This window comes from Lapidilactobacillus luobeiensis (assembly GCF_024345205.1).
Lineage (GTDB): Bacteria > Bacillota > Bacilli > Lactobacillales > Lactobacillaceae > Lapidilactobacillus > Lapidilactobacillus luobeiensis.
This window is the reverse complement of the sequence record NZ_BROC01000024.1, coordinates 1-45,937: the sequence shown is the minus strand read 5'-3', so window position 1 is coordinate 45,937 and position 45,937 is coordinate 1. Positions and strand designations below refer to the sequence as shown.

General features: G+C 47.8%; 44 protein-coding genes and 1 pseudogene. 38 read left to right on the top strand and 7 right to left on the bottom strand.

The features are described from left to right. Together OCU21_RS08485 and OCU21_RS08480 are read left to right on the top strand one after the other, a co-directional pair. Positions 1 to 280: hypothetical protein (locus tag OCU21_RS08485; protein ID WP_261806982.1), on the top strand; the 280-nt coding region annotated here is incomplete at its 5' end. Positions 281 to 323: 43 nt separating this feature from the next. Beyond that, positions 324 to 1,331, top strand: coding sequence for a serine hydrolase domain-containing protein (locus tag OCU21_RS08480; RefSeq protein ID WP_261806981.1), 1,008 nt, complete (start codon positions 324 to 326; stop codon positions 1,329 to 1,331). 3 nt (positions 1,332 to 1,334) lie between these two features. Here the strand turns inward: OCU21_RS08480 and OCU21_RS08475 are convergent, their stop codons facing one another. Further along, a complete protein-coding gene (locus OCU21_RS08475; protein WP_261806980.1) occupies positions 1,335 to 2,678 on the bottom strand; it encodes a Mur ligase family protein in 1,344 nt (447 codons plus the stop codon). A 431-nt stretch (positions 2,679 to 3,109) separates the two neighbouring features. On the opposite strand from OCU21_RS08475, the gene OCU21_RS08470 reads away from it, so the two are divergent. The 31 genes from OCU21_RS08470 to OCU21_RS08320 all read left to right on the top strand — a co-directional run bounded on the left by OCU21_RS08470 (position 3,110) and on the right by OCU21_RS08320 (position 30,914). Beyond that, positions 3,110 to 3,697, top strand: coding sequence for a thymidine kinase (locus OCU21_RS08470; RefSeq protein WP_261806979.1), 588 nt, complete (start codon positions 3,110 to 3,112; stop codon positions 3,695 to 3,697). Positions 3,698 to 3,757: 60 nt separating this feature from the next. Next, entirely contained in the window at positions 3,758 to 4,855 is a 1,098-nt protein-coding gene (gene prfA / locus OCU21_RS08465) for a peptide chain release factor 1 (protein ID WP_261806978.1), read from the top strand. After that, positions 4,833 to 5,705 (top strand): peptide chain release factor N(5)-glutamine methyltransferase, encoded by an 873-nt coding sequence (gene prmC, locus OCU21_RS08460; protein ID WP_261806977.1) that lies wholly within the window; start codon positions 4,833 to 4,835, stop codon positions 5,703 to 5,705. Before prfA ends, prmC begins: the two co-directional genes overlap by 23 nt. A gap of 75 nt (positions 5,706 to 5,780) precedes the next feature. Next, a complete protein-coding gene (locus tag OCU21_RS08455) occupies positions 5,781 to 6,824 on the top strand; it encodes an L-threonylcarbamoyladenylate synthase (protein WP_261806976.1) in 1,044 nt (347 codons plus the stop codon). 1,002 nt (positions 6,825 to 7,826) lie between these two features. Next, positions 7,827 to 9,065: a serine hydroxymethyltransferase gene (glyA, locus tag OCU21_RS08450; protein WP_309297207.1), complete on the top strand. Its 1,239-nt coding sequence runs from the start codon at positions 7,827 to 7,829 to the stop codon at positions 9,063 to 9,065. Positions 9,066 to 9,133: 68 nt separating this feature from the next. Continuing rightward, positions 9,134 to 9,763, top strand: coding sequence for a uracil phosphoribosyltransferase (upp, locus tag OCU21_RS08445; protein WP_261806974.1), 630 nt, complete (start codon positions 9,134 to 9,136; stop codon positions 9,761 to 9,763). A gap of 167 nt (positions 9,764 to 9,930) precedes the next feature. After that, positions 9,931 to 10,650, top strand: coding sequence for a F0F1 ATP synthase subunit A (gene atpB / locus OCU21_RS08440; RefSeq protein ID WP_261806973.1), 720 nt, complete (start codon positions 9,931 to 9,933; stop codon positions 10,648 to 10,650). A 30-nt stretch (positions 10,651 to 10,680) separates the two neighbouring features. Then, the gene (gene atpE / locus OCU21_RS08435; RefSeq protein WP_261806972.1) at positions 10,681 to 10,896 is read left to right on the top strand and encodes a F0F1 ATP synthase subunit C; all 216 of its coding nucleotides are present in this window, start codon (positions 10,681 to 10,683) and stop codon (positions 10,894 to 10,896) included. Positions 10,897 to 10,947: 51 nt separating this feature from the next. Next, positions 10,948 to 11,478, top strand: a complete 531-nt coding sequence (gene atpF / locus OCU21_RS08430; RefSeq protein WP_261806971.1) for a F0F1 ATP synthase subunit B — start codon at positions 10,948 to 10,950, stop codon at positions 11,476 to 11,478. After that, positions 11,459 to 12,016 carry an ATP synthase F1 subunit delta gene (gene atpH / locus OCU21_RS08425; RefSeq protein WP_261806970.1) on the top strand — a complete coding sequence of 186 codons (558 nt, stop codon included), beginning with the start codon at positions 11,459 to 11,461 and terminating at the stop codon, positions 12,014 to 12,016. Before atpF ends, atpH begins: the two co-directional genes overlap by 20 nt. A gap of 29 nt (positions 12,017 to 12,045) precedes the next feature. Then, positions 12,046 to 13,557 (top strand): F0F1 ATP synthase subunit alpha, encoded by a 1,512-nt coding sequence (atpA, locus tag OCU21_RS08420; RefSeq protein WP_309297206.1) that lies wholly within the window; start codon positions 12,046 to 12,048, stop codon positions 13,555 to 13,557. Between the two features lie 54 nt (positions 13,558 to 13,611). Next, the gene (locus tag OCU21_RS08415) at positions 13,612 to 14,544 is read left to right on the top strand and encodes a F0F1 ATP synthase subunit gamma (protein WP_261806968.1); all 933 of its coding nucleotides are present in this window, start codon (positions 13,612 to 13,614) and stop codon (positions 14,542 to 14,544) included. A gap of 28 nt (positions 14,545 to 14,572) precedes the next feature. After that, entirely contained in the window at positions 14,573 to 15,988 is a 1,416-nt protein-coding gene (gene atpD / locus OCU21_RS08410) for a F0F1 ATP synthase subunit beta (RefSeq protein WP_261806967.1), read from the top strand. Positions 15,989 to 16,001: 13 nt separating this feature from the next. Next, positions 16,002 to 16,439, top strand: coding sequence for a F0F1 ATP synthase subunit epsilon (locus tag OCU21_RS08405; RefSeq protein ID WP_261806966.1), 438 nt, complete (start codon positions 16,002 to 16,004; stop codon positions 16,437 to 16,439). A gap of 151 nt (positions 16,440 to 16,590) precedes the next feature. Continuing rightward, the gene (locus OCU21_RS08400; protein ID WP_261806965.1) at positions 16,591 to 17,247 is read left to right on the top strand and encodes a DUF6198 family protein; all 657 of its coding nucleotides are present in this window, start codon (positions 16,591 to 16,593) and stop codon (positions 17,245 to 17,247) included. Positions 17,248 to 17,350: 103 nt separating this feature from the next. Beyond that, complete coding sequence (locus OCU21_RS08395; RefSeq protein WP_261806964.1) at positions 17,351 to 17,581, top strand: DUF1146 family protein; 231 nt, start codon at positions 17,351 to 17,353, stop codon at positions 17,579 to 17,581. Positions 17,582 to 17,599: 18 nt separating this feature from the next. Beyond that, positions 17,600 to 18,901 (top strand): UDP-N-acetylglucosamine 1-carboxyvinyltransferase, encoded by a 1,302-nt coding sequence (gene murA / locus OCU21_RS08390; protein WP_261806963.1) that lies wholly within the window; start codon positions 17,600 to 17,602, stop codon positions 18,899 to 18,901. A 311-nt stretch (positions 18,902 to 19,212) separates the two neighbouring features. Next, complete coding sequence (locus tag OCU21_RS08385) at positions 19,213 to 20,202, top strand: rod shape-determining protein (protein WP_261806962.1); 990 nt, start codon at positions 19,213 to 19,215, stop codon at positions 20,200 to 20,202. A gap of 14 nt (positions 20,203 to 20,216) precedes the next feature. Then, the gene (locus OCU21_RS08380) at positions 20,217 to 20,402 is read left to right on the top strand and encodes a DNA-directed RNA polymerase subunit beta (RefSeq protein ID WP_261806961.1); all 186 of its coding nucleotides are present in this window, start codon (positions 20,217 to 20,219) and stop codon (positions 20,400 to 20,402) included. A gap of 19 nt (positions 20,403 to 20,421) precedes the next feature. Further along, positions 20,422 to 20,727, top strand: coding sequence for a membrane protein insertion efficiency factor YidD (gene yidD, locus OCU21_RS08375; protein WP_261806960.1), 306 nt, complete (start codon positions 20,422 to 20,424; stop codon positions 20,725 to 20,727). A gap of 3 nt (positions 20,728 to 20,730) precedes the next feature. Further along, positions 20,731 to 20,949 (top strand): DUF2969 family protein, encoded by a 219-nt coding sequence (locus tag OCU21_RS08370; RefSeq protein ID WP_261806959.1) that lies wholly within the window; start codon positions 20,731 to 20,733, stop codon positions 20,947 to 20,949. Between the two features lie 27 nt (positions 20,950 to 20,976). Then, positions 20,977 to 22,185: an FtsW/RodA/SpoVE family cell cycle protein gene (locus tag OCU21_RS08365; RefSeq protein WP_261806958.1), complete on the top strand. Its 1,209-nt coding sequence runs from the start codon at positions 20,977 to 20,979 to the stop codon at positions 22,183 to 22,185. 152 nt (positions 22,186 to 22,337) lie between these two features. Beyond that, complete coding sequence (locus tag OCU21_RS08360) at positions 22,338 to 22,685, top strand: cupin domain-containing protein (protein WP_261806957.1); 348 nt, start codon at positions 22,338 to 22,340, stop codon at positions 22,683 to 22,685. Beyond that, on the top strand, positions 22,682 to 22,984 hold the full coding sequence (locus OCU21_RS08355; protein ID WP_261806956.1) for a cupin domain-containing protein: 303 nt from the start codon (positions 22,682 to 22,684) through the stop codon (positions 22,982 to 22,984). The genes OCU21_RS08360 and OCU21_RS08355 overlap by 4 nt, the downstream gene beginning before the upstream one ends. Positions 22,985 to 24,130: 1,146 nt before the next feature. Next, positions 24,131 to 24,433, top strand: a complete 303-nt coding sequence (locus OCU21_RS08350; RefSeq protein WP_261806955.1) for a glycine cleavage system H family protein — start codon at positions 24,131 to 24,133, stop codon at positions 24,431 to 24,433. Positions 24,434 to 24,552: 119 nt separating this feature from the next. Further along, positions 24,553 to 25,341 carry a Fe-S cluster assembly ATPase SufC gene (gene sufC / locus OCU21_RS08345; protein ID WP_261806954.1) on the top strand — a complete coding sequence of 263 codons (789 nt, stop codon included), beginning with the start codon at positions 24,553 to 24,555 and terminating at the stop codon, positions 25,339 to 25,341. An 11-nt stretch (positions 25,342 to 25,352) separates the two neighbouring features. Then, positions 25,353 to 26,687, top strand: coding sequence for a Fe-S cluster assembly protein SufD (gene sufD / locus OCU21_RS08340; RefSeq protein ID WP_261806953.1), 1,335 nt, complete (start codon positions 25,353 to 25,355; stop codon positions 26,685 to 26,687). After that, complete coding sequence (locus OCU21_RS08335) at positions 26,656 to 27,885, top strand: cysteine desulfurase (protein ID WP_261806952.1); 1,230 nt, start codon at positions 26,656 to 26,658, stop codon at positions 27,883 to 27,885. The genes sufD and OCU21_RS08335 overlap by 32 nt, the downstream gene beginning before the upstream one ends. Next, on the top strand, positions 27,882 to 28,337 hold the full coding sequence (gene sufU, locus OCU21_RS08330) for a Fe-S cluster assembly sulfur transfer protein SufU (RefSeq protein WP_261806951.1): 456 nt from the start codon (positions 27,882 to 27,884) through the stop codon (positions 28,335 to 28,337). Before OCU21_RS08335 ends, sufU begins: the two co-directional genes overlap by 4 nt. Positions 28,338 to 28,371: 34 nt before the next feature. Further along, positions 28,372 to 29,769 carry a Fe-S cluster assembly protein SufB gene (gene sufB, locus OCU21_RS08325; RefSeq protein WP_261806984.1) on the top strand — a complete coding sequence of 466 codons (1,398 nt, stop codon included), beginning with the start codon at positions 28,372 to 28,374 and terminating at the stop codon, positions 29,767 to 29,769. A gap of 197 nt (positions 29,770 to 29,966) precedes the next feature. Further along, positions 29,967 to 30,914, top strand: a complete 948-nt coding sequence (locus OCU21_RS08320) for a DUF4767 domain-containing protein (RefSeq protein WP_261806950.1) — start codon at positions 29,967 to 29,969, stop codon at positions 30,912 to 30,914. A 309-nt stretch (positions 30,915 to 31,223) separates the two neighbouring features. Here the strand turns inward: OCU21_RS08320 and OCU21_RS08315 are convergent, their stop codons facing one another. The 4 genes and pseudogenes from OCU21_RS08315 to OCU21_RS08295 form a co-directional block, all read right to left on the bottom strand. Next, entirely contained in the window at positions 31,224 to 31,412 is a 189-nt protein-coding gene (locus OCU21_RS08315) for a hypothetical protein (protein WP_261806949.1), read from the bottom strand. Further along, positions 31,381 to 32,730 (bottom strand): ABC transporter permease, encoded by a 1,350-nt coding sequence (locus tag OCU21_RS08310; RefSeq protein ID WP_261806948.1) that lies wholly within the window; start codon positions 32,728 to 32,730, stop codon positions 31,381 to 31,383. The genes OCU21_RS08315 and OCU21_RS08310 overlap by 32 nt, the downstream gene beginning before the upstream one ends. Continuing rightward, positions 32,727 to 33,592, bottom strand: a pseudogene (locus tag OCU21_RS08305) (ATP-binding cassette domain-containing protein). The gene OCU21_RS08310 and the pseudogene OCU21_RS08305 overlap by 4 nt, the downstream one beginning before the upstream one ends. A 540-nt stretch (positions 33,593 to 34,132) precedes the next feature. After that, positions 34,133 to 34,717, bottom strand: coding sequence for a recombinase family protein (locus tag OCU21_RS08295; RefSeq protein ID WP_261806946.1), 585 nt, complete (start codon positions 34,715 to 34,717; stop codon positions 34,133 to 34,135). Positions 34,718 to 35,012: 295 nt separating this feature from the next. Between OCU21_RS08295 and OCU21_RS08290 the strand changes: the two genes are divergently transcribed. The 5 genes from OCU21_RS08290 to OCU21_RS08270 all read left to right on the top strand — a co-directional run bounded on the left by OCU21_RS08290 (position 35,013) and on the right by OCU21_RS08270 (position 43,353). After that, a complete protein-coding gene (locus tag OCU21_RS08290; protein WP_261806945.1) occupies positions 35,013 to 37,781 on the top strand; it encodes a SpaA isopeptide-forming pilin-related protein in 2,769 nt (922 codons plus the stop codon). After that, positions 37,774 to 39,249: a SpaH/EbpB family LPXTG-anchored major pilin gene (locus OCU21_RS08285; protein ID WP_261806944.1), complete on the top strand. Its 1,476-nt coding sequence runs from the start codon at positions 37,774 to 37,776 to the stop codon at positions 39,247 to 39,249. The genes OCU21_RS08290 and OCU21_RS08285 overlap by 8 nt, the downstream gene beginning before the upstream one ends. A 21-nt stretch (positions 39,250 to 39,270) precedes the next feature. Next, the gene (locus OCU21_RS08280; protein WP_261806943.1) at positions 39,271 to 40,296 is read left to right on the top strand and encodes a pilin N-terminal domain-containing protein; all 1,026 of its coding nucleotides are present in this window, start codon (positions 39,271 to 39,273) and stop codon (positions 40,294 to 40,296) included. Between the two features lie 148 nt (positions 40,297 to 40,444). Further along, positions 40,445 to 41,557: a class C sortase gene (locus tag OCU21_RS08275; RefSeq protein ID WP_261806942.1), complete on the top strand. Its 1,113-nt coding sequence runs from the start codon at positions 40,445 to 40,447 to the stop codon at positions 41,555 to 41,557. A 167-nt stretch (positions 41,558 to 41,724) separates the two neighbouring features. Beyond that, complete coding sequence (locus tag OCU21_RS08270) at positions 41,725 to 43,353, top strand: ABC-F family ATP-binding cassette domain-containing protein (protein ID WP_261806941.1); 1,629 nt, start codon at positions 41,725 to 41,727, stop codon at positions 43,351 to 43,353. Between the two features lie 118 nt (positions 43,354 to 43,471). Here OCU21_RS08270 and OCU21_RS08265 read toward each other — a convergent pair whose 3' ends face one another. Both OCU21_RS08265 and OCU21_RS08260 read right to left on the bottom strand, forming a co-directional pair. Then, on the bottom strand, positions 43,472 to 44,215 hold the full coding sequence (locus OCU21_RS08265) for a class I SAM-dependent methyltransferase (protein ID WP_261806940.1): 744 nt from the start codon (positions 44,213 to 44,215) through the stop codon (positions 43,472 to 43,474). Positions 44,216 to 44,279: 64 nt separating this feature from the next. Beyond that, positions 44,280 to 45,053 carry an HAD family hydrolase gene (locus tag OCU21_RS08260; RefSeq protein WP_261806939.1) on the bottom strand — a complete coding sequence of 258 codons (774 nt, stop codon included), beginning with the start codon at positions 45,051 to 45,053 and terminating at the stop codon, positions 44,280 to 44,282. Positions 45,054 to 45,937: the final 884 nt, after the last annotated feature.

Genomic DNA, 45,937 nt, shown 5'->3' with positions numbered 1-45,937 from the left:
AACGGTTGAGCGGGCGGAGTGGAGTGTGGCGGGTAAGATCGCCGTGAAATTGGTCTTAGTGGCTGTGCCACTTAGACCAAGGCTCAGCTTTGGGATTCGCGCACTTTGCGAAGCTCAAAGTGATGCCCACAGCGAGCTCACCCGCCACACGCAACGCAGACCGCGGCCAAGATTAGAACGTTATACTTGTCACAGCAAATTACCTCTGAATCGCGCGGTGGCAGTGACGGCCAAGATGCAAGAGCAGAAGCACAGCAAGCTCACCATGATTTTGTGTTAAACTAGAACCGCCTATCAAATCAAGAAAGAACGAGGTCTAGCAAGTGTATCCTCAAACAAGCAAACGCTTAAATGAATTAGTCAGCGCTAAAATCGTCCCAGGCATCAGCTATGCCCTGATCGACCATCAGCATGTCAGCGTTGAGGTCCGCGGCCAGCGGCGATGGCTGCCGACGCCGGAACCATTGACGCCAGGGTTACTTTACGATCTGGCCAGCTTGACCAAAGTGGTCGGGACCGCCACGGTCATTTTTCAATTAGTTGAACAAGGTGACTTGAAATTGACCGATCCTGTTCAACGTTTTTTGCCAGAATTTACAGATGGGCGGGTCCAAGTCCAGCATTTATTGACCCACACTTCAGGGATCCATGGCTTTATCCCGTACCGTGATCAACTTGATGGTGTGGCGTTAAAGCGAGCGCTCTTAAGTTTACCAGTGACGGCAACTTTTGAGCGAAGAGTGGTTTACACCGATGTGGGGTTTCTTTATTTAGGTTGGATCATTGAAGCAATCACTGGAGTTGCGGTGCAGACGGTGATCAGTCAGCGGGTCCTAGCGCCGTTACAACTTTTTAGTAGCACGTTCACACCCAGCGCGATTGATTGTGTGCCCACGACCTATACTCAGGGTAGTTTGCGACAGGGGGTGGTTCATGACCCTAAGGCGCGGCAATTGGGCGAACATTGTGGTTCTGCAGGTCTATTCGCGCCGTTATCCGATTTGATCACGTTTAGCCAATGGTATTTGGGTCAGCGACCGGATCTGCCCAATGTGATCAGTTCGCAGTGGCGGCAGAGTTTGTGTCAAGATTGGACCCGCCAACATTTACGGCGTTCCTTAGCTTGGGATCTGCGTCAAGATCAGCGTGATGGGCATCGCTTGCTGTTTCATACCGGGTTTACGGGGACCTTTTTACTATTGGATCTGGCGCGGCAACAGGCGTTGATCGTCTTGAGCAATCGCGTTCATCCCATTCAAAAAAACGACCGCTTCTTGCAACAGCGCGAAGTGATCGTTCAGAGTTTTATTCAAGAGTTACCGCGGACTTAGCTATTAATAACCAGCGGCGATCACACCTTGTTCAGCGAGTAGTTTCCGAAGCGCTAACATAGCTGTGTAGGTGGTCAAAATATAGATCTTCTCATTGGGGACTTGGCCAGCCTTGGTGACAAAATCACTTAGGGACTGGCTTTCTTTGATCTGGGCCGTAGATGCGTTGGCGACCTCGAAACGTAATTTGATGTCGGCTTGACGTTCACCGCCCACAAGGATGTCAGGAATCGTGGCGAAAGGCAGTTCTTCAAATTCGCCATCCCAGATCCAACTGGTATCCCGCCCATCCGCCGGATTAGCATTTAGTAGAAAACCAAGAGAGAAAGGATCCGGATCAGTTTTGATCAAATCGAAGACTTGATTCAGGCCCACAGGATTTTTTACTAAAATGATCGTCGCGTGCTTACCATTTAGTTTGATGACCTCTTGACGACCAAAAACCTGTTCATCGTGGCGTAGCGCCTGTACGATTTCGTTCGGTGCTACGCCTAAATAGGTCGCCGCGCTGTATGCGGCCAAGGCGTTATAAATATTGTACATCCCACCGACATGGATCTTGAAAGGTGTACCATTGATCATGAATTTGGAGAAATTAGGCCGGAGCTCTTGGACCGCCGTTACTTGATCAGTCAGTTCTGGTCGCTGAAAGCCGCAATTAGGACAGAAATAGTCGCCTAAATTTGCGTAGGTAATACTGTGATAGTGCAGGATATGTTGGCAAATGGGGCATAAGACCCCATCAGAATTGAAGCTAGCACGCAGATCCGCGTCAAGATCATCATTGGCAAACCCATAATAGATCACCGGATTGGGTAGTTTCTGATCATTAAAGATCGCAGCATCGCCATTGACGATCAGGGTCGCTTCCGGCGCTAGTTTGACCCCATCAATGATTTTTTGGTAGGTCGTATAGATCTCGCCATAACGATCCATTTGATCGCGAAAAATATTGGTCAAAATGAATGCTTTAGGGGTTAGTTGCGCACAGATCGGCGCCACGTTAGCCTCATCGACTTCAAGGACCGCTAGTGCGCGACCAGCCGGTTTTTTGGCGGAGAGAAAGGCGGTCACGATTCCTTGGACCATGTTGGAGCCGCTAGGATTAGTCAAAATAGAACCATACTCCTGCTCAAGGATCTTAGTGAGTAGGGAAGTGGTCATCGTCTTGCCATTAGTACCCGTGACGATGATCACATCATAACTCTCACTAAAACTGCGCAGGAATTCAGGATCGATCTTCAATGCGATCTTGCCGGGCAGTGAACTACCACCACCACGAAAAGTGTGTAAAAACCAGTAACTACTGCGACCAAGAAATTTGGCCAAAACCGTCTTTAATGACATTTTCTTACCTCGTTTAGAATAACTGTTGATATTTGTTTTGTGATCAGCGTTGGTGATTTGCTATTTGATCGCCAGCGCGAGCATTGGGGTGATCACGAGTACCGCAATGACGCCAACATGCTGGTGACCTGATGAAAGTGAGTCTGGATTTATTTTAGCATATTTGATGGGAACACAACAAATATGCGTTAGAAAATTCCTCGATCGTAAGCGGTGGCGTATTTGTTAGAACTTTATTGGGGTGCTGACTGATCACAAATCAAGATCCGGATTTTCGACCGCGCTGATTTTGCGGATTTTTAAACAGTGGGATCAGTGGATCAGACGCAGCATTTAAACGGGATCACTAGCATTAGGCCGTAACTTTTATTGGGCAATTGACGGAGAATCGGTTATACTAAAAAGCGGAATGTATTTTGGGAGGTAGACAAATGGCACAGCTATTCTTTCGCTATGGCGCAATGAACTCTGGTAAGACGATCGAGATCTTGAAAGTTGCTCACAACTATGAGGAAGAACATAAATCTGTGATCCTTCTGACCAGTGGGATCGATTCTCGAGATGGGGTCGGTTATGTGGCTAGTCGTATTGGTTTGAAGCGCAAGGCTGAGCCGATCTTTCCGGAAACGAATATTTTCGAGACGGTTAAAGCAATCAATCCGAACGCGGCTTGTGTGTTGATCGACGAGGCGCAATTTTTGGAGAAGCATCACGTTTATGAAGCGGCGCAAGTGGTCGATCAATTGAATATCCCTGTGATGACTTTTGGCTTGAAAAATGATTTCCGTAACGAATTGTTTGATGGTTCGCGTTATTTATTGCTTTACGCGGATAAGATCGAGGAGATCAAAACGATTTGTTGGTTTTGCTCGCGGAAGGCAACGATGAATCTTCGGGTGCATGATGGTCAGCCGATCTATCACGGCGAACAAGTCCAGATCGGCGGTAACGAGTCCTATTACCCAGTTTGTCGGCAACATTACTATCATCCTGATCTTAGTCAGAATGTGCTCGATTGACAGTGTCGCGCTACTAAGTAAGTTTTAGTTTTTTTTGAAAGAATGGAACAGGTGGATTAAATGGATAAGATCCTAGCTCAGTTAGATGGACTGTTGTTACGGTATGAAGAATTAACTGAAATGATGGCGGATCCGGAAGTTATCGGTAATACGAAACGCTACTTGGAAGTGTCCAAGGAATCAGCGGGAATGACGGAGATCGTCAATAAATATCAGCGTTATAAAGAAGTCATCAAGGAGATCGCGGATAATAATGATCTGATCCGTGAGAGCAATGATAAAGAATTGACCGATCTGGCCAAAGAAGAATTGGCGGAATTGACGACAGAACGGGAAAATCTTGAGCACGAGATCATGTTATTGATGTTGCCCACAGACCCTAATGACGATAAAAATATTATCATGGAGATCCGGGGCGCGGCCGGTGGTGATGAGGCGTCTCTTTTTGCTGGCGATTTATTGAACATGTATCATCGTTACGCAGAACGACAAGGTTGGCAATTTGAGCTCATTGATGAGAATCGGACTGAAGTTGGTGGCTATAAAGAAGTCGCGGCGATGATCACGGGGACCAATGTTTACTCCAAGCTGAAATATGAGAATGGGGCCCACCGAGTTCAACGGGTACCGGAAACAGAATCTCAAGGACGGGTGCACACGTCGACGGCCACGGTGGCGGTCATGCCAGAATATGATTCAGTTGACTTGGAGATCGACCCCAAGGATATCCGGGTCGATGTTTACCGTTCTTCAGGTGCTGGTGGCCAGCATATCAACAAAACCTCATCTGCGGTCCGGATGACCCATTTGCCAACAGGGATCGTCGTCGCCATGCAGGATCAACGTTCTCAGCAACAAAACCGGGAAAAGGCGATGCAGATCTTGCGCTCCCGAGTCTATGATTTTTATGAAAGTGAAAATCAAAGTGAATATGATGCCAGCCGTAAATCAGCGGTGGGGACCGGTGACCGTTCGGAACGGATCCGGACTTATAACTATCCCCAAAATCGGGTCACAGATCACCGCATCGGTCTGTCATTGAACAAGTTGGATCGGATCATGAATGGGGAGTTGGATGAGATCATCGACGCTTTGATCGTGTCTGATCAGACCAAGAAGTTGGAGCAAATCACTGATGACAACACCAACATACTATAAGGCCCTTAACTGGGCTTTTTTGTTGCTGAAGGGAAAAAAACTTGATGACTACGGCGCCGAATATGTTCTTTTAGAGCGTCAGGATTGGCGCAAAACGGACCTGTCGTTTCACGAACGGGAACCCATGCCGCCAGCAGTTTGGCAACGATTCCAGCAAGATGTCCAAGCATTATTAACGGGTGAACCAGCACAATACTTGTTGGGGCACGCTTGGTTTGCCGGCTTAAAATTACAGGTCACCCCAGCAACGTTGATCCCCCGGCAAGAAACGGAAGAATTGGTCGCGTGGGCTGGTGATTTTGCCGAAAGATTCCAGCAACCGCGGATCTTGGATCTGGGCACTGGCAGTGGCGCGATCGCTTTAGCTTTACAGCAACGTTTTCCGCAAGCGGAGATCTGGGCCAGCGACCTTAGCACCGAGGCTTTACGGGTAGCTCAAGCTAATGGTCAGCGCTGGCAACTGCCTGTAAATTTCGTTCAAGGCGACTTGTTCGCGGCAGTGGCCCAGCAGCCGGCTTTTGATGTGATCATCAGCAATCCACCGTATATCAGTCATCACGAGGAAAACGTGATGGATTACTCGGTCAAACATTTTGAGCCAGCGCTGGCGCTTTATGCTGAAAATGATGGGCTGGCCCTTTATCAACGGATCGCCGCTGACGTTTCAGCCCATTTGACTGCGCCCGGCGCGTTATTTTTAGAGTTCGGTTATCAACAAGCGCCGGCGATCCAACAACTCTTTGAAGCGATTCAACCAGCACGCCCGGTAGTGATCCGCCGCGATCTGGCTGGTTGGCCACGCATGGCCCAGATCGGCCCGCAGGCGAGTATGTCACCTAGGTTAAAATGATTATGGCGTTTTTTAGCGGCAGATTAAGAAAATCAGTCGATAGATTAGAATTTAATGAAACGAGACGACTATATAATGGAAACAAAAATTTTTGACCACGAGAAGATCGCGGCGGCAGCAGCGCTATTGCGGCAAGGGCAGCTGGTGGCCTTCCCCACAGAAACGGTTTATGGTTTAGGCGCGGTGATCAATAATGAGACCGCCGTTAAAAATGTTTATTTAGCCAAGGGCCGACCTAGTGACAACCCCTTGATCGTGCATGTGGCCTCACCAGAGATGGTTTGGCGCTACGCACGACCTAATGCTTTAGCGCAACAATTGATGACGCGTTTTTGGCCTGGTCCGTTGACGATCATTTTACCCCTGCGACCAGATAGCCTCTTGGCAGTCGTGACCGGCGGCCTGACTACTGCGGCTTTTCGCATGCCCGATAATCAAGCGACCCTGACCTTGATCCAAGAAACTGGGATCCCCATTGTTGGACCCTCAGCGAATACTTCAGGGAAGCCCAGCCCAACGACCGCACAACATGTTTATCACGATCTGGCCGGAAAAATCGCTGGGATCTTAGATGATGGTCCCACAAAGGTCGGCTTAGAGTCCACCGTGGTCGATCTCAGCGTACAACCGGCGGCAGTTTTACGGCCAGGCTATATTACCGCGTCAGCGCTGACCCCGATCTTGGGTGAGGTCGAAACCGAACAACATCATGTTGCCGCAAACGAGATCCCGAAAGCGCCAGGCATGAAGTACAAACATTATGCGCCTAATGCACAAGTTCTGATCGTCGCGCCGGCGCTCGATTTCGTTGCAGCAGTTCAGGCCACTTTGCCAAAAGCGACCGGGTCCTTAGGCGTGTTGGCCTTTGATGACCAATTACAACAAATAGCGGCAGCAGGTTATCATGTTCCTGAAGTGACGACTTTCGCGCTAGGTGATGATCTGCAACAAGCGGCCCAAGAACTTTTTGCCGGTCTGCGGGATTTTGATGACCGACCTGAGATCAAAACGATCCTGGCAGCCGGTGTCCCTGAAAATGGGTTGGGGATTGCTTACATGAATCGCTTGAAGAAGTCCGCTGGCGGGCAGTTTTTTGCTTTTGATCCAGTTGGGAAGTAAACGGCGGTTAAGTTTGTGGGTCTTGGCTTGCTTGCAGATTTGAATCGATTTGAAAAGTGCACTTGCTACTTCGCTTGATTGCAGGTGTGGTTGGGTTTGGTGGTGACGCAACCGCCTCAGGGCGTTTTTGGTGGCTAGAACGCAGTGGACGCTGTTTTGAGCCAATTCAAAGACCGAATTGTCTCAAAATCAGGTCTTTGTCTAAGTGGCAAAGCCACAAAGACAAATTTCACTGCTGAAACGTGTTCGCTGACCTAGCTTCTTCCGCTTAGCTACGCTCTTATTCTGGAAGCAAGTGACGCTTCCAAAATAAGAGCTAGGCTAATGCTCAGAAGCTGCCCAGGTCGGCTCGCACTCTGGATAGAGCCACACGCCCTGAGGCGGTTGCTAGGCAGAATTGCGCCTAGCTGCAATCTTGGCGAAGCAGTTAATAAAGTGCTTTTGCTAGTGTGGCAGTCAAAATGAGGCTATTTCATTTTGTGTGAAAAGGCCTGTCAGCTGTTTGACCGGAGTTGCTGGCGATCATCAAGTCGATTGTTACGATGTCACTATCTGTACGAAATTGTGACCACTAGACAAGGTCGTCAAATGCGGTGAGATTTGTCAGTTTGCACGAGCAGGCACTATGGCGTGGCAGCTTGATCTGCTTCAAACGGTTGAGCGGGCGGAGTGGAGTGTGGCGGGTGAGATCGCCGTGAAATTGGTCTTAGTGGCTGTGCCACTTAGACCAAGGCCTGATTTTAAGACTCGCAAAGCGAGGCTTAAAACAGCGCCCACAGCGAGCTTGCCCGCTACACGCAACGCAGACCGCGGCCAACATTAGAAAGAGACAGCCGCCCACAGCGAGCCCACCCGCCACATGCAACGCAGACCGCGGCCAATATTAGAACAGTATAGCCATCAGCAGTTTAGCAGGGACCAACGAGCGTTTGTTCGTTGGTTCCTTTTCTTTCGCTTATTTAAGGAAATCGGTATAATATGAATTACAAGGAGGGGTTGCGTTTGGATTTTATTGAAAAAGATCAAGAAGTTTGGGCGGCGATTCATCGTGAAGAGCAACGCCAGCGACAGAATATCGAGCTGATTGCTTCAGAAAATGTGGTTTCTGAGGCGGTCCGGTACGCGCAAGGCAGTGTGTTAACTAATAAATATGCGGAAGGGTATCCTGGCCATCGCTTTTATGGTGGCTGTGAGTATATCGATCAGGTCGAGGAGATCGCGATCGCGCGCGCAAAAAAATTGTTTGGTGCTGAGTACGCGAATGTGCAACCCCATTCCGGTTCGCAAGCAAATGAGGCGACTTACCGCGCCTTGTTACAGCCGGGTGATCGTGTTTTAGGAATGGATCTGACCGCGGGTGGTCACTTGACGCATGGTTCACCGGTCAATTTTAGTGGTCAGACTTATGAATTCCATAGTTATGGGGTCGATCCTGAGACTGAGCAATTGGATTATGAAGCGATCATGGCCCAGGCCAAAAAAGTGCGGCCTAAATTGATCGTCGCCGGCGCTTCAGCTTACAGTCGGACGATCGACTTTGCGGAATTTCGCCGGATCGCCGATGAAGTCGGCGCATTATTGATGGTCGACATGGCGCATATCGCCGGACTGGTCGCGGCTGGGGTACATCCTAATCCAGTGCCTTATTGTGATGTGGTGACGTCCACGACACATAAGACTTTACGGGGGCCTCGAGGTGGTTTGATCCTGGCCAAAGCAAAATATGCCAAGAAACTCAATTCGGCAGTTTTCCCCGGGACTCAAGGTGGCCCATTGGAGCACGTGATCGCCGCCAAAGCGATCGCGTTTGGAGAGGATCTGCAGCCAGAGTTTAAAGATTACGCGGCCCAGATCATCAAGAACGCGCAGGCCATGGCAGCGGTCTTTAACGCGGATCCAACGTTGCGTTTGGTTTCTGGTGGGACTGACAATCACTTGTTGTTATTGGATGTGACGGGGACAGGTTTGTTCGGTCGGGATATTCAAGAGTTGATGGACTCGGTTCAGATCACGTTGAATAAGAACACGATCCCCTTTGAACAGAATGGCCCATTCAAAACTTCGGGGATCCGGATCGGGACACCGGCGATCACGACGCGAGGAATGAAGGAAGCTGATGCTCGCCAAGTCGCTACTTTTATCCTTGAAGTTTTGAAAAAACGTGACGAGCCACAGGCAATCAATCGGTTACATCAGGAGATCAATGCTTTTGCTGAAAGTTTTCCGATAAATTGGGGCTAAGCAGGTAGATATTTATGGCTAACTAGCTTATCATTGATATGATTTAAAAATTGAAAGGTGGCAAAAGTATGGGAAAGTTTACGGTTTTGAATCATCCGTTGATTCAACACAAGTTAACGATCATTCGTGATAAGTCGACGGGTACAAAGGTTTTTCGTGAGGTGGCCAACGAGATAGCGGAATTGATGGTCTATGAGATCACCCGCGATCTGCCCTTGACTGATGTTGAGATCGAAACACCAATGGGAAAAACCGTGCAAAAACAATTGGCTGGTAAAAAACTGGCTGTCGTTCCGATCCTCCGCGCCGGCTTAGGCATGGTCGACGGTGTTTTGGAATTGATCCCAGCAGCAAAAGTTGGTCATATCGGGATGTATCGTGATGAGAAGACTTTGGAACCACATGAGTATTTCGTTAAGATGCCACCTGATATCGATCAGCGTATCTTGTTTATCGTCGATCCAATGCTGGCAACAGGCGGTTCCGCGAATATGGCTATCGAAGCTTTAAAAGCCCGCGGTGCTAAAAGTATGCGTTTAGTTGTTTTGGTCGCGGCGCCTGAAGGGGTAAAAGCCGTTCAGGATGCCCATCCTGATGTAGATATTTACGCGGCGGCTTTGGATGATAAATTAACGGAAACTGGATATATCACCCCAGGACTTGGTGATGCCGGGGACCGTCTATTCGGCACAAAATAAGGCTTTGTTCGATAAAGCCCTTACAAGTCCAACTTTTCTTTGAATTTTATTTTTGCTGGTGGTAGTATGAAGGTTGTGTTTTCTGAACATGGTTTAGAGGCTGAACACAGTATTACCGTCAAGCTTGACTTGCCGGGATTCATAGAATGTTGGGAAGGAGGCGCGCTTTGGAGAATAAATATCAATACCTAACTTTTTTAGGACTTACATTTAATGTGGCCAACTGCCTTTCAATCATTTTAACGGCACTGGTAGTCTTCTTCCTTGTTTTCTTCCTATCACGGAAGTTAACGATGAGGCCGGGTAAACGCCAAAATGTGTTAGAGTATTTGATTGATTTTAGTAATGGTATCGTTAAATCCATTATGCCTGGTGATGAGGGCAAACCGTTTTACTTCTATATTTTTGTTTTATTCCTATTCTTGCTCGTTTCGAACGTCTTAGGATTGTTTCTTGAAATCAAAGTCAATGGCTTTACTTTCACAAAATCACCAACGGCTGACCCAATGGTGACGATGCCACTCGCTTTGATGTCCTTGGTTTTAGCACACTACTATGGTGCGGAGAAATATGGTCTCAAAGGATATCTAGGCAATTTCGCTCGTCCGGTCGGGTTCATGTTACCGATGAACTTGATTGAAGAGTTTACCAATTTCCTGACTTTATCATTACGTCTTTACGGTAATATTTTTGCTGGTGAAGTATTGATTGGATTATTAGTCATGATGACTCAAGGTGCTGGCTTGTCTGGCATACTTGGGACTGTCGCGGCGATTCCAATGATGATGATTTGGCAAGGGTTCTCTGTCTTTATCGGTGCGGTGCAAGCTTATATCTTCGCCACTCTGACTTGTGTTTACTTCTCGCGTAAAATTACCCGAGAATAAAGTTTTAACAAACTAGGAGGAATTTACAAAATGACTAAATATGTCGCTGCTGCTATTGCCGCAGGTCTTGCTGCCTTAGCTACTGCCTATGGTAACTCAAAGGTTATTTCTAAAGCTATTGAAAGTATGGCTCGCCAACCCGAGATCGCTGGTGAGATCCGGAGCACGATGATCATTGGTGTTGCCTTGATCGAAGCGGTTCCTATCTTAGCAGTCGTTGTTGCCTTCATCATCCTTTTTGTCTGATAAACAAACTGCAAGAGACGTTTTTTATTAGATTAGGAGGGAGCGTTGTTCATGGCAAATGGATTAATTATTGCTGCCAAGGCTACCCAAGATGGTAGTTTGGGCGACTCGCTTGTTCTGATCATAGCTTTTATTCTATTACTGATTTTGCTCAAGATTTTTGCTTGGAAACCAGTTGTTAAGATGATGGATGATCGGCAGAAAAAAATCTCCGATGATCTTGATGGTGCAGCTGATTCACGTGCAAAAGCTGAAGAAATGGCCGCAAAACGCCAAGCAGAATTAAAGAACTCTAAAGCTGAAGCAATCCAGATTGTAAATACCGCAAAAGAAAATGGTGAAAAGCGTCGTGATCAGATCGTTTCTGACGCCCAGACCGAGGCTGCACATGTCAAGGACAAGGCGCATTCAGATGCGGATCAAGTTCGGACCGAAGCGCTCAATAGTGCCCGCGCTCAAGTGGGACAGATCGCGATCGATATTGCGGAATCACTGATCAAAAAGGACTTAGATGCCACAGATCAACAGACATTGATCGACGCTTACATTAAGGGGTTGACGAATGCCGATGAAACTAAATAAATTTTCAGTAGGCAAACGTTATGCCAAAGCGCTTTTTGAGTACAGTGAGGAGCAGGCACGACTTGACACGACTTATCAAGAATTGATGGTCATCAAGCAAGTTTTGCAAGCTTCGCCGGACTTTCTGACGGTCATGTCATTGGCGTCAGTTTCCAATGCGGAACAGACCCAGCTTTTGACGACGCTGGCACAGCCTTTTTCACAGATCACGCAAGATTTCTTGCATTTGGTCTTTGATTATGGTCGTATGAATGATCTCGACTTGATCATCGCGGAGTTTGAACGGCTCTACGATGCTACTCACGGTCGTGTATTGATCCACGCGGTCAGCGCGACAGCTCTATCGCAAGAGCAACGTCAACAGATCGGTCAAGCCTATTTACAACGTTTTAATGGAAAAAGCGCCCAAGTAACGAATACCGTTGATCCTGATTTGATCGGCGGGGTCATCGTTGAAGCTGAAGGTCGGCGGATCGATGGCAGTATTCGGACGAAATTGCAACAAATGCGGGCGTTATTAGCTCAGCCACTTAGATAAGCTATGAGAGAAAAAGTGAGGTGAATCGGTTGAGCATCAAAGCTGAAGAAATTAGCGCATTAATTAAACAACAATTAGCAAATTATCAAGATCAACTCAAAGTTGAAGAGATCGGCACAGTCACGTATGTTGGTGATGGGATTGCGCGCGCGCATGGCCTTGACAATGTTATGGCCAGCGAGTTGCTCCAATTCTCCAACGGCTCTTACGGGATCGCCCAGAACTTGGAAGCCAATGATGTCGGGATCATCGTCTTAGGTAAGTTCGATGATATCCGTGAAGGCGATACAGTTAAGCGGACAGGTCGGATCATGGAAGTTCCTGTTGGGGACGAAATGATCGGACGGGTCGTCAATCCTTTGGGTCAACCGGTCGATGGTGCAGGTCCGATCCACACGGAACGGACACGACCAATTGAAAGCCCCGCACCTGGGGTGATGCAACGGCAATCTGTTGATCAACCGTTACAAACTGGTTTGAAGACGATCGACGCTTTAGTTCCGATCGGTCGTGGTCAGCGTGAGTTGATCATTGGTGACCGGAAGACTGGTAAGACTTCGATTGCGATCGATACGATCTTGAACCAAAAGGGTCAGGATACGATCTGTATTTATGTGGCGATCGGTCAGAAACAGTCGACTGTTCGTGCGCAAGTGGAAACATTACGTTCGTTTGGCGCTATGGACTACACGACAGTCGTTGTCGCAGGCCCTAGTGAACCAGCGCCGATGCTCTATATCGCGCCATATGCGGGTTCCGCGATGGGCGAAGATTTCATGTATCGGGGCAAGCATGTTTTGATCATTTTTGATGATTTAAGCAAGCAAGCGTCCGCTTATCGGGAAATATCCTTGCTGCTCCGTCGTCCGCCTGGTCGTGAAGCCTATCCTGGGGATATTTTCTACTTACATTCACGTTTACTTGAACGTGCGGCTAAGTTGAGCGATGAATTAGGTGGTGGTTCAATGACTGCCTTGCCGATCATCGAAACTCAGGCTGGGGATATTTCTGCTTATATTCCGACTAACGTGATCTCGATCACCGATGGTCAGATCTTCTTGGAAAGTGATTTATTCTATTCGGGCACTCGTCCGGCCATGGATGCTGGTAACTCAGTATCACGGGTCGGGGGCGCAGCTCAGATCAAAGCGATGAAGAAAGTTGCCGGGACATTGCGGGTGGACTTAGCTTCTTATCGTGAATTGGAATCTTTCGCTCAATTCGGATCTGATCTTGACGAAGCGACTCAGGCCAAACTGAATCGTGGTCGCCGGACAGTCGAGGTCTTGAAACAACCATTACACAAACCATTGCCTGTCGAAAAGCAAGTTGTCATCCTCTATTCCTTGACTCATGGTTTCTTGGATAGCGTGCCCGTTGACGATATCCAGCGGTATCAAGACGAGCTGTTTGCTAATTTTGATAGTAATCATGAAGACTTATTGAATGAGATCAAGACAACTGGCAATCTTCCTGACGAAGCTAAAATGGATAGCGCGATCAAGGCCTTCGCTGAAGGCTTTACCCCATCTGCTAATTAGTTGGAATAGGAATATTGGATTTTCGATTTAGTGAGCAAAGGAGTGGTGAAGTAATTGGCTGAATCATTGATCGATATCAAACGGCGGATCATTTCGACCAAAAAGACCGGACAGATCACCAGCGCGATGCAGATGGTCTCCGGGGCGAAATTGATCAAGCTGGAAGATAAATCAAAGAATTATCAAATCTATGCCAAAAAAATTCGGGAAATCGTCACCCATCTTGCTGCTAATAAGGTTTTAGAACTTGCAGTGATGCGTCAGCACGCTCAAAGCAAAACCGGGACTACCGAAGAGGATGTACTTTCATTAAGTAATCTTCTGGTCGAACGGCCAGTCAAGAAAACTGGTTATCTGGTCATTACCAGTGATCGGGGTCTGGTCGGTGGTTACAATAGCAATATTTTGCGTTCTGTGATGGATATTTTATCTGATCACAAAGATCCCAACGAATACGCCGTGATGGCTGTCGGTGGGATGGGCGCAGAGTTTTTCAAGGCTCGTGACGTCCAACTCGCTTATGAGTATCGTGGCGTCAGCGATGTTCCGACCTTTAACGAGGTCCGGGAGATCGTTAAAACGATGGTGACGATGTTTGATGATGGGGTTTTTGACGAATTATATGTTTGTTACAATCACCATGTCAATTCATTGTCGTCAGCGTTTCGGGCGGAGAAAATGTTGCCGATCACTGATTTAGATACGGACAAGGTCAATGATGACGCCGCGACGGAATATTTAGCAGATCCTTCTGTTGATGTTGCGTTGAACGCCATTTTGCCTCAGTATGCGGAGAGTTTGATCTTCGGCGCGATCATGGACGCGAAAACGGCGGAGCATGCTTCGTCAATGACCGCCATGAAGAGCGCGACCGATAACGCCAATGATCTGATCCGCGACTTGTCGACACAGTTGAACCGTGCTCGTCAGGCCCAGATCACTACGGAAATCACCGAGATCGTTGGCGGTGCTGCTGCATTAGAATAATCATAAAAGATGGGAGGAATTAAAACGCATGAGTGTTGGTCATATTGTTCAAGTTATTGGACCAGTTGTTGACGTTGAGTTTCCCCTCGATGAAGGGTTACCTGATATCAATTCTGCATTAAAAGTAACGAAAAATGACGAGACGACCGTTGTTTTGGAAGTCGCCCTTGAATTGGGTGATGGCGTAATGCGGACGATTGCGATGGAATCCACCGATGGTTTGCAGCGGGGAATGGAAGTTGCCGATACTGGCGCGCCGATCTCTGTTCCTGTTGGTAAGGAAACATTAGGTCGTGTTTTCAACGTTCTGGGCGAGACGATCGACTCAGGACCGAAATTCGCACCTGATTTCCGTCGTGATAGTATTCATCGAGAAGCGCCTAAGTTTGAAGAGTTAAGTACGAGTTCTGATATTTTGGAAACAGGGATCAAAGTCATTGATCTATTGGCACCTTACATTCGTGGTGGTAAAGTCGGCTTGTTCGGCGGTGCCGGCGTAGGTAAGACTGTCTTAATCCAAGAGTTGATTCATAATATTGCCGAAGAACATGGTGGGATCTCCGTCTTTACCGGTGTTGGTGAACGGACACGTGAAGGGAACGACCTTTATTTTGAAATGAAGGGTTCTGGTGTTCTGGAGAAAACAGCCATGGTGTTTGGTCAGATGAACGAGCCGCCTGGTGCCCGGATGCGGGTCGCTTTGACTGGTTTAACGATCGCGGAATACTTCCGTGATGTTGAAGGTCAGGACGTCCTGTTGTTTATTGACAATATTTTCCGGTTTACTCAAGCTGGTTCTGAAGTTTCGGCGTTACTAGGTCGGATGCCGTCAGCCGTTGGTTATCAGCCAACATTGGCGACAGAAATGGGCCAATTGCAGGAGCGGATCACTTCGACGAAGAAGGGTTCCGTTACCTCGATCCAAGCGATCTATGTTCCTGCCGATGACTACACTGACCCAGCGCCAGCGACTGCGTTCGCCCATTTGGACGCAACGACGAACTTGGAACGTAAGTTGGTTGAACAAGGGATCTACCCAGCTGTGGATCCGTTGGAGTCTTCTTCAAGCGGTCTGGATCCACAGATCGTTGGTCAGGAGCACTACCAAGTTGCGACTCAAGTCCAGCATGTTTTACAGCGATATCGTGAATTACAGGATATCATCTCGATCTTAGGGATGGATGAGTTATCTGATGATGAGAAGATCTTAGTCGCGCGGGCGCGGAAGATCCAATTCTTCCTTTCGCAAAACTTCTTCGTTGCTGAAGCCTTTACTGGTCAACTAGGTGCTTATGTTCCTGTTAAAGATACAGTTGCTGGTTTCAAAGCGATTCTTGATGGTCAATATGATGATTTGCCTGAAGATGCTTTCCGTAATGTTGGTAAGATCGAAGACGCGGTCGCTAAGGCCGCCAAGATGGGCTATCATCATCAAGCAAATTAAGGAGGCGTGAGCAATGGCAACTTCACAGAAAGTGTTGACAGTTAATATTGTAACGCCAGATGGTTTGGTCTACGATCACCATGCAACTATGTTAGTGGCCTGCGCCGTTGACGGTGATCTAGGGATCATGGCGAACCACGAACCGATCATCGCGCCTTTGAAAATTGGGGAAGTTCGGGTCAAACGCACGGACAACCCTGATCATGAAGATGCGGTCGCAGTCAATGGTGGTTTCCTTGAGGTCAATGATAACGTTGCTTCGATCGTTGCGGATAGCGCGGAACGTGCGCGGGATATCGACCTGAAACGGGCCGAAACTGCGCGCGAACGGGCCCAAAAAGAAATCAAGGCTGCAGAAGCGCAGCATGATATCGATGAAGTGCAACGTGCCCAAGTTGCTTTGAATCGGGCGATCAACCGGATCAATGTCTCAAAACATCGTCGCTTTTAGATAGTGATGTCAAATCGTTTTGTTTTAAGGTCGAGCTTGCTCGACCTTTTTTTATGGGCGCAAATAGGGTAAACTGAACCTATTCGAATGTTTGTTTTTGACGAGAGCCGAGCAAGATAAACGACTGAAAATAAATAGGGTAGGTTTGGGCGTGCAAGCACAAATTAGTTTCAAAAAACGATTGGGATTTCTAGTATTAGGTTTAGTTCTGGACGCGGCGGCGAACGCCTTGATGATCAATAGTAATCTTGGCAGTGCAGTATGGACAGCATCGGGGGTCAATTTAGCCGACGCCTTACATATTTCTTATGGCACGACTTTGTTTGGTTATGCATTGTTGGTCACGATCGCGAATCAATTTCTATTGCGGCGCTTTGATGCTCGGATGTTCATTTCAAATTTGATTTTCTCATTACCATTTAGTTATTTGGTCAATTTCTTCGCCTGGTTGTATCAGCCTTTACAATTGGACCAATTGCCTTTACCCCTGCGTCTGCTCGTGAATTTAACTGGATTATTTGGGGTAGCCGTTGGTGTTTCGATCTATCAACGTGCTAATGTGATCCAACATCCTAATGACGAATTGGCCTATCTCTTACGTTTCCAATATCTTCACGGTTCTGCTGGTTGGGGTCAATTGATCAGTTATACGCCGCCGGTCTTGGTGATGCTGGGATGCTGGTTGATCACCGGTCAGTTGACGACGATCGGGATCGGGACGCTTTTGGCATTGACGATCCAAGGCTTTGTGATCGGTTGGTCGGATCGGCATATCGTGCCTTCATTGAAACATCATTATTCATTTTGATGATGACAGCTGTAAATGAGTTTACTTGAAAAAGAGTAAAAAAAACGCTGATCGCCGCTTAAATATGATAGACTGAGATGTATAACTAAATAGGAGGCACATCATGAGTTCGGTAACAATAACAGCATTATTTACGATCTTGTGTCACTTAGCGTTTATCTATTTGAGCTATCAGGTACTCGACGTGATTCGTTTCGATGTTTTTCTACACAGCCATCAAGAAGGCAAAGCACGGTTACTCCGTCTCTTATTGGCGATCGCCATTGGTTTTGGCGGGAGTTCTTTCCTACTATCGATCATCAACAATCTGAGTTCTATTTTCTTTGGACTTTAAGCTAAATAAGGAGTTTTTATGGAAGAGATCATTATTCATGGCGGTCATCGGCTTGAAGGTACCGTCATGATCGATGGCGCGAAAAATGCCATTCTACCGATCATGGCGGCCAGTCTATTGGCGACAAGTGGGGTCACAGAGATCGAGGACGTACCGATCTTGGCTGATGTTTTCACCATGACCTCGGTTTTGGAGTCTTTGGCGGCCCAAGTTGGTTTTGATCAGACTCAACAAAAGTTACAGATCGATGCCAGTGGTAGTTTGACCCATGAAGCGCCTTTTGAATTAGTCTCGCAGATGCGGGCCTCGATCATTGTTTTGGGACCATTATTGGCACGGCTGGGTGTGGCGAAGGTAGCAATGCCAGGTGGTTGCGCGATCGGTTCCCGGCCGATCGACTTGCATCTAAAAGGCTTGCGACAATTAGGGGCGCGGATCACCCAAAATGGCGGTTATATCGAAGCGCGCGCGACCAAATTGATCGGCGCGGATATTTATTTGGACTTTCCTAGCGTTGGCGCCACAGAAAATATTATGTTGGCGGCGACTTTGGCGGAAGGGACCACTTTTATTGAAAATGCTGCCCGTGAACCGGAGATCGTTGATTTGGCGATCATGCTTAGTGAAATGGGCGCTCACATCAGTGGTGCCGGGACTGAGACGATCAAGATCGTTGGTGTGAAAAGCCTTCACGGTACTAGCCATCAGGTCGTTCAAGATCGGATCGAGGCGGGCACGATGATGGTCGCGGCGGCGATCACTCACGGCAAGGTCTTGATCAAAAACGCGATCGGTCATCATAATCGTCCCTTGATCTCAAAATTGACCGAGATGGGTGTGACGATCACCGAACGTGATGACGGTATTTTGGTCGAGGGGCCAACGCATTTACGGCCGGTCAATGTTAAGACTTTGCCTCATCCTGGCTTTCCCACGGATCTACAACCACAGATGACTGTGGCGCAATTGATGGCTGATGGGGTCAGCGTGATGAATGAGACCGTCTTCGAAAATCGGTTCATGCATATGAACGAATTGCGCCGAATGAACGCTGATTTTGAGATCGAAGGCAATACCTTATTGTTGCATGGCAAAGCCGATCTGCGCGGGGCCCAAGTTGAGGCGACGGATCTGCGCGCGGCGGCGGCGTTAGTCTTGGCTGGTTTAGTCGCTGAAGGCGAGACAAGAGTCGGCCAGTTGCAATATTTGGATCGGGGCTATTATTTGTTGCATCAGAAATTAAGTCGTCTTGGCGCTGATATCCGCCGCAGTGATGTGGATGAGAACGGCGAAGAGCGGCCAATTTTGAATGCGCTGTGAGCTGATCGACAAAGTGGGACAAATAAAATCATCTAAATAACAGGATAAACTGATCGGGCGTGAGCCAATAGGACTCTAACGCCCGTTTTTGGCGGGCTGGTCATTATTTTGCGCTAATCAAGTAAGATTTATCCAAGGGCTGGTCGCCCATAAAGATCAAGGTCCAGAACGGTCAGTTTCAAGCGGCGAGCATGATCGTCGTGACAATTCTGAATATTCTCTAAACTTTGACGCTGGCTGCCGTTGGCGTCTTGGTTGGACTTCATAAATGTGATATAATTTTTCAGTGAATAGCGAGAGGAGCAACAATTATGGCTAAAGATATCGGGGTCGATCTGGGGACTGCGAATGTTTTGATCAATGTACGGGGAAAGGGCATTGTTTTGAACGAACCATCCGTCGTGGCCATTGATACCACGAATGGCAGTGTCGTTGCCGTTGGCGAGGACGCTTATAAAATGGTCGGACGGACACCGGGGAATATCCGCGCGATCCGTCCATTGAAAGACGGCGTGATCGCTGATTTTGATATTACCGAGGCGATGTTGACTTATTTCATCAATAAATTGAACGCGAAGTCATTCATGTCAAAATTGAACATTTTGATCTGCTGCCCGACTAATATCACTTCTGTTGAACAGAAGGCGATCGTTCAGGCGGCCCAAGCTGCTGGGGGCAACAATGTTTATTTGGAGTTGGAACCAAAAGTGGCCGCAGTAGGCGCCGGCATGGATATTTTCAAACCACAAGGCAATATGGTGATCGATATCGGTGGCGGGACCAGTGATATCGCAGTCCTCTCCATGGGTGAAGTCGTGACTAGCCGCTCTTTGCGACAGGCCGGGGACAAAATGGACGCGGCCATTGTGAACTACGTTAAACAGAAACATAATCTTTTGATCGGGGAACGAACAGCGGAGACGATCAAGAAACAGATCGGCACTGCTTATGAACCGGAAGAAGATGCGACATTAGAAGTTCGCGGTCGTGACTTAGTAGACGGTCTGCCTAAGGAGATCACGATCGACGCGATCGAAGTCGAACAAGCTTTGCACGAAAGCTTGATGAACATCGTCGCGGCGGCTAAGGAAGTGCTGGAACAGACCCCACCAGAATTGTCCGCTGATATTATTGATCGTGGGATCATGTTGACTGGTGGCGGCGCGCTTTTGAAGGGGATCGATCGTTTGTTCTCTGACCAATTGAAGGTCCCAGTCGTATTAGCGGAGAATCCGCTAGATTCTGTTGCGTTAGGCACGGGAATGTTACTGGATAATATTGCCCATCATCAACAGCACTAGGCGGAGTGATTTGATTGAAATTTAGAGTAGATAAAAAACATGTGTTTTCAGGCTTGCGCTATATCGGAATCACCCTTTTGATCATGGTGATCGCGCTACTGGTGGGGAGTGTGATCGGCTACGGGATCTCTGGAAAAGGAAATCCTTTTCAGGTCTTTTCGCCCCAAACTTGGCAGCATGTGTTAGACTTTTTACGTTAGTTTTGAAGGGAGTGACGTTATGCGGCGATTTCTGATCGGCTTGGTGCGCTTTTATCAGCGATATATCTCGCCATTATCACGGCCGCATTGTCGCTATTATCCCACTTGTTCTAGTTATATGGTGACGGCGTTGACGCAACACGGCGCGTTAAAGGGAACACTGATGGGGATCGCCCGGATCCTGCGGTGTAATCCCTTCGTTCGTGGTGGCTTCGATCCAGTCCCTGATCACTTTAGTTTGCGGCGCCACCCTCATCCAGAACTATTTGAGGATGAGATCATCGCGGCGAAATTTCACCCTGACAAAATGCAGTCAAAGGAGTAGCGTATGACAAAAGCAACACGCCCTGTCGAGATCCGTTTGGTCGACCAGGATGAGCACCATTGGCAATTGGAAACCGGTCAAGGTCATTTTATTGGTCGGATCGAGCAAGATGGCAAGAAGTTTCTAAGTTTTTACGGTTCGGAAGAACAGGCTCATCGTCATCAAAATCTTGATGAAGCGACCCATGAATTGATCATGCAGTTCAATTTGCACCAACATTGATTGGTGCTGATGTAAGGTAGGGAAAGTATGCCAGTAGAAAAACATTCAGAAGAAAAAAGATCGAATCGAATCGATTACGGCGTTCTTTTTTCGGTGATGATGCTGGCCATTTTCAGTATCGTCGCCGTTTATGTCGCGACTTATCATGACAGTACCGCTAGCAGTCCGATCCGAGCGGCGATCATGCAAGTGGCGTGGTATGTCGTTGGCGGCATCGCCGTAGTGGTGATCATGCAATTTGACGCTGAGCAACTGTGGAAGATCGCTCCTTATGTTTATGCCATGGGGATCTTCCTGCTGTTGGCCGTGCTGGTCCTCTATGATCGCCAAACTTTTGACAATACCGGCGCCAAAAGCTGGTTCAAATTTCATTCATTCACTTTTCAACCTTCGGAGGTTATGAAACCTGCTTTTATTTTGATGCTGGGCCGCGTGGTAACGCAACATAATGTGCAGTATCCTACCCATAGTGTGAAAAGTGATTTCCTGCTTTTAGGTAAAATGCTGGTTTGGACTGTACCGGTTGCCATTTTGTTGAAATTGCAGAATGACTTCGGGACCATGTTGGTCTTCTTGGCGATTTTTGCCGGCGTCACTTTAGTGTCCGGTGTCACTTGGAAGATCCTGTTGCCGGCGATTTCCACGGTGGCGGTCATTGGTGGCGGGGCCATTTATCTGGTCACCCAAGATTGGGGCCAAACGCTTTTACGTTCAGTTGGCTTCAAGACCTATCAGTTCAATCGGGTCTTGAATTGGCTGAATCCGTCTCAAGATACCAGTAATAGTGGGATGCAATTGTGGCAGAGTATGAAGGCGATCGGTTCTGGTCAAATGACTGGCCGCGGTTTCAATAACATCAAAGTCTACGTGCCGGTGCGCGAATCTGATATGATCTTCTCCGTTATTGGCGAGAATTTTGGCTTCTTGGGCAGTTGTGCCTTGATTTTATTGTATTTCTTGTTGATCTATCAAATGATCAAGGTTACTTTTGATACGAAGAACGAATTTTACGCTTATGTTTCCACGGGCGTTATTATGATGATCCTGTTCCACGTTTTTGAGAATATAGGCATGAGTATCGGATTATTGCCGCTGACAGGGATCCCATTACCCTTCATCTCTCAAGGTGGTTCGGCGCTATTGGGCAATATGATCGGGATCGGGTTGATCATGTCGATGCGCTATCATTATAAGAGTTACATGTTTACCAACAAAGAAAACGAAGAGTTCGATTAAACGTGTGCCGCGCTGATTTTTGGCGGGGCATTTTTATGTTTCAATAAGATCCGCACTGGCCTGGTGGGGCCGATCGCTCAGCCTGAGCTCAACGCATTTGGTGCTGAGGATCAGGTCACGCAGGCAACTAAAAAAATGAAAAAGGTGATCAAATGGCATTGATTAATAAGATCCCCGCAGAGAAAGTTATTGATCTGCGGCAGGAAGTTCCGATCGAACCAGAACAAATGCTCAGTAAAACGCTGGTACAACGCGATTCATTAGGCATCACAGTATTCTCGTTAGCTCAAGGGCAGACGATCCAACGTCATCAAACCAATGGCGATGCCATGGTCAACATTTTGTCTGGTGTCGCAAAAATCACGATCGGCGCGCAAGATTATTTGGTCCATGCCGGTGAAAGCCTAGTCATGCCCCAAGGGATCCCCCACGAATTGCACGCCAAAGAAGCTTTCCAAATGCTTTTGGTAGTGGTCAAGCCCGAAGGAGGCCAAGCATGATCTATGATTTGGCGGCGTTAGTCAATTATCATGATCAACAGATCACCAGTCGGGAATTGACCGGAAAGTTCGGTCTCCCGGCAGCAACGACCCTATATGCGTTCGCGGCTGGTGAAACGATCAGCGCCGAGCAAAGTCCGCAGGAGAAAATACTTTATATCCTTGACGGTGAATTGACGATCACAACGGCGCAGACGCTGACGGCTCATGCCGGCCAGTTAGTGACGCTGGCGGCGGGGGAGACACATCAGCTGGCCGCAAAGCAACCTTGTAAATTTTTACAGATCGAGTTGAGTTAGGCGTTCAATTGCTGAACGCTTTTTTACTTGGATTGGCTGGAGTTGATTTGCAAACTACCGTTTCTTTGTTTGCTGATTTGCCTGCTTGCAGGTGTGCTGGGTTTGGGTGTGGACGCAACCGCCTCAGGGCGTTTGTGGTGGCTGGAAACGTGCTCCGCGCAACTGGCTTCTGTGCTTAGCTACGTAATGGCTTCGGAAGCGAAGCCCGCTTCCAAAGTCATCACTAGGCTAATGCTCGAAGTCAAACCGTTGCGCTGCGCACTCTGGTTCGAACGCAGTGGGCATCGTTTGAAGCCAATCCGCAAAACCGGCGGCTTGTCTTCAAAGCGAGCCTTTGTCTAAGTGGCAAAGCCACTAAGACAAATTTCACTGCTGAGCCACACGCCCTGAGGCGGTTGCTGGGCAGAATGGAGCTTATCTGCAATATAGACGCAGTAGTTGATGAAGTGTTTTTGCAGGTGTGGCGGTCAAAATGATGTCATTTCATTTAGTGAAAAGTCTCTGACTAATTGTCGCGACCGATTGTCCAGACTAGTACGATACAAGTTCGGTGATACGCTATTCAGTTGTCGGTGATCATCAAGCTGGTCGTTACGTTGTGACTACTAGCCATGGTCGTCAATTGCGTGGGAATCCGTCAATTCACACGCGCAGGCACTATGGCGTGGCAGCTTGATCTGCTTAAAACGGTTGAGCGGGCGGAGTGGAGTGTGGTGGGTGAGATCGCCGTGAAATTGGTCTCAGTGGCTGTGCCACTTAGACCAAGGCCTGATTTTAAGACTCGCAAAGCGAGGCTTAAAACAGCGCCCACAGCGAGCTCACCCGCCACACGCAACGCAGCCCGCGGCCAAGATTTGAACAGAACAGACGCCCACAGCGAGCTCACCTCGAACCAAGCAGTGACAGTGACGGAAAAAATTAGAGATCCAGCAGGTTTGTTTCCGCTGGCATACAGAAAGTCGACCCTAGAACTAGCACAGAAATAATTCCAGCCCAGGCCACTTCTCATAGTGTTATTGCGGTGTCATATTCAAAAATCAGTAACAAAAAATAAGTAAAACTGAAATAGAAAAAGCAGCTGTGTTATAATGCAACTAGTAAAAGCAATTTAGCTTGTGTACGATCAAATTATTGGAGGATCTCAAAATGACTGAACAAACATATTTTTGGCAAGAAAAAATGGCAAATGGTCAAATTAAATTAGGCTTGAATCAAAGCGCCCGGGAAGAACTGGGTCAGGTCAAGTATGCGGAGTTACCTCAAGTCGATCAAAAACTGGCGATCGGCGACACTTTGTTGGCGGTCGAAGCGCAAAAAATGGTTCAAGATCTACCAACGCCGATCGCTGGTCGCATCGTGGCCACTCACGAAGCGTTAACAACCACGCCAGAACTTTTGGATACGGATGATGATCAGGAAAATTGGATCGCAATCGTTGACCAAGATTAAGAGGAAACTGACTCATTTATTTTATGATTGCTTGATTTTCAGGACTACCGGTCAGGCGATATTTTAAAGCGCGGGAAATTACTAGGTTTCAGACTATTTTTGATAAAGAGAGGTTGCTTATGTCAGTTTTAGAAGTGCGCGATCTACACGTTCGTGTTGACGATCAGAATGAACATAAAGAGATATTAAAAGGTGTCGATCTGACCATGAAAACCGGGGAGATCCATGCGGTCATGGGGCCCAATGGTACCGGGAAATCGACCTTATCTGAGACGATCATGGGAAATCCGCGCTATCAGGTGACCAATGGCGATATTCTGTTGGACGGGGTCAGCTTGCTGGATAAGCCAGTAGACGAGCGGGCGCGGGCCGGGCTGTTTCTAGCAATGCAGTACCCAGCGGAGATCGTCGGGGTGACTAACGCAGAATTTATGCGGGCCGCGATCAATGCCCGCCGTCCTGACGATGATCCGATTTCCGTGCGCCAGTTCATCAAGGAGCTTGATCACAATCTGGCGTTGTTGGACATGAGCGAAGGCATGGCTGAACGTTATTTGAATCAGGGCTTTTCTGGCGGTGAGAAGAAGCGCAATGAAATTTTGCAATTGTTGATGATCAAACCGACGTTCGCGATTTTGGATGAGATCGATTCTGGCTTGGACATTGACGCGATGAAGGTCGTGGCTAAAGGGGTCAACTCCATGCGGGGCGCTACTTTCGGCTCACTGATCATTACGCATTATCAACGTTTATTGGATTATATCAAGCCTGATGTGGTTCACGTGATGATGGGTGGACGCGTGGTCAAATCGGGTGACGCTGATTTGGCGCGGAAGCTGGAAGACGAAGGTTACACTGGCTTGCGGGATGAGTTAGGCCTGGATATTCAATTGACGGATGAGAACTAGGGGGTGTTGAGATGGCTCGTGTAAAACCTTTCACCACAGCGGCCGCACTAGCCACGTTCAGTGCAGATCGTCATGAAACGGCACCGTTAGCAGAGCTGCGTCAACAAGCGTTGGCGGCCTATCCACAGTTGCCCTTACCAACGTTTGAGAAAATCCGCTATCAACGTTGGCCACTTTTTAATGGGGATTTAGCACCTGAGCAAGCTGCAAATCAAACGGCGACACCAACGTCAGAGCTGGCGACCCCGTTAACGACCACTGACGCGGCTGACCAAGAACCGGCGATGATCCAGCAACTGGATCTGCAGGCGCCCTGGGTCCAGTTATCGGCTGAGGCTCAAGCTCAGGGAGTCGTCGTGCTAGATTTCTTTCAAGCACAACGAGAATATCCAGAACTTTTTGCTAAGTATTATGGGACCCTGGCGGCGCCAGCGTTGGCCAATCGTTTGGCGGCTTTCCATACGGCAGCAGTCAACGGCGGGCTGCTGATCTATTTGCCAGCAGGCGCGAAATTAACGGCGCCGCTGACTTTAGAACTCACGCAAAGCGGGGACAATGGCCAACTGTACGCGCAACATCTTTTGTTGGTCGCCGGTGAAAATAGTGAGGCGACGATTTTGGCGACGCGGCAGACCACCACCGCCGGCAGTGCCAGCGCAAATATTGTGGAAGAGCTGATCCTCGAGCAGGGGGCGCAGCTGCGTTATACTGCCATTGATGGCTTGAAAAACACCACCTATTTAGCACGGCGGGCCTATCTTTTCGCTGACGCGCGGATCGATTGGGCGCTGGGCGAGATGAATGATGGCGATATCGTCACCGATTTCAATACTGATTTGGTTGGCAAGGGCAGTCAGGCTGATTTCAAGGCGGTGGCGATCTCAACGGGGAGCCAGTTCCAAGGGATCACCACGCGCTTGACCAATTACGGCCTGCATACCGTGGCGAACATTTTGCAGCACGGGGTGATCTTGTCTGACGCCACGCTGACCTTTAATGGCGTGGGGCACATTGTCAAAGGTGCCCGTGATTCCGATTCTCAACAGGAAAATCGGGTCTTGATGTTGTCGCGGACTGCCCGTGGCGACGCGAATCCGATTTTATTGATCGATGAAAATGACGTTCGCGCTGGTCATGCGGCTTCAGTTGGCCGGGTCAACGAAAGTCAGATGTATTATTTAATGAGTCGTGGTCTCTCGAAAGATTTGGCGGAGCGACTGGTGATCCGCGGTTTTCTGGGCTCTGTTTTGACGGAGATCCCCGTGGCCGCCGCCCGCGCCGCGTTGACTGCGACGATCGAAAGGAAGCTTATTGATGGTCAACGACATCGCGATCGCGCGCAATGATTTTCCGATTTTAAAAGAAGTGATCAATGGCCAGCCCTTGGCCTATTTGGATAACGCCGCGACCACCCAGAAACCGCAAGCGGTGATCGACGCGCTGGTTCATTATTACCAGCATGATAACGCCAATATCCATCGTGGAGTCTATACTTTAGCGGAGCGGGCCACCGAGCAATATGAGGCGGTGCGCCAACAAGTGGCGACCTTTATCAACGCGGCCAGTGGCGCCGAGATCGTCTTCACCCGGGGAACGACCACCAGCTTGAATTGGGTGGCCCAGACCTATGCGCCGACGATTTTGCAAGCAGGCGATGAAATCGTCATCTCGATCATGGAACATCACAGTAATCTGGTCCCCTGGCAACAAGTATCCCAACGCACCGGCGCGAAGTTGCGTTATGTTGAGTTGACGGCCAGTGGCGAATTAGATCTGGCTCAATATGGTGATTTGCTGAATGCGCGGACGAAGATCGTCTCTTTGACCCATGTTTCCAATGTGCTGGGCACGATCAATCCAATCAAGAAAATGACCGCCATGGCCCATACGGTTGGCGCCACCGTGGTGATCGACGGCGCTCAGGCCACCGGTCACTTCCCAGTGGATGTTCAGGAACTAGACTGTGATTTTTATGCCTTTTCTGGTCATAAAATGTATGGGCCAACCGGGATCGGCGTCCTTTATGGTCGGGAAGCGTTGCTAGCGGCGATGCCACCAGCGGAATTCGGCGGCGAAATGATCAACTTGGTGACCCGCCAAAAAACCGACTTTAAGCCGGCTCCGGCTAAATTCGAAGCAGGTACCATGCCCATCGCCCAAGTCATCGGGTTAGGCGCGGCCATCAGTTACTTGCAACACCTAGGTTGGCCGGCGATCATCGCCCAAGAACAGCAATTGACCGCGCAAGCTTATCAGGAGCTGACGGCGATCACCGGGGTGACCATTTACGGACCGACCGAGCCGACGCGGCGCTCCAGTGTGTTGTCGTTCAATTTACAAGGCTTGCATCCCCACGACTTGGCGACGGTTTTAGATCTGCAAGGCGTGGCGATCCGCGCTGGTCACCACTGTGCGCAACCACTAATGACCGATCTCGGTGTTAGCGCCACGGCTCGGGCTAGTTTCGCGTTTTATAATAATCAGGCTGATCTGCAGCAATTGGTCACAGCCGTGCAAGCAGCAAAGGAGTTCTTCAAATTATGAATTTAGGCGGATTGAATGACTTATATCGGCAATTGATCATTGATCACGCCCAGCATCCGCACCATCATGGGGCGTTGCCCGCGGCCAGTCAAACGATCACTTTGAATAATCCCACTTGCGGTGACGTGATCAAGTTGGCAGTGACCTTTGCGGACGACCGCATCGAGCAGATCGCCTTCAGTGGTGAGGGCTGTTCGATTTCTCAAGCTTCCGCCAGTATGATGACCGATCTGGTCCAAGGCCAGACCCTGACGCAAGCAAAAAAAGAGATCCAAGTTTTCTTGGAAATGTTGATGGAAAATCCAGCAGCGACCCAAGACGACCCAGATGAGCTGCTCGGGGACGCGGCGGTTTTAGCGGCGGTGATCAAGTTCCCCGCACGGATCAAGTGTGCCACCTTGGCTTGGAAAGCCTTAGAACAAGCAATCAGCGAGGAGGAAGCCCATGAGTGAGACGAAAACGAAAAACACCAAAAACAACGAGGAAATGACCAACAGTGTGCCGGCGTTCGTTGACTATGACTATGGTTTCAGTGATGATGTCAAGCCGGTTTTCTCCACCGGTCGTGGGTTAACGGAAGCGACGGTGCGCGAGATCTCCGCGGCCAAGCATGAGCCCGACTGGATGTTGCAGATTCGTTTGCGCGCTTACAAAACCTATTTGAAAATGGCGATGCCTGATTTTGGTCCCGATTTGTCGGGCTTGGATCTGGACAACATGTTGTATTATCAAAAGGCGACCGACCGGCAGTATCGTGATTGGGATCAAGTCCCAGATCAAATCAAGGATACCTTTGAACGCTTAGGCGTGCCCGAGGCGGAGCGGAAGTATTTGGCCGGCTCTTCTGCCCAGTATGAGTCCGAAGTGGTGTACCACAACATGCGCGACGAATTTGAAAAGCTGGGGATCGTTTTCATGGATATGGATTCTGCCTTGAAAGAATACCCGGAAATGGTCAAGGACTATTTCGGGTCCCTAGTTCACATGAATGACAACAAGTTCGCGGCTTTGAATACCGCCGTTTGGTCCGGCGGCACCTTTATTTACGTACCGAAAGGGGTCAAAACCGAGATCCCAATCCAGTCCTATTTCCGGATCAACGCGGAAAATTCGGGCCAATTCGAGCGGACGCTGATCATTGTGGACGAAGGCGGCAGCGTTAACTACGTCGAGGGTTGTACCGCGCCGAATTATTCCTCGGACAGCCTGCACGCGGCGGTCGTCGAAGTTTTCGTCAAGCAGGAGGCTTATTGCCGCTACACCACCATCCAAAACTGGTCTAAAAACGTTTATAGTTTGGAAACCAAGCGAGCTCAAGCGCTGGAAGACGCGACGATGGAGTGGGTCGATGGCAATCTAGGCTCAAAGATCACCATGAAATATCCCAGCGTTTACCTCGATGGTCGCGGTGCTCGCGGCACCATGCTGTCCATCGCTGTGGCCGGTGAAGGCGTGATCCAAGATAATGGCGCCCGCATGATCCACGACGCCCCCAACACCTCCAGCTCGATCGTCTCCAAGTCGATCTCCAAAGATGGCGGCGCCGTCAATTATCGCGGGACCGTTCGCTTCGGCCGCAAAAGCGATGATTCCTTCGCCCACGTGGAATGCGACACGATCTTGATGGACGAAAAATCCAAGTCCGACACCGTGCCCTTCAACGAGATCCTCAATGGCAATGTGGCCATGGAACATGAGGCCAAAGTCTCGAAAATTTCCGAAACCCAATTGTACTACCTGATGAGCCGCGGCATCTCCGAGGCCAAGGCTACCGAAATGATCATCATGGGCTTCGTCGAGCCCTTCACCAAACAACTCCCGATGGAATACGCCGTCGAGCTGAACCGACTGATCAGCTATGAGATGGAAGGCAGCGTTGGTTAGACTTGTTATAGAAGCTAGAACCCTTGATAGATAAGGGCTCTAGCTTTTTTATTTGACCTTGACAAAGAGCCAAAAAACAGGGATTCTTCCAAGGCGCTGAAAGAATTCAAGCAGGACAAACGATTGTTTCCATAGCAACTGTGCTTTACAATGAATATATAGAAAAAATCCAGATAAATTTAATAAGGAGTAACAGAATGAGAAAGGCATTGGTGTTATTAGCGGTACTATCCATTATTTTGATGGCGGCCTGTCAAAACAAAAAAGATCAACCTACCTCATCTACCTATAGTGAAACTACTGACAGTCTTAGTTCTGCAAAAGAGAGCTCTGTCAGTAATTCTTCAACAGAAGAGAAGATAGTTAACGAAAGGTTATGGAATGCTGATAAGGATAAGCAACTTAATGACTTTATGAAATCTTGGGGACAAGCAATGGATCAGACGTATAAACAGTACAGTCCCAATAATAATGTTGACTTATACGGCTTACAACTCCCTGATTCGGTTTTGAATAACAATAGGTGGCAGGTGGTTATTGGTAACACACCAATAGTTTTAAACTGGTCAGAAAGTGGTGAAGAAGCTTCAGGTTACTCTTTAGTAGCTGTTTATTCAGATGCAGAAGAACAAGGTTATTTAGCGAAGCATGTTTACTTTTTTACCATTAATTCGGGAATACCCAAAGTGTTGATAACTAGCCAGAATCAAGGAAATCCGAATAATTACTTATACTTTAAAGAAACGGATAATAAGGAGCTTAGAGATGGTTTTAGTAATATTGTGAACAGTAGTGTAGCTTTTGATGATGTTAAATCAAATTTTACTAAAGATGAACAACTCAGCTACTTTATCAGCAATTATGGTCAATTGCCTTATAAAGGCCATCTAACGACTGAAAATAATGGCAATGGTACAAGGATTACTTATTATGTTGATGAGTCTATTCCAAATGATAAGCAAGCGATATCAGCAGCAATTGAACATCTGAAAGCAATCAGCCTATCTGTTCAGCAAAAGGTGGGAGAGGGGATAACAGTAAGCTTAAAAGAGCCACTGGAAACGGAGTACACCCTTACTCTGATTGATGGACAACCGACTCAAGCTAATCATATCTTTGGTAGAATGATACAAGGAATTGAATGAATAGGATAGAGAACCCCCCGTTGTTATTTGACCGGACTAAGGGTACCCTTCAAATGAGCTACACGGCTTACTTGAGAGTACACTTTTTGGGGTTTAAAATTCTTGGTACTGGTAGCTGATTCCTCACCAAAAGTTCTAGACCCTTTTATTTTTGGCAATCATGACCGATCCTTACTTATAAAACAAACTAACCATTAAACTCAGGTCAACACCCAGAAAATAACGTTTGGTAAAATAAAAAAAGCAGAGACATCCCAGCCACCAGCTGAGGAATCTCTGCTTTTCAATTTTTTTGTCAGATCAATATCCTTATAGTACGAAATCAAGTCCCAGCAAGATCAGCATCAGGACTGCATAGACGCCGCTGGTCAGTGTGGTCATGTTGCCGCTCAAGGGTAGGAGTCCAGTTGCGCCATTTAAATAGGCGAACCAAAAGACAATCATGATGACCGAAAACGCGCGGTCATTATGGGATAGGAACCCTAATAATTGGGCCAAGAGAACCAAACACCACAAGAAGTGGCAAGCTGGCGAGATTCTTCAATGCCACCGGTAAAACTAACAGCCAAAATAAGCTAACGCCAGCTAATAGTTCCACCAGGCGCTGGCGCCGTCGTCCACTTGGCACGGTTTGGGCCCAATCATAAACGCCGGATGATTGGCAACGACTTCCTAGTGCGCAAAGTAACGGTAAGGCCAACAGGACAATTAGCGGCAATAACACTTGCTGCGCGACTTTTGCTGGTGTGAAAATTGTCGCGGTCCAAATAATCACGATCAATCCTTTATTCCAGTTTGTTAGTTCGGTCAACAGCAGCCAAATTGTCGATTTGAGTAAACTGATGACTGAAAAACGGCGTTCACTGACTGGCTGAGACATCAAGGAAGCGGGCTGTTCCGTTAAATCATCCTCGTCTATCTGACCTGGATTGCCCATAGAAGTGGCAGGGTGGTTGCTTCGCAAATGCCACTTTTGGAAAATCAAAGCAGCAGCACTGAGCACGAATCCCAACGCTAATCCCAACTGCAATAGCATGGCGACAAAATCACCGGTATCAAGCCTGACCGCAGGAATAATTAGACTTTGTTGTCCCGAATGCGCACTACCATGACTGCCAATAATTTGGAGCACCTTCAGAACATGACCGGTCGTATTCAAACTGGCTTGATTCAAGGTGTGATATAAATAACTCGAACCAGATGGATTCAATATTTTTGACCAAATGACTTGATCGGAACTAGCCGCATTAAACATCAAGATGCAAAAAGTGACAATCACATTACCAAAATTGCCACGGGTCAGAGGGAAGGCCTCACAGAAAAGCGCAACTGCGGCAATTAGGACTAGTCCGGGAAGCAGCACCAAAAAAGGCGATAAAAATTGTCCGAGACTGATCGTTTCTCCGGGGAATCGAACCACTACCATGCCCAGGGTCCCCAGCATGACGACGGTCCAAATGACCAGCAGCAAGAGAAAATTTGATAAGAATTTTCCGAAACAATAACTTAGGCGTGGGAAAGTAACAGAACGCATGATGTCAAAAACGCCTGTTTGCCGATCGGTTTCCAGCGAATTTTTAACCAACACAAAACCGAAAATAGGTAAGAAAAAACCAGTCATCAGCGCGGCGCTGATCGGCAACCAGGTGGGATTGTCGGCCTGACGGTAGATGTTAGGGTCCAGCAGTAAGATCGCAATCGCGCTATGAGCTTGCGGCGTGCCAATGACCGCCAAAAACAACGTGAGGATCACGCCGCCCAAAAACGAAGGCCGTTTAGATCGTTCCAAGAAATCGGATCGTAATATTCGAATCATTGAATAATACCTTCCATCATCGCCAAGCTCGCGTCCTCTAAACGAGGGGCAACGAGCTGCGCGTTAGTTGATGGTGACTCTTTTGCAATGACACGAATATGGGTCCCGTCGATCGCCTGGACGATCGAACTAACATTGCGGTCGTGCTGAGGCACTTGGCCAAAGGGGAGCACGTCTTCCCAGACATAATTTTTGACCCGATCGATCAAGCCCGTTGACGTCCCTTGATAGACAAATTTACCTGTTTTCAAAATCAACAGTTTCGTCGCCGCTGCTTCAATGTCGGAAACGATATGAGTCGATAAAATGACAATTCGGGTGGCCGCAAGCTCACTCAAAATATTCCGCATCGTCGCTCGCTCCATCGGGTCCAACCCCGTTGTCGGTTCGTCAACAATAATGATCTTGGAATCGCCCAATAGCGTCGCTACTAGGCCAACGCGTTGGCGCATCCCACCAGAAAAATCTTTCAATTTGGTTTTTCCGGTCTGACTCAAGTGAAACTGCGCCAGCAATGTTGAAATTTGCTGCTTGCCCGCTTTGGCTGGGATCCCCTTGATCGCGGCAATGTAGTTAAGGTACTGGCGCGCAGTCAAATTGGGATAATAGGGCACCTGTTGCGGCAGATAGCCCAGTAACGCGCGCATTTTTCGAGGATTTTCCAAAATATTCTGCTGATCAAGGAGAACTTCGCCACTGGTCGGTTTGAGCAGTGTCGCTAATATCTTGATGAGCGTTGATTTACCCGCCCATTAGGACCGATCAAGCCAATTAAGCCGCCAGTCGTTAAGGAGGTACTGACCCCATCCAGGGCAACATGATCGCCAAAGGTCATCGTTAAATTATTGATCGTTAGTTCCAACTTGAATCCTCACCCTTCAACCTAAAATTAAAATCTGAAACATAAAGCCCATCGTTTTGTTTAGCATCACCAACTTGCCCAAGAAGTACCACGTCATCAGAACCGTCAGAAAATCCAGTCTGTTTGGAATTATTTCTGAACGGATCCAATCATTCTCACGATGACAACGCTAGTTTACCGCAAGAGGCGAACAGATAAAGGCGATTCTGGAAATATCCGACGAATTTAGGGCAAGTGGACGGCCCAAAGTCCGACCGAGGCACTGACCAAAAGGTTGACAAAGTTATGAAGGAAGAAAATTGCTAGAACGATCAAGCTACCGCTCAAATGGTTTGGCTAAAGTGACAGAATGGGCTGACCCAATCCAAGCGTTCGTAATGTGATCACCGCACAAAAACACGACTGTTCAGATTCCTCCGAACAGTCGTGTTTTTTGATGTGGCCAACGCCAACAGGACCAAGGTATTGATCAGCGCTGCGACCATGCTCCTAGCGCAGGGTTAGTTAAAGGGCTTCCAGCAAAAAAGCCCTTACAAATTATTAGTTAGAAGTTATGGTCGCAGAACCATTCAACAGCCGTTTGAAACGCCGTTTTAGCGTCGCCACGCTGATGCCTGTTTCAGTTGCGACTTGATTATAAGTCAGCCCTGATTGCTTTAACTGATAAGCCTGCTTGATGACTTGCTCAGAGTAAGTCTCACGGCGCCCCTCACGGAAATTAGGATTGTGTTCGCGAGCATAGGCCTTACCTTCTTGCGTGCGAGTGACGATCAGATCTCGCTCGAATTGCGCAAAGGCTGAGAATAACGTAAAAATCAGTTGCCCAGTTGGTCCAGCATCAATGATGCCGACATTGAGAATATGCAAAGTGACGTGACGATCAGAGAAGACCTGCATCACAGCCAATGCCTCTCGTGTATTTCTAGCAAAACGGTCCAATTTGGTGACGACCAGCGTATCACCAGACTTGATCACTGCTAGCAACGATTCAAAAACGGGGCGTTCCATAGTCGTGCCAGTATATTTCTCCTGATATACTTTATCAACACCAGCGCTACACAACTGCTCAACCTGTGAGGCTAGTTTTTGTGATTCTGTGCTAACACGAGCATATCCGTATTTCATCAGAAACACCCTTTCCAATCGAATTTGACGCCATTATATGTTAGAAGAAAGGTCGAATGCAAAGCTCACAACTTGAAAGATACGATCTTTTTCACGATAACAATGTTAGTTTATCACAAAAAACTAATAAATCAAGACGATTATCGATTTATCGCGGTTTTGAAAAAAATAAAATCAATCAAAAAGTACTTTTTATTAAGAAAATATAAATTATTCACCGGATTCATTACTTTCAAGTTATGACACTTTTCGATAATTAAAATGGATAGACAAATTAAGAAAGGAGGAGTAAAGAATGATGAAGAAAAGGCTGATAAATGGGCGTTCTACGGGCTTACGTTTGTTAATGGCCGTACTTTTGGTGATGGCAAGTATCATCAACTCACTGATGGTACCAGTCCAAAATGCACGGGCTGAAGGGACCACGGGAATTCAGCATGAATATACAACTGATAAAACCGGGACTTATCCGACAAACTCATGGCAAGTTACCGACACAAAGTCTGACAAAGTCACAAAAGAAGAAAATGTCTTGAACTACCAAGGTGGCTCTCAAGATGGCTTCGATAAAGTGACAGAATGGGATGGCAATGCGGCTAATACGGAGAATTCCTATCTAAAATTTGGCGCCAACGCGGCTGATCCTGATTATCAGATCCGTAAGTATGCCAAAGAAACGGCTACACCTGGATTGTTCGATGTTTACCTTAATGTGAAAGGTAATGCGAACGAAACTCAGACGGTTAATCCAATCGATGTTGTCTTGGTCGTTGATATGTCGGGATCGATGAAAGAAAAGATGGACGGTTCTCGAGCGACTCGCGCTAATACCGTTCGAACTGGTGTTAGAAATTTTTTAAACCAGTTGAAGAGTTCCACACATCCTGAAGCTATTAAGGTTGGCTTGGTTGGTTATTCGAGTTCTGCTTCTGTAACTTCAGCAATCGCGCCTGCCACAGATGACAATTATTGGAAAATCACAGGTGCACTTAGTAGTGAGTTTGAGGGCGGCACTTTCACCCAAGATGGTATTAAAAAAGCGGCAGAAATGTTAAATGAGCAACCAAATGGTCATCAAAAGATGATTATTTTGATGACTGACGGTGTACCAACTTATTCATATAGAGTCGAAACGTCTAGTTACGGTATTGAAACTGACGATACTGTAGAATTGTATGGCAATACTTTTTACGAACCTTCTTGGCGTCATGAAATTGATGATCCTGGGAATACATCTCAATTGGATAGCAGCTACAGTGATCGGAGTGGATATAGAATCGAGAGCACTTGGCCAGCCACACTAGGCCAAGCAAGATTGACTCAGAATTCGGGTATCGATATGCATGTATTAGGTATCCAGTTGGATAATGATAGGAGACCGGGGAGCCGGCGGGAGTACTTAAGTAAAGAACAAGTACGTGCAAAGACCAGTAAACTAGCCTCTATGGGCAGTAATGGTCGTGAATATCAAGACGCAGATGATGCAAAGTCAGTGACAGATTATTTATCTAAGCAGGCTAATGTGGTCATCAGCAGGGTCGAAAACACGATCTCCAATGGTTCGATCGAGGATCCATTAGGGTCGCAATTTATTTATGCAGGCGGACCAGACGTTCATAGTGTTTCAACAGGCGATGCGGCAGTTGCTAATTTGCCCGTAGTGAGTGAGGATCCCAGCAGTCGCAAGATTTCTGTGAAGGACTTGAATCTGGGTAAAGGCCAGGAAGTCCAGATCCACTATCAAGTTCACCTGAATACTGAGGCGGCGAACTTTAAGCCTGATCATTGGTACCAACTCAATGGGACGACGACTTTAACTCCTAATGGTAGTGATAGTAAGGAAGTAGAATTTGGTGTGCCTTCTGCGAAAGCGGCTGGAACAACGATCAAGGTGACCAAGGATTGGGCGGATCTTGAAAAGAATAAACGTCCTGAAAGTATTGGCTTTACCGTGATTCGACAGGCTGTGGACACGCAGGGTAGTACCGACGCTTGGTCTGCTACGGGAACACTTTCTGGCGCTAAGACGGAAAATTCTTGGGAACATGAATTTGCGCAACTGACGCAAGCTAATCAAACGGTTTCATTGGCCAAGTTCAATAATCAAGGTCAAATTTATACCTATCAAGTCGAATCAGAAGTAGTTACGGGCGAGAATAACTATCGAACGACTATTGCAAATTCGGTTGTTGCGGGCATCAGCAGCAGTGAGATCACCAATACTCAATACGGGATCACGTTTGCGAAATACGCTAAGGGCACGGATACTGCCTTAACTGGTGCTGTTTTCACAATAACGAATACTGATACTAAGAAAACGCAGGAGTTGAGTGATGAGCTAGCACTGCAAGTGTTGAAACCAGGTCCTTACACGATCCAGGAAACTAAGGCACCAACTGGCTATCGGTTAGACGGAACCGCATATGCTTTCATACTGTCTAAAGATGGACAATGGCAGCAGCCAGATGGCAAGCCGATCGCGGCAACGGAGTCTAGTGAGGACAGCCATGCTGATGGGCTCTTCATTGATCCTGCGCAGTCGACCAATAAAGGCAAGAATAATGTTCTTCGTTTTGTTAAGAATGATGAGAAAAATTTGCGGTTAAAGGTTGTCAAGACTGACGGCTTGACTGACCAGCCTTTATCGGGCGCGCAATTCACGCTGAATGATGAAGGATTGATCGCAACGGATGATGGTACGAGCTTCGAAAAATCAGATTTTAAATCCGGTACTTATACACTGACAGAAACTAAAGCGCCAAATGGCTATGATCAGTTGGCTGCTCCCATTAAGTTCGAGGTTGATGCAGCTGGCAATGCGACCATAACCAGTACTGATCCACAAATCAAGAAATTGGTAACGATCAGTAGCAAAGTGGATGAGCAGACGGGCGCGACCGTTATTATTTTAACGATCAAGAACGCGACAACGCTGGTCTTACCTCATACAGGCGGTCCAGGCCAACTGAGTTTCATGGTGGCAGGTATCTTACTCTTATTCATGGCTGCTAGTGTGATCATTGTTTTTGAGCGTCATCAACGGGAGGTGAACGATAATGCGTAAATGGCTGAGAAATCTAGGTGTGTTACTGGCCCTATTATTGATCAGTAGTGTCCTACCCCAGCATTATGTTCACGCCGCGACTAATGAGCGGGTCACGATCAGATTGCATAAAAAGCTTTTTGATCAAGGTGAGACCCCTGATGATGTGGTCAATAATGGTAAAAGTGATCCTTTTGTTGGTGGTGAGCCACAGAATGGTGCTGAGTTTGCGGTTTATGATGTTTCTGAAGCATTTTGGGCGGAAAAACCGAAAAATAAAACAGAGATCAGACAGGCCCAAGAGAAATTGGCCCAAGATGATTTCGTCGCAGGTACGCCGCTTAAGCGGGTCACGACCGCTGGCGAGGGTACTGCAAGCTTCACTGATCTAAAATTGAAACATGGTTCCCACTACGCTGTGTATCTATTCCGTGAGACTGCAACCCCCGCAGGTCTGACGCGTAGTCAAAACATGGTCGTAGTTTTGCCGATCACTGACAAAGGAACAGCAATGACACCGATCGAGATCTACCCCAAGGCGGAATTACGTTCGGAAACGATCGCATTAGATAAAACGATCACGAACGGCCGTCAAGATTTCGACTATGGCGAAGCGATCCCCTATCGCTTACAGATAACTGTTCCCGCAGATATTGGCACCATGCGCTCATTTATCCTGACTGACCAAGCCGCGCAAGAATTGACTCGTGTTGGTTCATTAGAAGTGCAACTTGATGGTCAAACGGTTTCCCCGCCGTTTTATCAAGTGGTCAGCACAGATGCGCATCATTTTAAACTTTCTTTTGATGTTGATCGATTGATTCCTTATGCGAATCAACAATTGACGGTCGATTACCAAATGTTTATCGAAGCGACGGTCGCGCCCGACGCGCGGCTGTTCAACCAGACAACACTTTATCCTGGTAGCGACGATCCCCTGAACGACGCTACTGTGGTCACGACCTCTGGCAAGAACTTCGTTAAAGTTGATTTGAAACAGTCTAAGAAGCATTTGGCTGGCGCGCAGTTTATCGTCAGCAATCAAGCTGGACAATACTTGGCTAAAACGACAACGGGTTGGCGCTGGCAAACAGTCGCACAGCCATCGCAGAATTACCGTGCGGCTGGGCTTTACACCTTAACTAGTGATCACCAAGGCAAATTCGCTTTGACTGGCTTAAAAGCGGGCGACTATCAGCTTCATGAAGTCGTTGCTCCGAAACATTACCAGTTGAGTAAAAAAGCAGTTTCATTCACGATCATCAATGGCGAATTTTCTGATCCTCAAGCGCAACCTTTGGCGATCGCGAATCTAAAAGAACCAACCAAAACCAAACCAAATCAACCTAAAGATAAAGGTACCAAGAAGAAAACTGGTCGCTTGCCTCAAGCAGGTGAACAGCGCGCACTTTGGGCCGGTGTGACCGGGTTATTATTGCTCGCTTTAGTACTTACTTTGGTTTTCAAACGGAAAAAACAAACCCATTAATTTGTGAAGAGGCAGGAGAAAATGAAAAAAATTAGTTTGAAACGCGTTTTAGCCGCGGCATCGACCGCGATCTTATCATTAGCGTTGTTAGCAGTGGCGGCACCAGCCAGTCATCAGGTCAGCGCGGCTGCTGAAGATACTCCAAAAGAGCAAACGATCATTTTGACGAAATATGGTTTTTCAAGTGACCAAGCGCTTACAGAACGTCCTACTAATGAAGAATGGGATGGCGCGGGCGCTAAGTCACTGGCAGGCGTTGAATTCGAAGTTTATGATGTTACCGCCAAATATTGGGCCGATCCGACCGGCTATAAGGGTGATATTTCGGATTTGATTTCACAGGAATCATTAGTAACTGATGGTCAAGGACAAGCAACCATTACTTTACCGACAACTGAAGCGGTCGCAGGACAACAAACAAGAAGTGCTGTTTATCTGTTCCATGAAACAAACCCGCGTGCTGGCTATGGTACCAGTGCAGATTTTTGGTTGACCCTACCGGCCAAGGCTGCTGATGATGGCAATGTTTACGTTTATCCCAAGAACACAGTCAAGGAAACTTATCAACAAGATTTCGTTAAACAAGACAGTGTGACTGATGAAGTATTGGCAGGCGCGGAGTTCGTTATTCAAAATACGGATAAGCAATATTTACAATTGACTGACAAAGATGGTCAAGCACTTGAAAATGTTCCGGCTGGCTTTGTTGATGTCTTAGCAGGTAACTATCGCTTGAGTTTCGTTGCTGCAAAAGAGAACGCGACTGTTTTCACCTCAGATAAAGATGGTAAATTCGGTTTAAATGGTTTTGCGGATATGACGACAGAGTATATTGCAAGCGAGACGAAAGCACCGGCTGGTTATGAGAGGGCTAAGGACACATCTTTCCATGCTGATGATGATTCGGAACCAGTTGTTATCGAAGACCAACCAACTGGTATCTTACCCCATACTGGTGGTAATGGCATCGTCGTCTTTATCGCGATCGGTGTTGCTTTGATCGCTGGTGGTAGTTTGGTTTATCTCAAGCGTCGGCGGGCGTTTTAATCATTAAAAAACGACGGTCATCAAGAAATCGGGAGGGTCTGTTGACGCTCCTTTTTTCTTTACTGGCGTCAAGTTCGACCTGATCCCAGCGTCAATTGCTGAGATCAGGTACATAGCGAGGTAAGTGATAGTTTGAAGGAGTAAATCCATGGTCAAAAAACAGCATCGAGCGGCGACTAAACCACAGCGACGGTTCAATTGGTTGGACCTGATCATCTTGATATTGATTTTAGCAGGGGTCGGGACATTGTCTTATCCGTTCGTCAGCGATGCTTGGGTCTCTTACCAAAATCAGCAACTGATCGATCAATATCAGCGGCGGGAGAATAAGAAAAGTCGCGCGGCCCAAAAGAAAGAGTTGGCTCGTTACCAGAAGAAGAACGAAGCGCTAAACGCACAGAATAGTTTGCCAGGGATCGAAGCGTTTACTGATTCGTTGGATCAAAGTGGCAATCCGACGGGCAAAACAAAGAAAAGTCAGCAGGAATCACGTGCGACGGCGACAGTTGCGGAGATCCAAATCCCTAAGATCAAAGCCAGTTTACCGATTTTTGACCATACTAGCGATTGGTTACTCCAATTTGGCGCTTGTTTACTTGATGGTAGCTCTTTTCCCGTGGGTGGTGCTGGGACGCGCGCAGTGATCTCCGCCCATCGTGGCGTACCCAACGCGACCTTATTCACCCATTTACCTGAGCTCAAAAAAGGTGATCATTTTTATATTAAAAATGGGTCGCGGACGCTGGCTTATGAAGTTTACCAAAAGCAAGTGATCGAACCTACTGACGTGCAGGCGCTGCAGGCCGTTGGCGGTCAAGACATCGTGACTTTAATGACCTGTACGCCTTATATGATCAACTCCGAGCGACTTTTGGTCAACGGTCGGCGGATCCCTTTCGCCGAAAAGGAGCAAAAGGAGATCAAAAATACGCAACGTTGGAATCGGCTAAAACTTTGGCTTTGGGCTTTGGCGGCTGGGTTACTGGTCTTGATCTTGATCAGCGGTCTGCGTAAGCTTTTGATCAAACGGACCAAGTATCAATTGGCCTTCACCAGCGAGCGCTCCGGTCGCGTGCGGGTCATGCGGGGACACCGAACTGCCTTGGTTGCTGATTTTGCCGGGGCTGGTCCGCAGAACTACCCACTCTCCGGCGGTCGTTACCGAGTCTTGATCTTTGAAAACGGGCGAGTGCGTAAGTATCAAGCGCGGATCCGGCGTTTGCGGGATCAGGAATTTACGCTTAAAGCGATCAAACGCTGATTGCTTTGGGAGTGCACTGATGAAACACCAAGTCGGTCGGCGGCTGCGTGTTTCTTTTTGGCTAAAAGAACAGCGTACCTAGGCGGTCATTTTCCGGAGATGTCTTGCTTCCCAGCGGATTAATCGGTATAATTCATGGGACTACTTAGAAGAAATGAGGATAACGATTGATTACTGTAAGCGATGTGAGTTTGCACTTTGCGGATCGTAAACTTTTTCAAGATGTGAATATCAAGTTTACGCCAGGCAACTGTTATGGCCTGATCGGCGCTAATGGTGCCGGCAAATCAACTTTTTTGAAAGTGTTGTCAGGCGAGATCCAGCCTTCAACGGGGACAGTGAGTCTGGATCCCAATGAACGACTGGCGACCTTGCGTCAAAATCACTTTGACTATCAAGAGAATACGGTTTTGGAAACGGTCATCATGGGGCACACCGATCTGTATCGGATCATGCAAGAAAAAGACGCGATCTACCAGAAACCTGACTTTGATGAGGCTGATGGCCTTCATGCCGCGGAGCTAGAAGCGGAGTTCGGTGAGATCGGCGGCTGGGAGGCTGAGAGTGAAGCCTCGCAACTGCTTCAAGGGTTGAATTTGCCAGAAAGTCTCCACCAAGAAAAGATGGCCGCTTTGACAGAAGGGCAGAAGGTCAAGGTTTTGTTGGCGCAAGCGCTGTTTGGCAAACCTGATGTTTTGTTACTGGACGAGCCGACCAACGGTTTAGATGTAGCGTCGATCGATTGGTTAGAGGAATTTTTGATCAATTTCGAGAACACGGTCATCGTTGTTTCCCATGACCGCCATTTTCTTAACAAAGTTTGTACTCATATGGCGGATTTAGATTACAATCGAATCAAGCTTTATGTCGGTAATTACGATTTTTGGCTAGAATCTGCGCAACTGGCTCAGAAGTTGATGCAAGATCAGAACGCAAAAAAAGAAGAAAAAATCAAAGAGCTCCAAGACTTTATCGCTCGCTTTTCCGCCAACGCTTCCAAGTCCAAGCAAGCGACTTCGCGGAAGAAAATGCTGGATAAGATCACGCTGGATGATATCCAACCTAGTTCGCGCCGCTATCCGTTCATCAAATTCGTGCCCAATCGGGAGATCGGCAATGACCTGTTGCAAGTCGATGATCTGTGCGTGACTGTCGCTGGCAAAAAAGTGTTGGATCACGTCAGCTTTATCCTGAACAAGGACGATAAGGTCGCATTTTTGGCCGATAACGATATGGTCACGACCACTTTATTCAAAGTGCTCACTGGCGAATTAACGCCGGATTCCGGTACGGTCCGCTGGGGCGTCACCACTAGCACCGCCTACTTGCCGAAAGATTTCACCGCGATCTTCGATGAAGAGACAGCAATCTTGGACTGGCTCCGTCAATTTGCCGAAAAGGGTGAAGATGACAATACTTTCTTGCGTGGTTTCTTGGGGCGGATGCTTTTCTCCGGCGATGATGTCTTGAAATCAGTCAACGTCCTCTCTGGTGGTGAAAAAGTTCGAGTGATGTTGTCGAAAATGATGTTGCTCAAGGCCAATGTCCTCTTACTAGATGATCCCACCAATCATTTGGATCTGGAGTCGATCACCGCGTTGAATGACGGCTTGATCGATTATCAAGGCGCGATCTGCTTTGCCTCCCATGACCACCAATTTATCCAAACTGTCGCAAATCGCCTGATCTACTTGAGCGCAAACGGCGTCGTTGACCGCGCGGAGACCACCTACGATGAGTTCCGCGAAAACCCTCAGGTGCAAGCGCGCTTAGCGGAATTGGCTCAGTCGGTTTAAGTCAGATACAATGCTAGTTTAGAAAAAATCAAAAATCCTGCCCTGACTGATCGAATCAGATCAGTCAAAGCAGGATTTTTTGTTTTAACTCGTTTTCTTTAATGTGTTTCGGCGCTGGCTACGCTCGTTGCGCGCGGAAAGTCAGGAGGTCGCTAGTGGTGTCCTGACCGTAACCAGTTTGCTGGCTGATCGTGGTGAAACCGGCCTTCTCCAAAAGCAAACGCATCTCCATGGCGCCATACCAGTAAAGTACGAAATGAGAGAGTTCAGTCTGCACGACTTGTCCTTGATCCACCAATTCATAGCGATGACTGTAACTGACTTTTTGCGCTGGCCAGTCGAACTGTTCGCTGGTACTGGTGAACAAGATCCCGCGTTGATCATCCAGTGGAAAACTATCAACAGTGACTTCACCGGGCTTGAAGTCGCTGGGTAAGATCGTGTCAAACAATAGAAAACCATCAGGTGCCAAGTGCTGATAAAAGCCCTGTAACACCGTCAAGATCTGTTCTTTAGGTAAGAGGTCAAAACTGCCTGTGGGCATGATGATCGCCTGATAAGTTCGGTCCAGTTGTAAGTGCGTTAGATCCTGTTGGAAAAGATCAGCAGTCAATCCGTTTGCTGCTAGATTTTCGCGACATTGGGCCAACATTTCCGCGGAAAGGTCGAGGCCGTCAACTTGCAATCCTTTTTGTAGTAAAGGGATCAGCATGCGGCCTGTGCCCACACCGGCCTCCAAGATCCGCCCGGGCTGCTTTGCCAATTGTTGGGCATAGTAATCCAGGTCGCCGTTAAGCGAACGACCGATCGGCTTGGTGATTTGGTAAACTTGAGTACTTAGTGGTCCATATTCTTTAAACATAAGCTCCTCCGATCCTAATCCCTTTCTTCTAAGTGGTCTGAAAATAGGGCATTATTTTTTAAACTCATTGACCGACCGCGCGACTAGTTTGTTGACGGAGAAGCTCGCTGACTGCCTGAGCCAAACTAGCGACAGTATAAGTCGCCGCTTGTCGAACACTAGCCGGACTACTATTGAAAGTAAAACTCTGGTCACTGGCGGTCAGCATTGGCAGATCATTGTAAGAATCGCCAATACAAGCGAGATCTGCGGCGGCGATTTGATACTGTTTCTGGACAAATTTAAGCGCGTGGCCTTTAGAATTTCCTTGAGCCACTACGTCAATGTCGATCACATTTTGAAAAGCTGTGATCGGTAAGTCTAATTGATTGATCTCATTGGTGATCCGACGCGTTTCTTCAACACTATCCAAGTGGAAAGAGAAATTATGGACGCCGCTTTCGTGGATCTCACGGAGATCTTCGATCAGATGAACGCCAGTGCCCGGCCAAGCCTGATCAAAATGATATTGATAGATCCCGTGATCGACCATGGCGAAACTAGCCAAATGATCGAAATGGTGCATCACTTTTACAGCAAGTTCCGTGGGCACATCTTGTTGGTAACAAACTTTTTGATCCCGATCCAGGATCACGCTACCATTATTCAGAATAAAGAAATCAAAATCGATCAGACCTGCCGTCGCGTCAGTGATCGCCGTCAAGTTGCGGCCAGTGCAGATACCGAACAGATTGCCCGCCGCTTGAAATCGCCGGATCGCGGCAAGATCCTCGGGATGAAAAGCCGGGGTCTCATTAAAATACAGAGTGTTGTCAAAATCACTGGCCAACAATTTCATCTTTTAAGTGCTCCTTTGCTAGTTAAGTTCCTGAAATCTGGGGTTACTGGTTCAGTATAGCATGATGGTTCTGGATAAAATAGGGGCGTTTCGGTTACGACTGACGGCAACGCGGGGATGCTGTTTTGAGCCGATTTGAAAAGTGCCGTTTCTGCATTTGTTTCTCTGCTTGCTTGCAGATGTAGTTGGGTTTGGGTGTGGACGCAACCGCCTCAGGGCGTTTGTAGTGGCTGGAACGCAGTGGACGCTGTTTTGAACCGATCTGCAAAGTGCGGTTTCTGTATTTGTTGCTTTGCTTGATTGCAGGTGTGCTGGGTTTAGGTGTGGACGCAACCGTCTCAGGGCGTTTATGGTGGCTGGAACGCAGTGGACATCGTTTGAAGCCAATCCGCAAAAGCAGCGGCTTGTCTTCAAATCGAGCCTTTGTCTAAGTGGCAAAGCCACTAAGACAAATTTCACTGCTGAGCCACACGCCCTGAGGCGGTTGCTGGACAAGCTTGAGCCTATCTGCAATCTTGGCGAAGTAGTTTGCGAAGTGCTTTTGCTAGTGTGGCGGACAAAATGCTATCACTTCAATTGATAAAAAATTCTGAATGGTTGCCTCGACCGATTATCAGGACTAGTAAATTCAAGTTTTGCGATACGCTATTCAGTTGCTGGTAATCGTCAAGCTGATTGTTACGGTATGACTACTAGCCATGGTCGTCAACTACGTGGGAATCCGTCAACTCACACGAGCAGGCGAGGTGACGTGGCAGCTTATTCTGCCTAAAACGGTTGAGCGGGCGGAGTGGAGTGTGGCGGGTGAGATCGCCGTGAAATTGGTCTTAGTGGCTGGGCCACTTAGACCAAGGCCTGATTTTAAGACTCGCAAAGCGAGGCTT

Bases quoted from the DNA above. Each gene is read 5' to 3' on its own strand.
- OCU21_RS08365 (WP_261806958.1), top strand. From the start codon at position 20,977: ATGCCAGTAGAAAAACATTCAGAAGAAAAAAGATCGAATCGAATCGAT.
- OCU21_RS08405 (WP_261806966.1), top strand. From the start codon at position 16,002: ATGGCAACTTCACAGAAAGTGTTGACAGTTAATATTGTAACGCCAGAT.
- atpD (WP_261806967.1), top strand. From the start codon at position 14,573: ATGAGTGTTGGTCATATTGTTCAAGTTATTGGACCAGTTGTTGACGTT.
- OCU21_RS08355 (WP_261806956.1), top strand. From the start codon at position 22,682: ATGATCTATGATTTGGCGGCGTTAGTCAATTATCATGATCAACAGATC.
- OCU21_RS08285 (WP_261806944.1), top strand. From the start codon at position 37,774: ATGCGTAAATGGCTGAGAAATCTAGGTGTGTTACTGGCCCTATTATTG.
- OCU21_RS08310 (WP_261806948.1), bottom strand. From the start codon at position 32,730: ATGATTCGAATATTACGATCCGATTTCTTGGAACGATCTAAACGGCCT.
- OCU21_RS08295 (WP_261806946.1), bottom strand. From the start codon at position 34,717: ATGAAATACGGATATGCTCGTGTTAGCACAGAATCACAAAAACTAGCC.
- OCU21_RS08455 (WP_261806976.1), top strand. From the start codon at position 5,781: ATGGAAACAAAAATTTTTGACCACGAGAAGATCGCGGCGGCAGCAGCG.
- murA (WP_261806963.1), top strand. From the start codon at position 17,600: ATGGAAGAGATCATTATTCATGGCGGTCATCGGCTTGAAGGTACCGTC.
- OCU21_RS08395 (WP_261806964.1), top strand. From the start codon at position 17,351: ATGAGTTCGGTAACAATAACAGCATTATTTACGATCTTGTGTCACTTA.
- yidD (WP_261806960.1), top strand. From the start codon at position 20,422: ATGCGGCGATTTCTGATCGGCTTGGTGCGCTTTTATCAGCGATATATC.
- OCU21_RS08290 (WP_261806945.1), top strand. From the start codon at position 35,013: ATGATGAAGAAAAGGCTGATAAATGGGCGTTCTACGGGCTTACGTTTG.
- sufD (WP_261806953.1), top strand. From the start codon at position 25,353: ATGGCTCGTGTAAAACCTTTCACCACAGCGGCCGCACTAGCCACGTTC.
- prmC (WP_261806977.1), top strand. From the start codon at position 4,833: ATGACAACACCAACATACTATAAGGCCCTTAACTGGGCTTTTTTGTTG.
- OCU21_RS08385 (WP_261806962.1), top strand. From the start codon at position 19,213: ATGGCTAAAGATATCGGGGTCGATCTGGGGACTGCGAATGTTTTGATC.
- OCU21_RS08475 (WP_261806980.1), bottom strand. From the start codon at position 2,678: ATGTCATTAAAGACGGTTTTGGCCAAATTTCTTGGTCGCAGTAGTTAC.
- OCU21_RS08370 (WP_261806959.1), top strand. From the start codon at position 20,731: ATGACAAAAGCAACACGCCCTGTCGAGATCCGTTTGGTCGACCAGGAT.
- sufC (WP_261806954.1), top strand. From the start codon at position 24,553: ATGTCAGTTTTAGAAGTGCGCGATCTACACGTTCGTGTTGACGATCAG.
- sufU (WP_261806951.1), top strand. From the start codon at position 27,882: ATGAATTTAGGCGGATTGAATGACTTATATCGGCAATTGATCATTGAT.
- OCU21_RS08470 (WP_261806979.1), top strand. From the start codon at position 3,110: ATGGCACAGCTATTCTTTCGCTATGGCGCAATGAACTCTGGTAAGACG.
- OCU21_RS08335 (WP_261806952.1), top strand. From the start codon at position 26,656: ATGGTCAACGACATCGCGATCGCGCGCAATGATTTTCCGATTTTAAAA.
- OCU21_RS08320 (WP_261806950.1), top strand. From the start codon at position 29,967: ATGAGAAAGGCATTGGTGTTATTAGCGGTACTATCCATTATTTTGATG.
- OCU21_RS08275 (WP_261806942.1), top strand. From the start codon at position 40,445: ATGGTCAAAAAACAGCATCGAGCGGCGACTAAACCACAGCGACGGTTC.
- atpF (WP_261806971.1), top strand. From the start codon at position 10,948: ATGGCAAATGGATTAATTATTGCTGCCAAGGCTACCCAAGATGGTAGT.
- OCU21_RS08360 (WP_261806957.1), top strand. From the start codon at position 22,338: ATGGCATTGATTAATAAGATCCCCGCAGAGAAAGTTATTGATCTGCGG.
- atpH (WP_261806970.1), top strand. From the start codon at position 11,459: ATGCCGATGAAACTAAATAAATTTTCAGTAGGCAAACGTTATGCCAAA.
- OCU21_RS08260 (WP_261806939.1), bottom strand. From the start codon at position 45,053: ATGAAATTGTTGGCCAGTGATTTTGACAACACTCTGTATTTTAATGAG.
- OCU21_RS08350 (WP_261806955.1), top strand. From the start codon at position 24,131: ATGACTGAACAAACATATTTTTGGCAAGAAAAAATGGCAAATGGTCAA.
- OCU21_RS08265 (WP_261806940.1), bottom strand. From the start codon at position 44,215: ATGTTTAAAGAATATGGACCACTAAGTACTCAAGTTTACCAAATCACC.
- OCU21_RS08280 (WP_261806943.1), top strand. From the start codon at position 39,271: ATGAAAAAAATTAGTTTGAAACGCGTTTTAGCCGCGGCATCGACCGCG.
- sufB (WP_261806984.1), top strand. From the start codon at position 28,372: ATGACCAACAGTGTGCCGGCGTTCGTTGACTATGACTATGGTTTCAGT.
- atpE (WP_261806972.1), top strand. From the start codon at position 10,681: ATGACTAAATATGTCGCTGCTGCTATTGCCGCAGGTCTTGCTGCCTTA.
- prfA (WP_261806978.1), top strand. From the start codon at position 3,758: ATGGATAAGATCCTAGCTCAGTTAGATGGACTGTTGTTACGGTATGAA.
- upp (WP_261806974.1), top strand. From the start codon at position 9,134: ATGGGAAAGTTTACGGTTTTGAATCATCCGTTGATTCAACACAAGTTA.